General features: G+C 69.9%; 33 protein-coding genes (1 of these 33 cut by a window edge). 20 read left to right on the top strand and 13 right to left on the bottom strand.

The features are described 5' to 3' along the window. Nucleotides 1-35: 35 nt before the first annotated feature. Nucleotides 36-533 carry a C40 family peptidase gene (locus Q9G87_RS53440; RefSeq protein WP_305924397.1) on the bottom strand — a complete coding sequence of 166 codons (498 nt, stop codon included), beginning with the start codon at nucleotides 531-533 and terminating at the stop codon, nucleotides 36-38. A gap of 379 nt (nucleotides 534-912) precedes the next feature. Between Q9G87_RS53440 and Q9G87_RS53435 the strand changes: the two genes are divergently transcribed. Next, nucleotides 913-1,266, top strand: a complete 354-nt coding sequence (locus Q9G87_RS53435; protein WP_305924396.1) for an STAS domain-containing protein — start codon at nucleotides 913-915, stop codon at nucleotides 1,264-1,266. Nucleotides 1,267-1,294: 28 nt separating this feature from the next. Here the strand turns inward: Q9G87_RS53435 and Q9G87_RS53430 are convergent, their stop codons facing one another. The 3 genes from Q9G87_RS53430 to Q9G87_RS53420 are packed head-to-tail and all read right to left on the bottom strand — an operon-like array spanning nucleotide 1,295 to nucleotide 4,651. After that, nucleotides 1,295-2,704 (bottom strand): family 2B encapsulin nanocompartment shell protein, encoded by a 1,410-nt coding sequence (locus Q9G87_RS53430; protein WP_305924395.1) that lies wholly within the window; start codon nucleotides 2,702-2,704, stop codon nucleotides 1,295-1,297. A 27-nt stretch (nucleotides 2,705-2,731) separates the two neighbouring features. Next, nucleotides 2,732-3,673, bottom strand: coding sequence for a 4-hydroxy-3-methylbut-2-enyl diphosphate reductase (locus Q9G87_RS53425; protein WP_305924394.1), 942 nt, complete (start codon nucleotides 3,671-3,673; stop codon nucleotides 2,732-2,734). A gap of 12 nt (nucleotides 3,674-3,685) precedes the next feature. Next, on the bottom strand, nucleotides 3,686-4,651 hold the full coding sequence (locus tag Q9G87_RS53420; protein ID WP_305924393.1) for a polyprenyl synthetase family protein: 966 nt from the start codon (nucleotides 4,649-4,651) through the stop codon (nucleotides 3,686-3,688). Between the two features lie 258 nt (nucleotides 4,652-4,909). Between Q9G87_RS53420 and Q9G87_RS53415 the strand changes: the two genes are divergently transcribed. From Q9G87_RS53415 to Q9G87_RS53395, 5 genes are all read left to right on the top strand, one after another. Beyond that, entirely contained in the window at nucleotides 4,910-6,091 is a 1,182-nt protein-coding gene (locus tag Q9G87_RS53415) for a zinc-dependent alcohol dehydrogenase (RefSeq protein WP_305924392.1), read from the top strand. Between the two features lie 50 nt (nucleotides 6,092-6,141). Further along, a complete protein-coding gene (locus Q9G87_RS53410; protein WP_305924391.1) occupies nucleotides 6,142-7,191 on the top strand; it encodes an NAD-dependent epimerase/dehydratase family protein in 1,050 nt (349 codons plus the stop codon). A gap of 238 nt (nucleotides 7,192-7,429) precedes the next feature. Further along, complete coding sequence (locus Q9G87_RS53405) at nucleotides 7,430-7,900, top strand: ATP-binding protein (protein WP_305924390.1); 471 nt, start codon at nucleotides 7,430-7,432, stop codon at nucleotides 7,898-7,900. A 33-nt stretch (nucleotides 7,901-7,933) separates the two neighbouring features. Then, nucleotides 7,934-8,833: a dihydropteroate synthase gene (gene folP, locus Q9G87_RS53400; protein WP_305924389.1), complete on the top strand. Its 900-nt coding sequence runs from the start codon at nucleotides 7,934-7,936 to the stop codon at nucleotides 8,831-8,833. 13 nt (nucleotides 8,834-8,846) lie between these two features. After that, nucleotides 8,847-9,275, top strand: a complete 429-nt coding sequence (locus Q9G87_RS53395; protein WP_305924388.1) for a DnaJ family domain-containing protein — start codon at nucleotides 8,847-8,849, stop codon at nucleotides 9,273-9,275. 195 nt (nucleotides 9,276-9,470) lie between these two features. Here the strand turns inward: Q9G87_RS53395 and Q9G87_RS61130 are convergent, their stop codons facing one another. Next, entirely contained in the window at nucleotides 9,471-11,780 is a 2,310-nt protein-coding gene (locus Q9G87_RS61130; RefSeq protein ID WP_452452487.1) for a glycoside hydrolase family 6 protein, read from the bottom strand. Nucleotides 11,781-12,091: 311 nt separating this feature from the next. On the opposite strand from Q9G87_RS61130, the gene Q9G87_RS53380 reads away from it, so the two are divergent. The 3 genes from Q9G87_RS53380 (at nucleotide 12,092) to Q9G87_RS53370 (ending at nucleotide 19,190) form a co-directional block, all read left to right on the top strand. Beyond that, complete coding sequence (locus Q9G87_RS53380; RefSeq protein ID WP_305924387.1) at nucleotides 12,092-15,043, top strand: glycoside hydrolase family 48 protein; 2,952 nt, start codon at nucleotides 12,092-12,094, stop codon at nucleotides 15,041-15,043. Then, nucleotides 14,986-17,541 (top strand): glycoside hydrolase family 9 protein, encoded by a 2,556-nt coding sequence (locus Q9G87_RS53375; RefSeq protein ID WP_371825976.1) that lies wholly within the window; start codon nucleotides 14,986-14,988, stop codon nucleotides 17,539-17,541. Before Q9G87_RS53380 ends, Q9G87_RS53375 begins: the two co-directional genes overlap by 58 nt. Nucleotides 17,542-17,621: 80 nt before the next feature. Then, entirely contained in the window at nucleotides 17,622-19,190 is a 1,569-nt protein-coding gene (locus Q9G87_RS53370; RefSeq protein ID WP_305924385.1) for a cellulase family glycosylhydrolase, read from the top strand. 238 nt (nucleotides 19,191-19,428) lie between these two features. On the opposite strand, the gene Q9G87_RS53365 is transcribed toward Q9G87_RS53370, so the two are convergent. After that, nucleotides 19,429-19,944 carry a hypothetical protein gene (locus Q9G87_RS53365; RefSeq protein WP_305924384.1) on the bottom strand — a complete coding sequence of 172 codons (516 nt, stop codon included), beginning with the start codon at nucleotides 19,942-19,944 and terminating at the stop codon, nucleotides 19,429-19,431. Further along, a complete protein-coding gene (locus Q9G87_RS53360; RefSeq protein WP_305924383.1) occupies nucleotides 19,941-20,996 on the bottom strand; it encodes a lytic polysaccharide monooxygenase in 1,056 nt (351 codons plus the stop codon). Before Q9G87_RS53360 ends, Q9G87_RS53365 begins: the two co-directional genes overlap by 4 nt. A 181-nt stretch (nucleotides 20,997-21,177) precedes the next feature. On the opposite strand from Q9G87_RS53360, the gene Q9G87_RS53355 reads away from it, so the two are divergent. After that, nucleotides 21,178-22,536 (top strand): GH12 family glycosyl hydrolase domain-containing protein, encoded by a 1,359-nt coding sequence (locus Q9G87_RS53355; RefSeq protein WP_305924382.1) that lies wholly within the window; start codon nucleotides 21,178-21,180, stop codon nucleotides 22,534-22,536. A 79-nt stretch (nucleotides 22,537-22,615) separates the two neighbouring features. Here Q9G87_RS53355 and Q9G87_RS53350 read toward each other — a convergent pair whose 3' ends face one another. From Q9G87_RS53350 to Q9G87_RS53340, 3 genes are all read right to left on the bottom strand, one after another. After that, nucleotides 22,616-23,893, bottom strand: coding sequence for a serine/threonine-protein kinase (locus Q9G87_RS53350; protein WP_305924381.1), 1,278 nt, complete (start codon nucleotides 23,891-23,893; stop codon nucleotides 22,616-22,618). Next, nucleotides 23,880-24,851 (bottom strand): LacI family DNA-binding transcriptional regulator, encoded by a 972-nt coding sequence (locus Q9G87_RS53345; RefSeq protein ID WP_305924380.1) that lies wholly within the window; start codon nucleotides 24,849-24,851, stop codon nucleotides 23,880-23,882. The genes Q9G87_RS53350 and Q9G87_RS53345 overlap by 14 nt, the downstream gene beginning before the upstream one ends. 221 nt (nucleotides 24,852-25,072) lie before the next feature. Continuing rightward, a complete protein-coding gene (locus tag Q9G87_RS53340) occupies nucleotides 25,073-27,211 on the bottom strand; it encodes a transglycosylase domain-containing protein (RefSeq protein ID WP_371825973.1) in 2,139 nt (712 codons plus the stop codon). A 298-nt stretch (nucleotides 27,212-27,509) separates the two neighbouring features. Here Q9G87_RS53340 and Q9G87_RS53335 point away from each other — a divergent pair, with 298 nt between their 5' ends. From Q9G87_RS53335 to Q9G87_RS53325, 3 genes are all read left to right on the top strand, one after another. Beyond that, nucleotides 27,510-28,718 (top strand): hypothetical protein, encoded by a 1,209-nt coding sequence (locus Q9G87_RS53335; RefSeq protein ID WP_305924378.1) that lies wholly within the window; start codon nucleotides 27,510-27,512, stop codon nucleotides 28,716-28,718. Beyond that, a complete protein-coding gene (locus tag Q9G87_RS53330) occupies nucleotides 28,715-29,713 on the top strand; it encodes a hypothetical protein (RefSeq protein WP_305924377.1) in 999 nt (332 codons plus the stop codon). Before Q9G87_RS53335 ends, Q9G87_RS53330 begins: the two co-directional genes overlap by 4 nt. Nucleotides 29,714-29,799: 86 nt before the next feature. Beyond that, entirely contained in the window at nucleotides 29,800-30,252 is a 453-nt protein-coding gene (locus Q9G87_RS53325) for an STAS domain-containing protein (protein WP_305924376.1), read from the top strand. A gap of 6 nt (nucleotides 30,253-30,258) precedes the next feature. On the opposite strand, the gene Q9G87_RS53320 is transcribed toward Q9G87_RS53325, so the two are convergent. After that, nucleotides 30,259-31,665, bottom strand: a complete 1,407-nt coding sequence (locus tag Q9G87_RS53320; RefSeq protein ID WP_305924375.1) for a dihydrolipoyl dehydrogenase family protein — start codon at nucleotides 31,663-31,665, stop codon at nucleotides 30,259-30,261. Nucleotides 31,666-31,851: 186 nt separating this feature from the next. Between Q9G87_RS53320 and Q9G87_RS53315 the strand changes: the two genes are divergently transcribed. From Q9G87_RS53315 to Q9G87_RS53305, 3 genes are all read left to right on the top strand, one after another. Beyond that, nucleotides 31,852-32,394, top strand: coding sequence for a hypothetical protein (locus Q9G87_RS53315; protein WP_305924374.1), 543 nt, complete (start codon nucleotides 31,852-31,854; stop codon nucleotides 32,392-32,394). Between the two features lie 2 nt (nucleotides 32,395-32,396). Next, the gene (locus tag Q9G87_RS53310; RefSeq protein WP_305924373.1) at nucleotides 32,397-33,062 is read left to right on the top strand and encodes a class F sortase; all 666 of its coding nucleotides are present in this window, start codon (nucleotides 32,397-32,399) and stop codon (nucleotides 33,060-33,062) included. 133 nt (nucleotides 33,063-33,195) lie between these two features. Next, on the top strand, nucleotides 33,196-34,296 hold the full coding sequence (locus Q9G87_RS53305; RefSeq protein WP_305924372.1) for a sialidase family protein: 1,101 nt from the start codon (nucleotides 33,196-33,198) through the stop codon (nucleotides 34,294-34,296). On the opposite strand, the gene Q9G87_RS53300 is transcribed toward Q9G87_RS53305, so the two are convergent. Continuing rightward, complete coding sequence (locus Q9G87_RS53300) at nucleotides 34,293-35,879, bottom strand: IucA/IucC family protein (protein ID WP_305924371.1); 1,587 nt, start codon at nucleotides 35,877-35,879, stop codon at nucleotides 34,293-34,295. The two genes, Q9G87_RS53305 and Q9G87_RS53300, sit on opposite strands and share 4 nt — an antisense overlap. Nucleotides 35,880-35,958: 79 nt before the next feature. On the opposite strand from Q9G87_RS53300, the gene Q9G87_RS53295 reads away from it, so the two are divergent. Further along, nucleotides 35,959-37,527 carry an IucA/IucC family C-terminal-domain containing protein gene (locus tag Q9G87_RS53295; RefSeq protein WP_305924370.1) on the top strand — a complete coding sequence of 523 codons (1,569 nt, stop codon included), beginning with the start codon at nucleotides 35,959-35,961 and terminating at the stop codon, nucleotides 37,525-37,527. A 15-nt stretch (nucleotides 37,528-37,542) separates the two neighbouring features. On the opposite strand, the gene rfaE2 is transcribed toward Q9G87_RS53295, so the two are convergent. Further along, nucleotides 37,543-38,988: a D-glycero-beta-D-manno-heptose 1-phosphate adenylyltransferase gene (gene rfaE2, locus Q9G87_RS53290; RefSeq protein WP_305924369.1), complete on the bottom strand. Its 1,446-nt coding sequence runs from the start codon at nucleotides 38,986-38,988 to the stop codon at nucleotides 37,543-37,545. A 93-nt stretch (nucleotides 38,989-39,081) separates the two neighbouring features. Here rfaE2 and Q9G87_RS53285 point away from each other — a divergent pair, with 93 nt between their 5' ends. The 3 genes from Q9G87_RS53285 to Q9G87_RS53275 all read left to right on the top strand — a co-directional run. Then, nucleotides 39,082-40,152 carry a glycosyltransferase family 9 protein gene (locus Q9G87_RS53285; protein WP_305924368.1) on the top strand — a complete coding sequence of 357 codons (1,071 nt, stop codon included), beginning with the start codon at nucleotides 39,082-39,084 and terminating at the stop codon, nucleotides 40,150-40,152. After that, on the top strand, nucleotides 40,145-40,399 hold the full coding sequence (locus tag Q9G87_RS53280) for a hypothetical protein (protein ID WP_305924367.1): 255 nt from the start codon (nucleotides 40,145-40,147) through the stop codon (nucleotides 40,397-40,399). The genes Q9G87_RS53285 and Q9G87_RS53280 overlap by 8 nt, the downstream gene beginning before the upstream one ends. A gap of 61 nt (nucleotides 40,400-40,460) precedes the next feature. Beyond that, nucleotides 40,461-40,673: the beginning of a SigE family RNA polymerase sigma factor gene (locus tag Q9G87_RS53275; protein WP_305924366.1), read on the top strand. 297 nt of this gene lie beyond the right edge of the window; 213 of the gene's 510 nt are visible here — the first part of the coding sequence; it begins with the start codon at nucleotides 40,461-40,463; the stop codon falls past the right edge of the window.

The raw sequence follows: 40,673 nt of genomic DNA, 5'->3' as shown, positions 1-40,673 counted from the left end.
CGCCCCCCCCCCCCCCCCCCCCCCACGACTCACCCTCAGGCCGCCAAGTCGGCGGGGCCGGCGCCCGGCCTCACCACCCCCAGGAAGTGCGGCCGGTCCAGCGGGTCCACGCGCACGAACGCCCCTGTGTACGGGGCGTGCACCATTCTCTCCCCGTCGACCGCGATGCCGACGTGCTCCGGCCCGTCACGCTGCGGCTTGCTGTCGTAGAAGACCAGATCCCCCGGCTGCACCTGCTCCCTCGTCACCCTGATCCCGGAACGCCACTGCTGCTGCGTCGTGGATCCGATGGGCACCCCCGCCCGCGCGTAGGCGTACTCGGCGAGCCCCGAGCAGTCGAACCCCTTCGTCGTGGCGCCCCTCCCTATCCCGTATCCGGGCCCCTGCACCCCGCCCCCGCCCCACGAATACGGGACGCCGATCATTTCCAGCGCCGCGCGCAGCGCGATCAGCCCGGTCTCCGACCTGCCGCTGAATGTGCAGGCGATAGCGCATGCCGCCGCTATCAGTGCTCGTGTCCATCTTCCTTTCATCACGTATTCAGCGCCCCCGAATCGCCGCCCGCGTGTGTTTCTGATGCGTGACTTTTCACCCGCTGTATAGGGATAAAACGCATCGGGCAAACCGCCGCAAGTCCGGAAATGCTGCGATGGTCGGAACGGGCCTCGGCTTCGCTCCGGGTCTCGGGAGATCCCCGGCAAACCCGCCATCCCGCGCGGACAGCCCCGACCCGCACGGGGATGCGGGGTCAACGGCCGGGCGAGCGGAGGGGCGCTCTGTCCGACTCTTCAGGATTTCTCACTAATTCGGTCATATTCTCGCGAAAATTACATTGTGAAACGTACGTGCTGTAACGTTGGTTCTGGCTAATTCACAACCCCCGAGGCATGCGTGTTGGGGGGTGCGAGGAGCATGGGTGGTCTCGAAGAGCGACTGCTCTACCAGGATGACCAACTCAAGATCATGATGCGCCGGAACCCAGCGTCGCCCGAGCCCCTGGCCGTCACGCTGATCGGCGAGATCGACGCCACCAACAGCCACGCGCTGGCAGGGGCCCTGGCGAGCTGTCGCCAGGGCTCGTACATTGTCGTCGACACCGGGGAACTGACCTTCATCGACGTCTCGGGGCTACGTGTGCTCGTCATGCCCACGCTGCCCCCGTCCCAGCGCTGGATCCGGCTGCACAACGTCACGCCGTACCAGCGGCGGCTGCTGCGCATGATGGGCTGGTACTACGAGCCCCGCGCCCATCACCTGCCCATTTAGCCGGGCGTGTCACCTGCCGAAGGCCGGGCTAGCCGTTCCTGCCGACCTCCACGTCCTCCAGGACGCCGAGCGCGTCGGGCACCAGGACGGCGCATGAATAGTAGGCGCTGACCAGGTAGGAGACGACGGCCTGCTCGTTGATGCTCATGAAGCGCACCGACAGGCTGGGCTGGTATTCGTCGGGGATGCCGGTCTGGTGCAGGCCGACGACGCCCTGCTTCTCCTGGCCGGTCCGCATGAGCAGGATAGAGGTCGTGCTCGTGCCGGAGATCGGGATCTTGTTGCACGGGTAGATCGGGACGCCCCGCCAGGACGGCACCCGATGCCCGTTGACCTCGCCCGCCTGCGGGTAGACCCCGCGTTTGCTGCACTCCCTGCCGAAGGCGGCGATGGCCTGCGGGTGGGCCAGGAAGAACGCCGGGTCCTTCCATACGGTGGCCAGCAGGTCGTCGAGGTCGTCGGGGGTGGGCGGCCCAGAGCGGGTGCGGATGCGCTGGCTGAAGTCGGCGTTGTGGAGCAGGCCGAACTCCCTGTTGTTGACCAGCTCGTGCTCCTGGCGCTCGCGCAGGGCCTCGACCGTGAGCCGGAGCTGCTGGTCGAGCTGGCTCATCGGGTGGTTGTACAGGTCGGAGACCCGGCTGTGCACCCGCAGGACCGTCTGGGCGACGCTCAGCTCGTATTCGCGCGGGCTCAGCTCGTAGTCCACGAACGTGCCGGGCAAGGTGGGCTCGCCGGTGTGGCCCGAGGACAGGTCGATGGCGGCCTCGCCATAGTCGTTGTGCGCGTGCTCCACGCTGGAGCGCCAGTTGTCGAGGTGCTCGCGCAGCGCGGGCGATCCCTCGGCGATCTGCTCGAAGTCCTGCTTGGCGAGCGTGAGCACGGTGGTGGGCGTCTTGGCCCGCCAGGTGTACTCGAACGCGCCACCGTCGACCAGGCACTGCTCGCCGAGGTAGTCGCCGTCGGCCAAGGTGCCGAGGCTCTGATCGTCGCCGTACGCGCCGCGGCCGATCTTGCGCACCCGCCCATGGGCGATCAGTACGAGCTGGTCCGCCGGCCCGCCCTCGGTGACGATCTTCTCGTCTGCCTCGTACTCACGCTGGACGAAACGATCGGCCAGCGCCCCGAGCACCTCCATGTCCTCGAACCCGCGCAGCATGGGCAGCTCGGTGAGCTCGGCGGGGATGACGCGCACCTCGGAGCCGGTGTTGCTGAACGTGATCCGCCCATCCCCGAGGGTGTACGTCAATCGCCGGTTGACCCGGAACACGCCGCCGGAGCACTGCACCCACGGCAGCAGTCGCAGCAGCCACCGAGAGGTGATCTCCTGCATCTGCGGCGGCGTCTTGGTCGTGGTCGCGAGTTGCCTGGCGGCGTCGGTGCTGAGGCTGAGTTGTCCATTGCCGTTAGCCGAGGTGGTCGATGGGGTCGTTTCGGTCATCGTGCACCTGCCTGTCTCGTGCTGGGCCTAGCCGGGGTTGCGAGTGGATCGGAGTTCAGGGGGGAGGGAGAACGTCAAGGTCTCTTCTGTCAGGGCGACCTGCTCCACGTCGGCGTAGCCGCGCGCCGCCAGCCAGCCGAGTAACTCCTCGACCAGCCACTCGGGGGCGGAGGCGCCGCAGCTCACGCCCACGGTGCGCACGCCGCGCAGCCACCCCTCGTCCGCGTCGGCGGCCCGGTCGACCAGGTGGGCGGCGTCCGCGCCGGCGCCCAGTGCGACCTCCACCAGCCGCTGGGAGTTGGAGGAGTTGGCCGAGCCGACCACGATGACCAGCTCGCACTCCGGCGCGATCCTGGTGACCGCCTCCTGCCGGTTCTGGCTGGCGTAGCAGATGTCGTCGCTGGGCGGGTCGGCCAGGTGCGGGAAGCGCCCGCGTAAATCGGCGACGGCCCGCATGGTCTCGTCCACGGCGAGCGTGGTCTGCGACAGCCAGCTCACCGGCCCGGAGCCGCTCACCGTCACCTCACCGGGGCGGGCCGGGTCCACCACGTGGATGTGGCCGGGGGCCTCGCCGAGCGTGCCCTCGACCTCCTCGTGCTCGGCGTGACCGATGAGCACGATCTCGTAGCCCGCCTTCGCCAGGCGCGCGGCCTCCATGTGGACCTTGGTGACCAGCGGGCAGGCCGCGTCGATCGTACGCAGCCCGCGCAGCCGCGCCTCCTCCTTGACCGCCGGCGAGACGCCGTGAGCGGAGAAGATCACCAGCGCGCCGTCGGGGACCTCGTCGAGCTCCTCGACGAAGACCGCGCCGCGGGTGGTGAGCTCGCCGACGACGTAGGTGTTGTGAACGATTTGCTTACGCACGTAAACGGGCGGTCCGAAACGCCGCAGCGCCTCCTCGACCGTGACGATCGCGCGTTCGACGCCCGCGCAGAAGCCGCGCGGCGCCGCGAGAAGTACCCGGCCCATCTGGGAATCCCCTTACCTGATGCGGTGCGCGAGCCGGTCGGCCAGCACGGCCAGCGCGCTCGCGGCCTCCGGCTTGATCGGCGCCACGACCAGGGCCGTCACGGCCTCGCGCACCCGTTGTTCGATCATTTCCTCGACCACCGCGACCGCTCCGGTGTCGAGCAGGATCCGGCGCAGCTCCGCGGCCCGCTCCTCGGTCAGCTCAGGATCGCCGTGCCAGCGCTTGAGGTGGTCGCGCTGCGCCCGCGAGGCACGCCGCAGGGCATGGGCGATCAGCACCGTGTGCTTGCCCTCGCGCAGGTCGTCGAGCGCCGACTTGCCGGTCTGCGACGACAAGCCGAACGTGCCCAGCACGTCGTCACGCAGTTGGAAGGCCTCGCCCAGCGGCACGCCGAACCGGGAGTAGGAGTCCAGCAGCTCGGGGGAGGCGCCGGCCAGCGCGCCGCCGATCTGCAGCGGCCGCTCCACGGTGTATTTGGCGGTCTTGAAGCGGATCACCGTCAGCGCCTCGTCCACGCTCGCGCCGGCGCGGAGCTGGGCGAGCATGTCGAGGTATTGGCCGCTGATCACTTCGGTGCGCATGGCGTCGAAGATGTGATGGGCGGCCCGCAACCGCGGTGGATCTATCCCGCACGACGACAGCATGGCGTCGGACCAGGCCAGGCTCAGCGTGCCGAGCAGGATGCCGCCCGCCTGGCCGAACGACTCCGCGCCCGGCCCCTTGTGCAGCCCGGCCAGGCTCTTGTGCACGGTCGCCCGGCCGCGCCGCAGCTCGCTGCCGTCCATGATGTCGTCGTGGATGAGCAGGCCCGCGTGACACAGCTCCAGTGCCGCGGCGGCCCTGATGATCTCCTCGCAGTCGTCGCCGCCGGCGCCGCGCCAGCCCCAATAGCACAGCTGAGGACGGATGCGCTTGCCGCCGCCGAGCACGAAGCCGTTCAGCACCCCATAGGCCGCCTCGACGTCGGGATCGGACACGATCGCGCGCCAGGTTTCGAGAAAACCGCTCAGATGCTGATCAATGCGTGAACCAAGGGAGTGCTGAGTGAAGCTCACCGGCATGAGCACGGCTCCTTCGGTCAGTCGGTCACTACCAGTAGTTACTCACTGAATACGAAGCGTGTAAAGCGTCTTTGGTTACTTGGGTTTCGATGGGCAACAGCTGTTCCAACGGCTGAGGAGACCATGGGGTGAGCGCGCCCGTTTGAGGTCTGACGTGGGGGTATGCGATCAGTCATGAAGGCAGTCACCTGGCACGGCAAGCGCGACGTCCGGGTCGAGGACGTGCCCGATCCGGCGATCAAGGAGTCCAACGACGCGGTCATCAAGGTGACCAGCACCGGGATCTGCGGCTCTGACCTGCACCTGTACGAGGTGCTGGGACCCTTCATGGCCGAGGGTGACATCCTGGGCCACGAGCCCATGGGGATCGTCGAGGAGGTCGGCCCGTCGATCTCCAACATCAAGCCCGGCGACCGCGTGGTCATCCCGTTCAACATCTCCTGCGGCCACTGCCACATGTGCGGGATGGAGCTGTACGCGCAGTGCGAGACCACCCAGGTACGCGAGCAGGGCACCGGCGCCGCCCTGTTCGGCTACACCAGGCTGTACGGGCGGGTGCCCGGCGGCCAGGCCGAATACCTGCGGGTGCCGGAGGCCCAGTTCGGCCCGATCAAGGTGCCGGAGGGACCGCCGGACGAGCGCTTCGTCTACCTGTCGGACGTCTTGCCGACCGCCTGGCAGGCCGTCGAGTACGCCGACATCCCCGAAGGCGGCAGTGTCACCGTCTTCGGCTTGGGCCCCATCGGCCAGATGAGCGCCCGCATCGCCCACCACCTTGGCCACCGCGTGATCGGCGTGGACGGAGTCATGGCCCGCCTGGCGATGGCGCGCCGCCACGGCATCGAGATTGTCGACGCCAGCGAGGTGCACAACGTGCCCGAGGAGATCCGCTACCGGACGTCGGGACGCGGCACGGACTCCGTCATCGACGCGGTCGGCATGGAGGCCCATGGCTCGCCTGCCGCCAAGCTCGCCCAGACGCTCACCGGCCTGCTGCCCGACGCGGTGGCCGCCCCGCTGATGTCCAACGCGGGCGTCGACCGCCTGGCGGCACTCAACCAGGCCATCGACTCCGTCCGCCGGGGCGGCGTGATCTCCGTCGTCGGCGTCTACGGCGGCATGACGGATCCGCTGCCGATGTTGCGCATGTTCGACAAGGGCATCACATTGCGCATGGGCCAGGCCCACGTCAAGCGGTGGATCAGCCGGCTGATGCCGCTGGTCACCGACGAGGCCGACCCGCTCGGCGTGATGGACCTGACCACGCACCGGATGCCGCTCGAGCAGGCGCCGCGCGCGTATGAGATGTTCCAGAAGAAGGCAGACGGGGCCATAAAGATTCTGCTCCAGCCGTAAGGCCCAGGTCATAGGTGTTTCGGGGGCTGGAGAGCGGGCAGCGTGGCGGCATGAGAGTCGTTGTGGTTGGTGCTACCGGGAACGTCGGCACCAGTGTGGTACGTGCGCTGGCCGGGGACGTTAACGTGACCTCGATCGTGGGCGTCGCGCGCCGGATGCCCGGGTGGCGGGTCGACCGCACCGACTGGCGGCAGGCCGACGTGGTCTCCGCCGACCTGACGCGGATCTTCGACGGCGCGGACGTCGTGGTGCACCTGGCGTGGTTGTTCCAGCCGACCAGGGATCCGGCGACGACCTGGCGGGCGAACGTGCTCGGCAGCATGCGGGTCTTCCGCGCCGCGGCGGAGGCGGGGGTGTCCGCGCTGATCCACGCCTCGTCCGTGGGGGCGTACTCGCCGGGGCCCAAGGACCGTCCGGTGGACGAGAGCTGGCCCACGCACGGCTGGCCGGGCGCCGCGTACGGACGGGAGAAGGCGTACGTGGAGCGGGTGCTCGACGTCTTCGAGCATGATCACCCCGGCATCCGGGTGGTGCGGATGCGGCCGGGGTTCGTCTTCCAGCGGGTGGCCGCGACCGAGCAACGCAGACTGTTCGCCGGGCCGTTCGTGCCGCGGCGGCTGGTCCGGCCGGGGCGCATCCCGTTCGTCCCGGACATTTCCGGGCTGCGGCTGCAGGTGGTGCATGCCGGGGACGTCGCCGAGGCCTACCGGCTGGCCGTCACGCGGCCGGTGAAGGGCGCGTTCAACATCGCCGCCGAGCCTGTGCTGTACCCGCACGACTTGGCCAAGCTGCTCGACACCCGTACGGTGCCGGTGCCGCGGGGCCTGGCCAGGGCGGCCGTGGCGGCAGGGTGGCACATGAGGCTGCTGCCCGCCGCGCCGGGCCTGCTCGACATGCTCCTGCGGCTCCCGGTCATGAAAGTGGAACGTGCCAGGGATGTGCTGGGCTGGACGCCGGCGCGCTCGTCGTTCGAGGCCGTGCGGGAGCTGATCGACGGCCTGCACGACGGGGCGGGCATGGACACCGCCCCGCTCGCGCCGGACGCGGGCCCGGTCGACCGGCTCAAGGAGCTCGCCACCGGCATCGGCGGACGCCCGTAGGAATAGCTGAAAAAAGTCGCCGGTAAAAAGGTGGCCGAGTGTAATGCCACTTTCCTTGGGAAGGGGTGGACCATTCGAGGTCCAGAGGCGTGGCCTGGTGTCGGAATGACGCGGAAGGGACGCCATGGACTCCTCTTCACGGGCCGCCTTTAATCAGGTCCTCCACTTCGATTCTCGTTCCGGGGGCGCCGCGTCCTCGGGTTCTGCGCGGACTCAGGCCAGGTTGGAGGAGCCTGCCATGCGCACCCTATTGACCCTGCCCTTCACGCTCCAGGACGTCACGAAGCTGCGCCGTGCGGTGGCCGAGCTCGCCGAGAAGTGCGGGCTGAACGGGCCGAGGCTGGATGACTTCGTCCTGGCCGTGCACGAGAGCGTCGTCAACGCCGTCGAGCATGCGGGCGGGCACGGGTACTTCAAGCTGTGGACGGTGAACGGCGTCATCCGCTCGGAGACGATCGATCGAGGGTCGGGCATCCCCGGCGGCTACGTGGACGGCCAGTTCCGGCCGTCCGAGCGCAGCTATTCGGGGAGAGGGATCTATCTCATCCGCCGTTTGTGCGACACGGCGGACTTCCACACCGGTCCGCGCGGCACCACGGTCCGGCTCACCATGCAGCTGCCGCGGGGGCGCGACTTCAGCATGCGCCAGCGCATGAGGCGGATCAGGGTCTCCGTCGGCGGCCACCCGCCGGGCCGCTTCACCGCCTGACTGACCTGCTCCTGCGCCAGGTAGGCTCGCAGCGTGAGCGGCGAGCAGCTTTCCCCCGGGATCATCTCTCCGGTCCGGCGCATCGGGCGGCGGGAGTTCGATTTCGAGCGCCAGGTCGCCATCATGGCCATCGTCAACCGGACCCCCAACTCCTTTCACGACCAGGGCCGGACCTACGCGCTGGACGGCGCCGTGGCGGCCGCGAAGAAGGCCGTGGACGACGGGGCCGACTGGGTGGACATCGGCGGGTTCGCCTTCAGCGCCGCTCAGGCGCAGATCGGCACGGCGGAGGAGATCGAGCGCGTCGCCCCGGTGATCGCCGAGGTCAGGGCCGTGACGGACGCCGTGATCTCGGTGGACACCCACCGCCCCGAGGTGGCGCAGGCGGCGATCGAGGCCGGCGCCGACGTCATCAACGACACCAACGGCCTGCGCGAGCCCGGCATCGCCGAGGTCGCCGCGGCGGCCGGCGTGAGCGTGGTGGTCACCCACAGCCTCGGCGGGCCTGGGCGACGGGTGTTCCGGCCGAGCTATGCCGACGTGGTCGCGGAGGTGGCCGACTTCCTGCGCGAGCGGGTCGCGTTCGCGCTCAAGGCGGGCATCGCCCCCGAGAAGATCATCATTGATCCCGGGCACGACCTCAACAAGAACACCTTTCATTCCCTGGAGCTGACGCGCCGGCTGGAGGAGATCACCTCGATCGGTTACCCGACGCTGGTGGCGCTGTCCAACAAGGACTTCATCGGGGAGACGCTCGACCGTCCCCAGGGGGAGCGGAAGGACGGCACGACCGCCGTCAACGTCGTCTCCATCGTCAAGGGTGCCCGCATCCTGCGTGTCCACGACGTGCCCGCAGCCGTGGACTCCGTACGCATGACCGAGGCCGTGCTCGGCTGGCGCGGCCCGCTCGCACCGAGTCACAACCTGGCCTGACGTGGGAGTTGATGTGACAGAGCGCAAGCCGCCCGGCGTACCGTTCGAGACCTGGGTCGACCGGCAGATCCGCGAGGCGATGGAGCGCGGGGAGTTCGACGATCTGCCGGGGGCGGGCAAGCCCCTGCCGGGGCTGGACCGGCCGCACGACGACATGTGGTGGATCAAGCAGAAGGTGGAGAGCGAAGGGCTCACGATGCCGCTGCCGCCGACGCTGGCGCTGCGCAAGGAGGCCGAGCAAGCGCTGGCCGAGGCGCGCGGGGCGCGGTTGGAGGCCGAGGCGCGGCAGATCATCGAGGACGTCAACCACAAGATCCGCGAGGCGATCAGGACGGGATTGTCCGGGCCGCCGCTCAACCTGGTGCCCTTTTGGAGCGGCGAGCCTGGGGCGGAGAGCGGTAGCTTGCGTGACCAGCGGAGCCCCGTGCGAGCGCGACCATAGACACAGCCGAGCAGATCGTGTCGGAGTGGCGCCGGGCACACTGACGAGAAGGGGCCGGGTCGCATCGACCCGGCCCCTTCAGGAAGCCGAGGGACCCGGGTCAGGCGGGCCCCTCCGGTTGGTGAGGGACCTGGGTCAGGCAGGCCCCTCCGGCCGGGCTGAGGAGGCTCGGGGCTCCTCAGCCCGGCCAGGTCCTCAGTTGACCGGCGGGTAGGCGTTCGCCAGCAGCTGGCGGAACTGCGCGGAGAACCACTGTCCGGACAACGGCGCGTCGGGCAGCGCGCCTGACATGTTGTTCTTGTTGAGGTTGTTGCCGGTGTAGGTCGGGTCGCACATCCGGTCGAACTTCTTGCCCTCGTCGTTCGGGATGTCCCTGCTGGCGCCGTCGGACTCGCCCGGAGGCTTGATCCAGACGTAGGCGTCGAAGCCGGCGGCGGGGCTGGCGGTGGGCCGCGCCCCCAGGCCCGCGCCGTTCTGGTTGCACCAGTTGCCGGCGTGGATACGGCGGTCGGCGCGCGACTGGTCGACGAACGGGTTGAGCTCCGTCGAGGTGCTCGGCGCGGTCGGGCGGGCGCTGCCGCCCCAGCCGTTGCGCGAGGTGTCGATCAGCATGCCGAGCCCGGAACGGAAGCCCTTGGCGATCAGCCGGTTACGCAGCTCCGTCGCGAAGGTCCGCTCGTCGATGTAGTAGTTCCAGTCCACCCAGTTCGACGCCCGGACCGACTGGTTGCCCACCTGGGTGTTGATGGTGAAGTGCGGCTCGGTGGTGATGGAGTAGTTGGCGGTGTTGACGATGAAGCCGTCCACGCTGTCCACCCCGGCGGTGGTGCCGGAGACGGTGTTGTAGAAGAGGTCGACGGCAGGCTGGAAGTTCGAGTCCCAGCCGAGCCACGCGTGGTGAGCGGCGTCGATGTAGGAGTAGACGTTGGTGATGGGCTCGAGCTGGTTCAGCGTGTACCTGACGCCGTCGACGTAGCCGCCGGGGCCGTTGGCCTCGCGGCACTTCTCGAAGGAGTTGATGTTGGTGACCAGGTTCGGCAGCGAGTCGGGCTCGATGATCGCGACGATGCGCAGGTTGGCGTACTTGGAGTCGCGGAAGATGGCCGCGATGGGGTCGATGTACTCGCTCTTGTAGCGGTTGAACCCGTCCTGGGCGATGAGGAGCTCACCGCTGGAGGCCAGCGCCGAGCAGTCGCGGTTGGGCAGGTTGTAGACGACGACCTGGATCGCCAGCGGCGCGGAGCCGTTGGCGGCGTCCTGCCTGACCGCCTCGTCCAGGTGGGCGCGCAGGCCCATGGCCGAGGAGGAGCCGGCGATGGCGGCGATGCGGTCCATCCACACGGCCGTGGAGGTGTTGGCCACGGCGGAGCCGCCCGGCTCCGCGGCCGCCTTGGCGGACCAGTTCGGGTTCACGTAGCCGGTGGCGCCGGCGTACGGGTTCTCGACGTGAGTCGGGTTGGTGACGCCGTCGTCATCGGCCTCGGTGGCGGTGACGGTCTGCGAGGTCAGCCCGGTGGAGGAGACCGTGATGGGCCGGCTGCCGTTGGTGGTGTCGGTGTCCTGCGCGGCGGCCAGGGTCACCGTCTGCGCGGTGTTCCACGTCGTGGGGCTGAACGTGAGGCTGGCGCCGGAGGAGATGGTGATGTTGGTGTCGCCGGTGCCGGCCGCCGAGGTGACGGTCACGTTCGAGGAGGGCTGGGTGGCCAGCTTCACCGTGTACGTGGCGGTCGAGCCCTCGGGCACGGTCACCGCGGTCGGCGTCACGATGATCGACTGCTCCTGGACGGAGTCGTCGTCCACCTCGGTGGCGTTGACCGTGGCGCCGGTGACGCCGTTGCCGCCGACGCTGAAGGCCGCCGTGCCCGCGGTCGTGTCGGAGTCCTGCGCGGCGGCCAGGGTGACCGTCTGCGGGGTGTTCCAGTTGGACGGCGAGAAGGTCAGCGACCCGCCGGAGCTGACGGTCAGGTCCGTGTCACCGCTGGTCCGCGCGGTGGAGACGGTCACGTTCGCGGCCGGCGCGGACGACAGCCTGGCGGTGAACGTCGCGGTGCCGCCCTCGTTGACCGCGACCGAGCTGGCCGACAACACCACCGACGGGGTCGTCTGGGTGCCGCCGCAGGTGACGCCGTTGACGCTGAACGTCTCCGGGTTCGGGTTGGTGCCCGTCCACGTGCCGTTGAAGCCGACGGACACGGAGGCGCCGGTGCCGAGGCTGCCGTTGTAGGGCATGTTGGTGCCGGTCACGCGGGTTCCGGACTGGGTCCAGTTCGCACCCCAGCCGGTCGGCGTGTACTTCTGGCCGGTGGTCGGGTAGTCAAAGGCCAGTGACCATGACGTTATGGGGTCGCCGGTGTTCTTCAACGTGATGTTCGCGGTGAAACCGCCCTGACCAGGGCTGCTCGTCCACGAGTTGGCAGAGTAGGTCACGTCGCAGGCGACCGCGGCGTTCGCGGCCGTGCTCTGGCCGACGACGAGTCCTAAGGCCGCGACACTCGCGGCGGTCATGGTCACGGCCCATTTGCGAAGGCCGCGTTCGAGTCTCACGAGCGATCATCTCCAGTGCGCTGTTAGATGGCTGGGAGCGCTCCCATGGTGAGCCGGACGCGAGGCGCTGTACAGAGGCCGGCTTTCGCGGAGGTGTCCAACGCCCCGCATGCTCGTTGAATACCCCGGAACGCCGATGAAACTTTCATCCCCGGCAGCCTGGTGAGAGGAAATACGGCGGTTACCGCAATGCCATTTCGTTGACATACGCCGGACGGCCCCCACAATCCCGTTTGGGAGCGCTCCCACACCCCTACTCCCATGGAGATCCCGTGAAGTACAGACCTCCCGCGTTCTTATCGCGCGTGACGAGACGGCTCGCCGTGGCCACGACCCTCGTCCTCGTCGCGGGCGCGACCACGGCCGTGGCGGCCGCACCCGCCCAGGCCGCCGTGTCGTGCGACGTGACCTACTCTGCCAACTCGTGGACGAGCAGCCCTGGTCAGGGCGGTTTCACCGCGAACATCACGTTGAAGAACACCGGCGACCCGATCACCTCGTGGTCGCTGGCCTTTGACTTCCCGACCACCGGCCAGAAGTACACGCCGAGCGGCTGGGGCGCGAACTGGACCCAGTCCGGCACGCGCATGACCGGCACGAACATGCCGTGGAACGGCAGTCTCGGCACCGGGGCCTCCACGACGATGGGCTTCAACGGCACCTGGACGGGCACCAACCCCAACCCCGAGACGTTCAGCGTCAACGGCGTCACCTGCGGCGGGAGCGGCAACAACGTCGCGCCCACCGTGTCGCTGACCTCACCGACCGCCGGGCAGACGTTCACCGCGCCGGCCACCGTGCCGATCGCCGCCAACGCGGCCGACTCTGACGGCACGGTCTCGAAGGTCGACTTCTACCAGGGCTCCACGCTGCTGGGCACCGACACCTCGGCGCCGTACAGCTACAACTGGACGAACGTCGCGGCCGGCAGCTACTCGATCACCGCCAAGGCCACCGACAACGGAGGCGCGACCAAGACCTCGGATCCGGTCGGCATCACGGTCTCCGCGGACACGGGCCCCGCCCTCGTGGTGAGCCCGACGACGATCTCCGTGCCGGAGGCGGGAAGCGCCAGCGTCACGGTGAAGCTGTCACAGGCGCCCTCGGCGAACGTGGCCGTCTCCGTCGCGCGGGCCAGCGGCGACGCCGACATCACCGTCCCCGCACCCGCCACCAGGACCTTCACGCCGTCCAACTGGAACACCGCGCAGAGCGTCCCGCTCAACGCGGCCAACGACAGCGACACGACCAGTGGCTCGGCCGTGATCAGGTTCAGCGCTCCGGGCTATGACCCGATCGACGTCACCGCCAGCGAAGCGGACGACGACCTGGGCGGCGACAACGAGTACGTCAAGCGCTTCGTCGAGCTCTACAACGAGCTCCACGACCCGGCCAACGGTTACTTCTCGCCCGAGGGCGTGCCGTACCACTCGGTCGAGACCTTCATGGTCGAGGCGCCGGACCACGGGCACGAGACCACGTCCGAGGCCTACAGCTACTACCTGTGGCTGGAGGCGACGTACGGGCAGGTCACCGGCGACTGGTCGAAGTTCAACACCGCGTGGGCCTCGATGGAGAAGTACATCATCCCGGCCACCGCCGACCAGCCGACGAACTCCTTCTACAACGCCTCGAAGCCGGCCACGTACGCGGCCGAGCACAACGCGATCAGCAACTACCCCTCGCCGATCGACTCCAGCGTCCCGGTGGGCGTCGACCCGCTGGCGAGCGAGCTGCAGACTGCGTACAACACCCGCGACATCTACGGCATGCACTGGCTGCTGGACGTCGACAACACCTACGGCTTCGGCCGCTGCGGCGACGGCACGACCAAGCCCGCCTACATCAACACCTACCAGCGCGGCCCGGAGGAGTCGGTCTTCGAGACGATTCCGCAGCCGTCCTGCGACACCTTCGCCCACGGCGGGACCAACGGCTACCTGGACCTGTTCATCAAGGACGGCTCCTACGCCAAGCAGTGGAAGTACACCAACGCTCCTGACGCCGACGCGCGCGCGGTGCAGGTGGCGTACTGGGCGAACACCTGGGCCAAGGCGCAGAACAAGGGCTCGGAGATCTCCGCGACGGTGGCCAAGGCCGCCAAGATGGGTGACTACCTGCGCTACGCGATGTACGACAAGTACTTCAAGAAGCCCGGCTGCACCAGCCCCTCCTGTGCGGTCGGCACCGGGAAGGACTCCGCCGCCTACCTGCTCAACTGGTACTACGCCTGGGGTGGGGCGACCGACTCCAGCGCCGGATGGGCGTGGCGCATCGGCTCCAGCCACAACCACTCCGGTTACCAGAACCCGTTCGCGGCCTGGGCCCTGTCGAACGTGACCGAGCTCAAGCCCAAGAGCACGACCGGCGCGACCGACTGGAGCACCAGCCTGACCCGCCAGCTGCAGTTCTACAAGTGGCTGCAGTCCGACGAGGGCGCCATCGCCGGTGGCGCGACCAACAGCTGGAACGGCAACTACAGCGCCCCGCCGAGCGGCCTGCCGAAGTTCCACGGCATGGCCTACGACTGGCAGCCCGTCTACCACGACCCGCCGTCGAACCAGTGGTTCGGCTTCCAGGCGTGGAGCATGGAGCGGGTGGCCGAGCTCTACAACGTCACCGGCAACGCCGACGCCAAGGCCATCCTCGACAAGTGGGTCACCTGGGCGCTGGACAACACCACGATCAACGCGGACGGCACCTACCAGATGCCCTCCACGCTGCGGTGGACCGGCCAGCCCGCCGGTGACTTCAACGCCACCTCCGGCATGCCGCCGGCCAACCCCGGCCTGCACGTGACCGTCGTGGACCACACCCAGGACGTGGGCGTCGCCGGCTCCTACGCCAAGGCCCTGATGTACTACGCGGCCAGGGCGAACCACGCCGAGGCGCGGGACACCGCCAAGGCGCTGCTCGACGGCGTCTGGAAGAACCGCGATGCCAAGGGCGTGTCGGTGCCGGAGACCAAGACCGACTACGGCCGCATCGACGACCCGGTGTACGTGCCGTCGGGCTGGAGCGGTGAGATGCCGAACGGCGACCCCATCAACTCCAACTCCACGTTCATCTCGATCCGGTCCTTCTACAAGAACGACCCCGACTGGCCGAAGGTCGACGCCTACCTGAAGGGCACCGGCCCGGCCCCCACCTTCAACTACCACCGGTTCTGGGCGCAGGTCGACGTGGCCGTCGCACTCGCCGAGTACGGGCGGCTCTTCCCGTGAGAAAAGCAGCTTTGATCGCTGCGGCGTCGCTGGTCCTACCCCTGGTGACAGGGGTGGGGCCGGCGGCCCACGCCGCACCCGCCTTCGCCTACGGCGAGGCGCTGCAGAAGTCGCTGTGGTTCTACGAGGCCCAGCAGTCGGGCGCGCTGCCCGACTGGAACCGCGTCTCCTGGCGCGGCGACTCGGGCATGAACGACGGCAAGGACGTCGGCGTGGACCTCACGGGCGGCTGGTACGACGCCGGTGACCACGTCAAGTTCGGCTTCCCGATGGCGTTCTCCGCCACCATGCTGGCCTGGGGCGCGGTGGAGTACCGCGACGCCTACGCGAGCTCCGGCCAGCTCACCCACCTGCTCAACAACCTCAAGTTCGTCAACGACTACTTCATCAAGGCCCACCCGTCGGCCAATGTGCTCTACGGGCAGGTCGGCAACGGCGGCACGGACCACGCTTGGTGGGGCCCGGCCGAGGCGATGCAGATGAACCGGCCGGCGTACAAGATCGACGCGTCCTGCGGCGGGTCGGACCTGGCGGGGGAGACGGCGGCGGCGATGGCGGCCTCGTCGATCGTCTTCCGCCCGACGAACCCGACCTATGCCGACACGCTGGTGACGCACGCCAAGCAGCTGTACTCCTTCGCCGACACCGTCAGGAAGAAGTACAGCGACTGCATCACCGACGCGCAGGGCTACTACAACTCCTGGAGCGGCTTCAACGACGAGCTGGTGTGGGGCGCGATCTGGCTCTACCGGGCCACGAACGACGCCTCCTACCTGGCCAAGGCCGAGAGCGGCTACGCCAACCTCGGCACCGAGCCACAGTCCACGACGAAGTCGTACAAGTGGACGATCGCCTGGGACGACAAGTCGTACGGCGCGTACGTGTTGCTGCACAAGCTGACCGGCAAGCAGCAGTATCTGGACGACGCCAACCGCTGGCTCGACTGGTGGACGGTCGGCGTCAACGGCTCGCAGGTCAAGTATTCGCCGGGCGGCCAGGCCGTGCTCGACCGGTGGGGCTCGCTGCGCTACGCGGCCAACACCTCGTTCGCGGCGCTCGTGCACAGCGACTCGATCACCGACGCCACGCGCAAGGCCCGCTACCACGACTTCGCGGTACGGCAGATCAACTACGCGCTCGGCGACAACCCGCGCAACTCCTCCTACCTGATCGGCTTCGGCGCCAACTCGCCGAAGAACCCGCATCACCGCACGGCGCACGGCTCGTGGACCGACCAGATCACCAACCCCGAGCAGACCCGCCACACGCTGTACGGCGCGCTCGTCGGCGGCCCGCCTGACCCGAACGACGCCTACACCGACAAGCGTGACGACTACGTCATGAACGAGGTCGCCACCGACTACAACGCCGGCTTCACCAGCGCCGTGGCCAGGCTCTACAAGGAGTACGGCGGCGCCCCGGCGGCGAACTTCCCGGTCGAGGAGACCCCGGACGGTCCGGAGATCTTCGTCGAGGCGGGCGTGAACGCCTCGGGGAGCAACTTCACCGAGATCAAGGCCATCGTCCGCAACCAGTCGGCCTGGCCGGCCAGGGTGCTGAACGACGGCTCGTTCCGCTACTACTTCACGCTCGACGGCACGACGACGGCCTCGCAGATCAGCGTGTCGTCGGCGTACACGCAGTGCAAGGCTCCCACGCTGCACTCGGCAGGCGGCAGCACGTATTACGTCAGCATCGACTGCTCAGGGCAGGCCATCGCCCCGGCCGGGCAGTCGCAACACCGCAGGGAGGTGCAGTTCAGGATCAGCAGCGCAGGCACGTGGGACCCGGCCAACGACTGGTCGTACCGCGACATCCCCACGACGCCCGGCGCGACGCCGGCGCGGACCCAGAACATCACCCTCTACAGCGGCGCCACCAAGATCTGGGGTGAGCCCCCGGGTCCGGAGGTAGAGGACGACACCCCGCCCAGCAAGCCGGGCAAGCCCGCGGTCTCCGGGATCACGGGCTCCACCGCGAAGCTCAGCTGGACGGCCTCCACGGACAACGTGGGCGTGACGGGTTATGACGTCTACCTGGGGTCCACCAAGGTAGGCACGGCCACGAGCGCCTCCTTCGACCTGAGCGGGCTCACCCCTGCCACGTCCTACACCGCCTCCGTGGTGGCGCGGGACGCGGCAGGCAACGCCTCGGCGCCGTCGGACGGCACGCCGTTCACCACCACGGACGAGCCACCGCCTCCGGGCGGCTGCACGGCGGCGTTCAAGGTGACGAGCTCCTGGAGCGGCGGCTACCAGGCCGAGGTGACCGTGAAGAACACGAGCACCTCGGCGATCAACGGCTGGACGGTCGCCTGGACGTCCCAGAACCAGATCACCCAGCTGTGGGGCGGCAAGCACACCCAGACCGGCTCCAGCGTCTCGGTCAAAAACGAGGCCTGGAACGGCACGCTCGCCCCCAACGCCACCGCCACGTTCGGCTTCATCGCCGGCGGCACCGCCACCACCCCCGACCCGATCACCTGCACCCCCGCCTGAACGCGGACCCCGCCCCCGTCGCGCCTTGCGCCGGGGGCGGTTCCACGGCTCAGGGAAAGGCCTCCCTCATGAAGTCCGGCATGAAGTCACTGTTCACCGCGCTGGCCGTCGCGGCAGCCCTCGTGGTCGCGCCGGCGACGGCCGCGAACGCGGCCACCGGCATCCACGTCAGCGGCACGAAGATCCTGGAAGGCAACGGCCAGGAGTTCGTGATGCGCGGCACCAGCCACGCGCACACCTGGTACGCCGGTCAGACCAAGGCGTTCGCCGACATCAAGTCACTGAGGGCCAACACCGTTCGCGTCGTGCTCAGCGGCGGCCGCTGGACCGCCAACAACGCCGCCGACGTGGCCAACGTCGTCCAGCTGTGCAAGCAGAACAAGCTCATCTGCGTCCTGGAGAACCACGACACCACCGGGTACGGCGAGCAGAGCGGCGCCTACACCCTGGACCAGGCCGTCGACTACTGGCTCAGCGTCAAGTCCGCCCTGGTCGGCCAGGAGGACTACATCATCGTCAACATCGGCAACGAGCCGATCGGCAACAACGCAGTCACCCCCGGCTGGGCCGACCGCACCAAGGCCGCCATCCAGGAGCTGCGTGACAACGGCTTCGACCACGCCCTCATGGTGGACGCGCCCAACTGGGGCCAGGACTGGCAAGGCACGATGCGCGACAACGCGCGGTCGGTCTTCGACAGCGACCCCGACAAGAACACGATCTTCTCCGTCCACATGTACGGCGTCTACGACACCGCCGCGGAGATCACCGCGTACCTGGACGCGTTCAAGACCGCCGGGCTGCCGCTGGTGATCGGGGAGTTCGGGTTCAACCACTCCGACGGCGACCCGGACGAGGACACGATCATGGCGCAGGCCGTGAGCCGCGGCATCGGCTACCTGGGCTGGTCGTGGAGCGGCAACAGCGGCGGCGTCGAGTATCTCGACCAGGTGACGAACTTCGACGTCACCCGGCTCACCTCCTGGGGACAGCGGCTGTTCAACGGCGCCAACGGCATCGCCGCCACCGCCAAGGAAGCGTCGATCTATGGCGGCGGCACAAGCGACCCGACCCCGCCGAGCACGCCGGGCGCCCCGTCGGCGTCGAACGTCACCGCCTCCGGCGCCTCGCTGACCTGGACCGCCTCCACCGACAACGTGGGCGTGACCGGCTACGACGTCTACACCTCGACCGGCACGCACCTCGGCGCCACGGCCACGAACGCGATCACGCTGACCGGGCTGTCCCCGGCCACCGCGTACCAGGTGTACGTGCGGGCCAGGGACGCGGCGGGCAACCAGTCGAACCCGTCGCCGAGCGTGTCCTTCACCACGCTCGCGGGCGGCGGCTGCACGGCCACCGGCAGTGCGCAGAGCCAGTGGAGCACCGGCTACGTGTCCGGGGTGACCGTGACCAACACCAGCTCCTCGACCAAGAACAGCTGGACGGTGACGTTCACGCTGCCCGCCGGGCACACGATCACCGGCTACTGGAACGCGGCGCTGACGGTCAGCGGCCAGACCGTGACGGCCAAGAACCTGACCTACAACGGCACGCTCGCCCCCAACGCGAGTACCGGCTTCGGGTTCCAGGCCGGCCGCCCGAACGGCGACACGGCCCTGCCGTCCGGCTACGCCTGTGCCAACTGAACACCCCAGCCGTCGGCTGCGTATGAGGAGGTGAGGCCACAACTCCATATCCCTGCCCAATGAACACCATCCCCGCCCGGATGGGACGGACGCGGCCGATTCCTCCAGTCGGCCGCGTCCGTTTGTGTCCGCCCCTGCGGGCCTCGTTTCCGCATGTCCCCGCTCGCCGGCCGTCGTCCTCTTGCCCAAGGGGCGGCATCGAAGTGCGGTGGCGGGCGGGCGTGGCGGGGGGACGGGGCTATTTGGCCTGTGAGAACCGCTGGCGGGCGGCCTCGATGGCCGCGTCGTCGTCGAACTCCTCCTGGAACGCCTGTGTGTGATAGCGCTCGGGGATGAGGTTCTTGACTCGGTCCGGATAACCCGCGCCCGGTTCGGGCACGCGTATCTGGGGCGGAATGCTGATCTTCACGGCGATCGGGCCCCCGGCCCGCACGGAGGCGGCCCAGTCGGGGCTCTCGCCGGTGATCGCGCAGATGTGACGGGCGTACACCCACGTCACCTCCACGAGGGACTGGGCGTCCGCGGGCTCGGTGCCGAACGGTTCCACGGCGCACACGACGCGTGATTCGAAGGCGTGCCCGTGGGCGTGGTGCTCGTCGGGCGAGGACTCCTCGAGAATCTTGGTCACCTGCGCGGCGAGCTCTTCTTTCAACTGTGACGACGGCTGCCTGGCGGCAAAAAACATCACCCCGGCCAGGGTCAGGCTGGCCAGGGTGACGATTGCCGCGACTAGCCCGCGACGCGTTTTGATCACGGGCTGGTGCAGGTCAAGGTGGGTGCGGGGTTGGGGACGGAGCCAGTGGCGTTGAACCCGAACGTGGTCGTGCCGTTCGGCGCCAGCTGGCCGTTGTAGTTGGCGTTCGTGACCGTCACGTTGGGCGGTTGCCCGGTCAGCACGCCGTTCCACGGGCTGCCTTCGAAGCCCTGCCCGCCGCCGTAGGTCCACTTGACCGTCCAGCCGTTCAGCGAGCTCGTGCCGTTGTTGCGCACGGTCACCTCACCCTGGAAGTGGCCGGCCCAGCCGGTGTCGGTGGCCTTCCACGTCGCCGTGCAGGCGCCCGTGGGGGTCGTCGGGGTCACCGTCGGGGTGGGGCCGGGCGTCTGGCCGTTGGGGCCGACCCCGGTGACCTCGCCGTTGCCGCCGTCGAAGGTGACGTCGGAGCAGCTGTAGAAGTTCTCATTGCTGTCCGAGCGGATCCAGTGGGTGAAGATGATGTGCCGGCCGGACTTGCCGGACGGGAGCTGGGCGTTCCAGTAGTAGTAGTTGAGACCACCGGCGCCGCCGCTCTCGGGCGGGTTGGTGACGCTGCCGAACGGCTCCAGGTCAGACCACTTCAGCGGTGCGTCCGGGTTCCACCCGTTCTTGGTGATGTAGTAGTTGAACGCGCCGGGGTGCCTGGCCCAGTTGCTGTGCCGCATCTGGATGGTGGCGCCCGAGGTCAAGTGGGTCAGCGGCCAGTCGGAGCGGACCGCGTTGTAGGCCGTGAAGTCGTAGGGCCCGCCGGTGCCGCCGCTGCAGAGCTGCCCGTCGGGGATGAATCCGTTCGTCCGGCCCGCGCCGTCGGAGCGCAGCACCGCGAACCAGTTGTACAGGGGGGTCGTGCCGCTCTGCTGGACGGCAGACGCGCAGGCCGGGTTGTAGGGGATGATCTGGCCATTGTCGCGCAGGCCGTCCTGCCAGCACAGGAACGTGCGGGCGCCGGGGAACATCGAGACGCCGTGCGCCTGTGCCTGCGTGGGCACCATGAGGAAAGAAGCGATCAGGACCAGTGCGGCGGTGATCCCCGCCGACTTGAATAATTTCATGGGGATTCCCTTGTGCTGACGACAGAGGAAACCTGCCCACGACCCAGCCCGCCCGGCCAGCGCGATTGAATCACGCCGCGCGTGCCTTCGACAACGCGCGGTGAAACTTTCAGTCGATCTTGGTGATAGGCGCCTTTGGTGGCATATTGGGAGCGCTCCCAGAGATTGCCCGAGGATCGACATGAGGCGTGTCTACCTTTCCCTGATCGCGTTATTCGCCACGTGCCTGTTCGCCACGCCGGCGCAGGCCGCCCCCGTGCTGTGCGACAAGTACGCCTCGACCACCATCCAGGGCGGCCGCTACGTCGTCATGAACAACATCTGGGGCGCCGACACCGCGCAGTGCATCGACGTGAACCAGAACGGCGGCTTCACGGTCACCCAGGCCGCGCACAACAAACCGACCAACGGGTCACCGGCCGCGTACCCGGCGATCTACGCGGGCTGCCACTACGCGACCTGCAGCACCGGCAGCACCCTGCCCATGCAGGCCAGTGCCTCCGGATTCGGCGCCCTGCGCAGCACCGTGAGCATGACGTATCCGAGCTCCGGCGCCTACAACGCCTCCTACGACATCTGGTTCGACCCCACGCCGCGCACCGACGGCCAGAACACCGGCGCCGAGATCATGATCTGGCTCAACAGGCAGGGCTCCGTCCAGCCGGTCGGCTCGCAGGTCGGCACCGTCACCCTGGCCGGCGGCACCTGGCAGGTCTGGTACGGCAACATCGGCTGGAACGTGATCTCCTACGTCCGCACCTCGCCGGCGACCTCCCTCGACTTCACGATCAACACCTTCTACGCCGACGCGATCAGCCGCGGCTACGCGCAGCGCTCGTGGTACCTCACCAGCGTGCAGGCCGGCTTCGAGCCCTGGGTCGGCGGCGCGGGCCTGGCGGTCAACTCCTTCTCCTTCGGCTCGACGGGCGGCGGCACCGACACCACGCCGCCGAGCACGCCCGGCACGCCGGCCGCCACGGGCACCACCTCGACCGGCACGACCCTGTCCTGGACCGCCTCTACCGACAACGTCGGCGTGACCGGCTACGACGTCCTGCGCGCGACCGGAGACACCTTCGCCGTGGTCGGCAGCAGCTCCACGACGTCGTTCACCGACACCGGACTGAGCCCCGCCACCACCTACCGCTACCGGGTGCGGGCCAGGGACGCCGCCAACAACCTCTCGCCCGAGTCGGCCGCCACCACGGTGACCACCCTGTCCGGCGGGGGCGGCGGAGGGTGCACGGCCACCGGCGCCGTCCAGAACTCGTGGAGCAACGGCTACGTCGTCCAGCCGGTGACCGTCACCAACACCGGGACCTCGGCCAAGAGCGGCTGGACCGTCACGTTCACGCTGCCGGCCGGGCACACGATCACCGGTTCGTGGAACGCGACCCTCACCGTCAGCGGCTCCACGGTGACCGCCAGAAACCTCGGCCACAACGGCGCCCTGGCGCCGAACGCCTCGACGAGCTTCGGCTTCCAGGCGAGCAGGCCGGAGGGGAACACGCAGGCGCCCAGCGGCTACACCTGCGCATGAAGCCCGCGCGGGCGTGCTTTAGCGAGGGGCACGGGCCGCGCGATCGGAGGGGTACGGCTGGTGCTGCCGTACCCCTCCTTCAATTGCGCTGGAGCGCGGATTCGAGGTCGTCCAGCCTGGCTTCGAGCTCGCTCAGGCAGGCGGGTGTGAGCCTGCCCTCCCGCCAGCGGTCGGACAACTTCCTGCGGATGTTGGCCGTCGTGGTCTCGTACGGGCCCCGCGGCGTCACCGTGCCGTTCAGCACCTGCTTGAGGTCGAGCACGACGTCGGCGTCGGTCGCGCCGCACGGCGTCCTGGCCTCCAGCACGGTCGTGAAGTCGTCCACCGCCTTGTCAACAGTGACTGCCGCGGCCGGCTTGCTCTCGATGTACCTGGCCGTGGGGGATGCCGACGGCTCCACCAGGGCCTGGTCCACCTGCTGCCGCATCCCCGGTAGCTGGAGTCCCTGCTGCTGGAGTCCCGTCTGCTGGAACCACAGCAGAGCGGAGAGCGTCAGCACGGCGGAGCTCGCGACCGTCAAGCCGCGCTTGAGCTGCCGGCCGAGGGTCGCCGTGCCCAGCGCGGAGGTCAGCTCGGCGACGATGTCCGCCGCCGTGGGCCGCTCCTCCGGCCGGTGCGCCAGACACCGCTGGCCGAGCGAGGCGACCGCGTGCGGCACCCCGGGGACCCGCGGCGGGGGAGACGTGCGGCTCGCGACCTCGATCTCCTCCCACGTGGTCTCCGGGTACGGCGTCCGCCCCGTGAGCATGGTGTGCAGCAGCACACCCAGGGCGTACACGTCGACCGCCGGATGGGTCGGCGCGCCGAGCAGGCGCTCCGGCGCGACGTAGGGCGGCGTGCCCCGGTCGTCCTCCGGGTCGCCCGCCCAGGCCGCGATGCCGAAGTCGAGCAGCTTGGGCCCGTCCGCGGTGAGCAGCACGTTCTCGGCCGTGACGTCCCGGTGCACCAGGCCGCGGGCGTGCCCGGCCATGAGGACCCGGGCCAGCCGCAGCGCGATGCCGGCCGCCTCGGGCCACGGCAGCGGCCCCGCCTCGATGCGCTCGGCCAGCGGTGTGCCGTCGAGCAGCGGCATCACAACGTAGGCGGCGACGGCGCCATTGGCGGTGACGCACTCGCCGTAGTCGTAGATCTCGATGGTGTCGGGGTGGATGAATCGGGCGGCGGCGCGGGCCTCGCTGCGGACGCTGACCCGCTCGCCGCAATCGGTGTGCAAGGACGCGGTCAGCACCTTGAGCGCGATCATCCGATGCAGTGACTGATCGAAGGCGCGCCAGATGACCGACATGCCCCCCCGGGCCAGCGGATCCAGCAGCAGATACCGCCGAGCCAGCACCTCCCCCGGCTCAAGCCGACTCACGGACGACCAGTTCCGTGGGGAGGACAGGGTCGATGCCCGCGGCTCCCGTGAGGAGCAGCCGGGTGGCGACCGTGGCGAGCTCCTCGACGGGCTGGCGGATCGTGGTGAGCGCGGGGACGGTGTGCTTGGCGACCGGGGCATCGTCGAACCCGATCACCGCGACGTCCGCGGGCACCTTGCGCCCGGCCCTGCGCAGCGCCTGGATCGCGCCCGCCGCCATCAGGTCCGAGGCGACGAACACGGCGTCCAATCCTGGAGCGTGGCGCAGCAGCCACTGCATAGCATGGGTGCCCGAGGCGGCGGTGAAGTCGCCGTAGGCCACCGGCACGTCCGGCGCGCCGGCCGCCTGCAGGGTGCGGACCAGCCCGTCCAGCCGGTCGCGGGCGGCAGGCAAGGACGGTGGACCGCCGATCGCGGCCACGTTCCTGCGGCCGCTGAGCAGGAAGTGCTCGGCCGCCTGCCGGCCTCCGTCGTAGTTGTCGACGTCGGCGTACGGGAGCTTGAGGTCGTGTGGCGGGCGGCCGATGTTGCGCACCGGGACGCCCGACGTGGATAGTTTGATCGCCAGGGGATGGCGTTCCCTGGCGCCGATGATGAGCACCGCGCCGGATAACGCGGGCAGGGTCGACGACGTGGGGGTGACGGTGGTGACCTGGAGATGGGTGCCGTGCTCGGCGATCACGGCGCCCGCGGCGGACAGGAGCCTGGCATAGTAGGGCTCGGAGAACAGACGGGGCAGATGGTCGCAGATCACGGCCGTGACGCCATCGGCCATGGTCTTGGCCGCCGTTCCCCTGGGCGCCCGGTGCCGGACGTAACCCATGCGGGAGACGGCGTCGTAGACTTGGCGGCGGGTCGAGGTACTGACCCGCACCGAGCCCGTGAGGACTCGGGATGCGGTCGCGGGGGAAACCCCTGCAGCGGCCGCCACCTGTGCCAGTGTGGGCTGCTCGGTCATGGAGCACCTCGCGGGAAGTTGCTGGGAGCGCTCCCAAGGTACCAATGTTTCGGCGTTGTTAATAGGGCCTTTGCAAGGAGTGCGTCCCATTGTGCGGACACGCTCCGAATTTGCGGAGCTAGAGGCGCTGGTAGCCATCAGAGGTTTTTGTGCCAACGGTGATCAGCGCTCTATTTCATGTCCGATTTGTCGTATCCGGATGGTGGAAATCCCCCGAATGATCAGTCATCTTCCCCGCCGACGCGAATCTCGAAGGGGTTGTCGTCGTCTGCCTCCGGCTCCTCGCCCTCGGGCTGCACCGGCGCACAGCTCTGGCCGCAGCCGCCGAAGCGGGCGCTGTTCACCGGCGTGAAGTCCGTCGCCGGGACGTCCTTCAGTGCGGCGATCATGGTGTCCTTCCAGATCGGACCGGGGATCGAGGCGCCGAAGACGTTGGAGTAGTAGCGGCCGCCGATGGTGACGTAGTTGAGCTTGTGGGCGGTGGCGCCGCGCGGGTCGCCGATGCTGACCGCGCCCGCCAGGTCCGGGGTGAACCCGGCGAACCAGGCGCTGGCCTGGTCGTCCGTGGTGCCGGTCTTGCCGGCGGCCGGACGGCCGATGCCGCCGACGCCGCGCATCGTGCCCTTGGTGAACACCCCGGAAAGGATGTCCGACGCGGCGTCCGCGACCTCGGGGTCCAGCGCCTGCTTGCACTTCGGCTCGTAGTTGGTCACCTTGCCGTTACGGTCGGTGATCTTGGTAATGGCCATGGGCGCGCAGTATTTGCCGCGCGCGCCGATGGCGGCATACGCGTTGGCCACGGTCACCGGGTCCATCTCGTTGGTGCCGAGCGTGAACGTCTCGAACTCCGTCAGGGGCAGCCCGTCGGAGCGCTTGATGCCCAGCGACTTGGCCGTCTTGACCACGTTGCACAGGCCCACCTTCTGCTCCAGCGCGACGAAGAAGGTGTTCACCGAGCCCCAGGTGCCGGTGGCCAGCGACTTGAAGCCGCCGCTGCCTCCCTCGGCGTTGGTGACCGTGTGGGTCGGGTCGCCGATGCTCTTGCCCGCGCAGTTCTTGAATGAGGAGTAGTAGGGGGCGCGGTAGCCGCTGCCGACGGACAGTCCGTCGTTGATCTTCATGCCCTGCTTGAGCGCGGTGAGCAGGGTGAAGGTCTTGAACGTCGAGCCCGCCTGGAAGCCGGTGCCGCCGCCGTGCACCGCGTCGGCCACGACGTTGTATGACATCTCGTGCTTCCGCTTGGAGTCGCCGTACTTGCGGCTGGCGGCCATGGCCTTGATCTGGCCCGTGCCCGGTTGGACCAGCGCCTCGGAGGCCACTGGGTTGTCGGAGGCGTGCACGTACTTCTTGATGGCCTTCTCGGCGGCCTTCTGCATCGTGGGGTCGAGCGTGGTCTGGATCTTCAGACCGCCCCTGTTGAGGTAGCGGCTCCTGGCCTTGGCCGTCTTGGCGAAGATGGGGTTGCTGAGGATCTCGTTGCGCACGTACATGCAGAAATACGGGTACTGGCTGGCCCCACAGTTGCCCGGGAGCGGGGTGCCCTTGTAGCCGAGCTTCTTGGTCTTGGCCTCGGCGGCCTCCTCGGGCGTGATCTTGCCCAGTTTGGCCATCGTGTCTAGCACGAGGTTGCGCCGCTTGAGCAGCCGGTCGCGCTGCTCCTTGCCCAGATTGGGGTCCGTCGCGTTGGGGTCCTGCACGGCGCCGGCCAGGGTCGCCGCCTGTGCCAAGGTCAGGTCAGACGCGCTCACACCGAAGAAGCGCTTGGCCGCCGCCTCTATCCCGTAGGCGCTAGCGCCGAAGTAGGCGATGTTGAGGTACTTCTCCAGGATCTGGTCCTTGGTGTACTTCTCCTCGACCGCCATCGCGTAGCGCAGCTCCTTGAGCTTGCGCGCGTAACTGCTCTCGACCGCCGCTTTCTTCTCCTCCTCGGTGGTCGCCGAGTTGTACAGCACCTGCTTGACGTACTGCTGGGTGATGGACGAGCCGCCCTGGGCGATACCGCCTGAGGTGAGGTTCTTGGCCAAGGCGCGGATGGTGCCCTCGATATCGATCGCGCCGTGCTCGTAGAAGCGGTAGTCCTCGATGGAGATGATCGCCGTCTTCATGACGTCGGCGACCTTGTCGAGTGTGACGCTCTCGCGGTACTCCTCGTAGAACTGCGCGATCTGGTTGCCCTTGGCGTCGAGGATCTCGGTCTTCTCCGCGGGCGGGGGCTCCTTGAGCTCCTCGGGTTTGATGCCCAGGTCCTCGGATGCCGAGACGAACATCGCTCCGGTGCCTCCGACCGCGGGCAGCGCGATGGCGGCGGCCACCACCCCGGCCGCTGCCGCGGCCGCGGTCAGGCGCGCGATACTCGACACACGGGAACCCATGCGAAAATTCCCCACCTTCTGGAGTGATCTCGAGAGCAATCTCGGGCAATAGGGTGCATCCTAAACCCGCCCATGGCGTGCTCCATGTAAAAGCTTGGACCTCCCGGGGCGCCGGTTTGTTCGCCCTCGATGTGGTGATTTCCAACACATCTTGTTGATCGCCTGTCAGGGGCGGCCACGGCTTCGGTCAGGCGTCGGCAAAGAAGCGTGTGAGGGCAGGGGCGGAGGCGCGCCGCTCTGGCAACGTCTACCAGGGAATATCTTCCTGGCCTCGGTGGAGGGTCTCATGCGTCGTGTCGGAGATGGCGGACACTTCGATCGTCTGCTCGGCGCTGCTCGTACGCACTGGGCAGAGAGCCCCAGCGGTGACAGATGCATCGTGGCGGAGGTGTACGACCAGGACATCAGAGCCGTGGCACGCACGCTCCTGGTCGCGAAGGCCCTCTGCGGGGCGGCCACGGCGCGGCTGGTCGTGCTGGGCGACACGGAGGCGCGGCAGCTGGGCGAGGTGTTCGGGGCGGCTCGAGACCTGCAGCCGGAGACGCCGCCTCTCGCACTGGTCACCGACCGGGTGGACCGCGGCGTGCCCAGGGAGATCCCGGTCGTGCACGTGAACGGCACAGGCACGCTGCAGGCGTACGCGTTGTTCCCCGCGGACGGGGCGAGCTCCTTCCAGGAGGAACTGCCCGGCCAGGTCGCCGCGTTCTTCGAGCAGTACGTCTGGCCGCACCGCGACCTGATCAGGCCCAGCGTGGAACGTTCGGCTTGGCAGGCGAAGTGCGGCTACCAGGTCCGCACCGACACCGAACGCCGCCAGCTGCGTAGCTACGGCTGCGCCCGGCTGGGGCTCGATCCCGGCCTGCCCACGGTCGCCGTGTTCGGCCACAAGCCCGGCGAGGACACGGAGCTGTTCGAGACGACGGCGCACTACGCCACGTCCGATGAGTGGGCCAACTGGTTGTTCCTCGACCCGGTCGGTGGCGCCCACGCCCGGATGAAGCACGTGGCCGACACGCTGTCCACGAACATGTTGTGGAGCCTGACCGACGTCGCCGTCGCGTTCGGCGACATCGAGCTGCCGGCCTTCGGCATCCCCGTCATCCAGGCAGGCTGGTCCGAAGGGGCCGAGTGCGGCGCCACGCACGTCTCGCGCACGCCGTCCGAGCTCCGGCAGCTGCTGGAGGAGTCCATCGCCAGGCACGCCAAGGGCGACACCATCCTCACCCCCGAGCAGCGCGAGCGCGCCCGCCTGTGGCTCTGGATGCGCCGCTGCGGCGGCGACGTGCCCACCCAGCTCCTGCCGCACTGGGCACACGGCGACGACTACGCGCGCGTGCTGGGGGTCAACCTGCGGTACGTCGAGCGCGACGGCGACCCGCTCTTCGGCGCGGTCCACCGCATGTGGGAACGGCGTGACCCCCTGCTCACCCGTTTCGACTTCCATCACCCGGCAGGGCTGTCCACCATTCTGACCCCCGTGAGGAGCACGAGATGAGCAGCGCAGGATCCGCCACCGATCTCGACCAGATGGTCCTTCCGGCGATACCGCCCGCGCACGTGCTCAGCGGCCAGGTCGCCGCGTTGCAGGTGACCGACCGGCTGCATCGGGGCACGCAGATCGTGGGCCGGTTCGAGACGTCGGGGCTGGCCGGCTTCAAGATCGCCGCGCAGGGCCGCCCGCTGCGGGTGCGGATGTCGTTGTCGGTGGACGAGCGGTCGGTGACCGACTGGCACAACGGCAGCACCGAGCCGGTGAGTTCGCTGCCGCGGCTGATCCAGATCCGCTCCCAGGGGCAGCTGCGCCAGTGCGTGTTGCTGCGTGGCCGGAGGGCGCAGGCCCAAGTGGCCTTCGACCTGCCGGCGGAGGAGATCCCCGACGACGGGCTGATCTGCATCGAGGCGCTCGACATCATGGAGGGCGACGGCGTCAGCGAGGAGCTGCGCCAGATCGTGGGCGGGCGCCTCATGCGTGACGGCGTGGCGGGGCTGCGGCTCGACAAGATCGTGTTCGAGGAGGTGCCGCCGGCCGACTTCGACCCCGACACGCTCGACGGATGCCGCTGCGAGGTGTACTCGCTGGTCAGTGCCGGCGGCCTGGCGAACATCAACAAGCAGGGCGCACGCCAGCTGCGCTCGGGCATGTTCGTGATCAATCCGGTGCTGCCGGGCGCGTTCGGGTCGAGCGGCCTCATCACACTCCGGCTGGGCACAAGAGCGGAGCCGGCCAGCGTCATCCCCGCGACGTGGCGGCGCATCAACAGCGAGCTGCGCTGGTTGCGCCACGCCACCAGAAAGCTCATGCGGTCGGCGGCGCCGACGGTGGTGCGGATCCTCAGCGTCAGGGACGGCGACATAGGCCGGGCCAAGCGGCGGGTGCAGGGCAACATCACCGAGCTGGAGCTTCCCAGCCCCGCCCGGTCGCCGCTGCTGGTGATGGTCGGGGCCGTCCCGGGCGTCATCCCCACACTGGAGTCGGGCACCTCGCACTAGTAAGCCGGGGCACCGCGAGGCTTAATGGGCCGGGAAAAAGGGTGATCACCCTGTGATAACGCCGCTCTGAGGGCAGGGGAGAAGGCGTGAGCAGGAACGGCTTGCGCATCGAGACGACCCGCTATGTCCAGTGCACTGTCGTGCGTGCCAGCGGTGAACTCGACCATGCGGGACAGGTCCGGTTCAGCGCCTGCATCAACGCCGTGTGGGACTGGTCGGACGGGCCCGTCCTCGTGTTCGACCTGGCCGACCTGGATTTCTACGACTCCTCCGTCATCGGCGTGCTGGCGATGGCGATGCAGCGCATGGAAGAGGAGGGGGACAGCGGGCGGATCATCCTGGTCAGGCCCTCCGATCACCTGCTGTCCGTGCTGCGGCTGACGGACCTGCTGTCGCACGTGGAACTACGCGACAACGTCGAGGAGACCGTGGCGGAGTTGATGATGCAGTCGGGGGAATCCGCTAGCCCCGCACCGAGCCGCCCGCCCATCGTCATCCAGACGGGCGGGCGCGCCTCGCACGAAGGCGGGGCTTGCTGAATCGGCCTACAGCCCGTACGTCTCCAGCAGGCGCAGCCACACCTCGCTGACCGTCGGGAACGACGGCACAGCATGCCAGAGCCGGTCGAGCGGCACCTCCGCAGTGACCGCGATCGTGGCGGCGTGCAGCAGCTCCGCCGCGCCCGGACCGGCGAACGTGACGCCGAGCAGCACCTTCCTGTCCTCGTCCACGACGGCCCTGGCCCGTCCGCGGTAGCCGTCGCCCAGCAGGTAAGCCCCGGTGACCCGCCCCATGTCGTAGTCCACCACGCGGACGCGGAAGCCCTCTTCCCTGGCCGCCGCCTCGGTGCGGCCCACCGCGCACACCTGGGGGTCGGTGAAGACCACCTGCGGCGCGCCGTAGCCGTCGGCCAGGTCGCGCATCGCGGGAAGCTCGTCGCCGCGCGCCCGCGCCGCGATCACGTCGCCGCAGAGCCTGGCCTGGTACTTGCCCATGTGAGTGAGCAGGTTGCGGCCGTTGACGTCGCCCACGGCGTACAGCCAGCCCTCGGGGACGCCGGTCGCCCGCATGCTGTCGTCCACCTCGACGTACTTGCCGTCGGCCAGGCCCACCGAGCCGAGCCCGAGGTCGCGGGTGGCGGGCCGGCGGCCGGTGGCCACCAGCAGCTCGTCGGCCTCGAGCGGCGGCTCGTCGGGCAGGTGCACTGTCACCTTCCCGCCGGGCTCGGGCCGCTCGACCCTGACCACGTCGGTATGGGTCCGCACGTCGATCCCGGCCTCCGCGAACGACTCGGCGAGCATCTCACCCGCGAACGGCTCCATCCTGCCCAGCAGCCCGCCGCCGCGGACCAGCACGGTGGTCTGCCGGGCGCCGAGCCCGTGCATGGCCTGCGCCATCTCGCAGGCCACCACCCCGCCGCCGAGCACGGCCAGCCGCTCCGGGATCGCGGTGGCCGCGGTCACCTCGTGACTGGTCCACGGGTCGGCCTCGGCCAACCCCGGCACCGGCGGCACGGCCGCCCTGCTGCCGGTGGCCAGCACCACGGCCTGCCTGGCGGTCAGCACCCGCTCGGCGCCGTCTTCCGTGGTCACCCGGACCCGCTTGGGGCCGTCGAGCCGGCCGCGGCCTCGTACGAACTCGGCCGGCACGCTCTCGATCCACCCCACCTGGCCGGTGTCGTCGTACCGCGAGACGGCCTCGTCCCGGTGGGCCAGCACGGCCGCGACGTCGATCTCGCCGAGCGAGAGCCCGGGCACGCGGCTCACCTCGCCCGCCAGGTCGATCGGCCGCAGCAGCGCCTTGCTCGGCACGCACGCCCAATAGGAGCATTCGCCACCGGCCAGCCGTTCCTCGACGACGGCCGCCGTCAGGCCGCCGCGTACGGCCCGGTCCACGACGTTCTCGCCGGCGGGACCAGCACCGACCACGATGACGTCGAACTCGTCAGCCACCCCTGCCTCCAGAAGCACTCGTCCGTGATTCGCACTCTTTCACGCCAAGGTTCTCTCGCACCGCGCGGCCCCGCCGTAGGGCCGGGTGAGAGACCTGTCATCTCGACCTCATAGTGGCCCAACGGCCGCCTTGGAGGCTGAGGTCAGCCGCGGAGAGGCCGCGGCGGACGTCAGGAGGAGACTCACATGGGCCAGGCAATACGGCGGATCCTGCTCACGATCGCGGTCGCGCTCGGGCTGGGCGCGACCAGCGCGGTCTTCGTGACCACGAGCGCCCAGGCGGCGGCCGCCCCCACCGCCGTCCACGTCACCACCACCGCGGACGACGACGATGACGATGACGACGGCGGGCCTCCGCGAAGCGGGGTCGACACGGGCGTCGGTGGCGCGTCGCGTGACGACGACGATGACGATGACGATGACGGCGGGGCACCGCGGGGCGGGGTCGACACCGGTGTCGGCGGCGCGTCGCGTGACGACGACGATGACGATGACGGCGGGGCTCCGCGAGGCGGAATCGACACCGGCGTGGGCGGCGTGTCGCGTGACGACGATGATGACGACGATGGGGCTCCGCGAGGCGGGGTGGACACCGGTCTCGGCGGGACCGCTGAGAGCGGGAGCACCGACGGCGGGTCGGTTCCCGTGGTGCCGCTGAGTCTGGCGGGCGCCGGGCTGCTGGCCGTGGGGGCGTACTGGGTGCGGCGCGCCTTCTTCGCGGGCAGCTGACCGTGCGTGCGTTCCTGGCGACCTGCGCGCTGGTCGCGGCGGCCGGAGGATGCGCCGCCGCTCCGGCACCCCACGAGGCGGCCAGCCCCGCCCACGACAAGACGGCGACCTCAACGCACGACGGGACGGCGACCTCAACCGACGACGGGGCGGCGGCTCGGGCACGAGCCGGGGACACCCGCCCGGTGTCGGTGCCGGACTCGGGCACGTCGGATGCCGCGCCCGGGGCCGACGTCGCCAACCCTGTGCGGTTACGCATCCCCGCCATCGGCGTCTCCACCAGGGTGATCCCGCTGCGGCTCGACGCCGGGAACCGCCTGATCGCCCCCAAGCAGTTCGACCGCGTGGGGTGGAACAAGGCGGGACCGGAGCCAGGCGAGCAGGGCGTCGCCGTGATCGCGGGCCACGTCGACTCGACCACCGGCCCGGCGGTGTTCTACCGCCTGCGCCAGCTGCGCAAGGGCGACCGTGTCCACGTCGACCGCGCCGACGGCACGACGGTCACGTTCGTGGTGAACCGCCTGTCCCGCTATCCGAAGAACCGCATCCCGGACAAGGAGGTCTACGGCTCAGGCGGAGGCACCCAGCTCCGGCTGATCACCTGCGGCGGCGCGTTCGACCGCCAGCGCCGCAGCTACCAAGACAACGTGATCGTCTTCGCCGGCTGACCCCGGAACCCCGTGCCGCTGAGGAGCCAGACTCCTCGGCGGCACAGGTGTCCCTCCGTCACCGATGGCCTCATTCGTCTTCACGTAGGCCGGGCGTCGGACGTCGTTAACCCGCGGGCCGTAGCGTTCCGGCATGGCGGATCGTTATCCCACGTCGGTGCCGTACAGTCGGGCCACGGACGGCTACCACACCTACCGGATCCCCGCGGCGGTCGTCACGCGGGCAGGCACCGTGCTGGCTTTCGCGGAGGGGCGGCACGCCTCGGGCGGCGACTCCGGACACATCGACCTGGTGCTCAAGCGCTCGACGGACGGCGGCCAGACCTGGGGCGCCCTGCAGGTGATCGCCACGGAGCCACGGCGCGGCACCGCGGGCAACCCGGCTCCGGTGGCGCTGGCCGACGGCCGGATCGTCCTGGTGTTCGTCCGGCAAGGGCCGTCGGCCACCGAGGAGAAGATCCGGCGCGGCCAGGTGTCCGCAGGCGATGGGCGGCGGGTGTTCGTGCAGGTCAGCGAGGACGACGGGGTCACCTGGTCGGCTCCTCGCGAGATCACCGGCACCGCGAAGCGGCCGGAGTGGCGCTGGTACGCGACCACGCCCGGGCACGCGATCGAGCTGCGGCGCGGGCAGCACACTGGGCGGATCGTCGTCCCCGCCAACCACTCCCTGCCCCCGAGCGGTCAGGACAACGGGACCGAGGGCAAGTACAACGGCGGCCACTCGGTGCTCAGCGACGACGGCGGCCAGACCTGGCGCATCGGCTACGTCGACGACAATCCCGACGGCTACGTCAACGTCAACGAGACCACGGCCACCGAGCTGCCCGACGGGCGCGTTTACGTCAACACCCGCACCGACTCGACCGCCCCGGGCACCAGGGCCGACGCGTACTCCGCCGACGGCGGGCAGACGCTGGAGCAGCCGTTCCGCCCTCAGGCGGCGTTGGTCGGCCCGGTGGTCGAAGGCAGCGTGTTGTGGTGCGATTCGCCGGACGTGCTGCTGTTCTCGGGCCCCGCGGCGCCCGACGCGCGGGCGATGATGACGGTACGCGCCAGCGACGACTTCGGCGTCACCTGGCGGGTCGCGCACACCGCGTCCGGGCTGCCTGCGGCCTACTCCGACCTGGTCAGGGTGGACGCAGACACGGTGGGCCTGCTGTTCGAGACCGGGAGCTTCGGCCCGTACGAGAGCATCGCCTTCCGCCGCATCCCCGTCGCCGAGCTGGCGCCCTAGATCGCGCAGAGCGGGTTGGGCACTTTCGTCCAGCTGTCGCCCGGTGGCGCGCCGTCCAGCTGCGCGCACAGGAGTGCCTTCACCGTGAGATGCGGGCCGAACAGGGCGTCGCGGTCGGCTCGCACGTCCGGACCGTCCGGGAGCGCGTCGAACGCCTCTCTGGCGGCGCTCGCCACGACGGCCCACAGCCGTGACTCGGCGGCCCGGTCGCCCGCGCAGAAGAGGGAGATCAGGCTGCCGAACGTGGTGCCGACGAGTGAGCCGTACAGCTTGGCGTGCAGGACGGCGGGGTCGTCGCTGAGCAGCCTGTCGCTGACCGGCGGGACCTCGATCCCGTTGCGCGCCAGCCTGGCGGGGCTGAGCCGGACGTCGGCCAGGTCCCGGTAGACCAGGCGGGTGGGCAGGCTGCGACCTCCGTCCATCACGATCAGCAGGTTCTGACCGTGCGCTTCCAGCGCCGCGCCGAGCGCCAGCAGGCCGAGAGCGCCGGCCAGCGCTAGGCGGGCGAACACCACCAGCCACTCGGCCGGGTCGCGGACCATCTCACGGGTGACGGCCGCGACCGGCAGCACGACGCCGCCTCGGGTGACGGCGGGCGTCGGCTCGCGCAGCATGGCCGACACGTCGGCGCTCAGCTCGCCCTTGGCGGTGGCGGCGGCCCCGGCCAGGTAGCGGGCCATGTGCAGGCGGCCGCCCAGCCGTGCCGACAGGTCCGTGAGCACGTCGGACAGCGCTACGCAGTCGCGGATCGAGCCGGGGGAGATGTCCCTGACGTCCGAGGTCATGCGGGTGGTGAACGCCGTCTTGAGATGCGGGCCGCCGTCGAGCGGGGCGAGGGTGCGTACGGACATCAGCGGGTGGGACGGGATCGCACCCAGCGCGTACGGCCGCAGGGCCAGGTCGGGCAGCACGTGCCGGGTCTGCCAGGGGTGCACGGGCAGGAGCAGCCGGTCGCCGTCCGTGAGCGAGGCCGGCCACGGACCCGAGACCAGGCAGTCCGCCGCGGGCACCGCGACCAGGTCCAGGGCGACGACGGGGCGGTGCTCCGGCATGTACGCCAGCTGCTCGGCCACCGAGACACCTGGGCGGTTGCGGCAGCACGGGTGATAAGGGTGACCGTCGACCACACTCTGCTCGTAGTGCTCCGGCGTGGCGGTCGCCGCCGGGGGCTGCGTGGCGGCGCTCGCGCGGGACAGAGCCAGGGAGGCGACGCTGTTGTCCAGATCCTCGACCAGCCGCCCGGCCCCGGGCAGCCGGAGCGCGGCCAGCAGGTCGGCAGGGTGCGTCCAGGGGCGCCCGTCCAGCCACAGGGCGGGGACGCCGCCCAGGTCGTACGGCAGCCGCACCGGCCCGGCCATCCGCCGCCCGTTGGACAACATCACAACGGCCTGCCCGGCAGGAGAGCCGGGAGACCCCTGGCCCGGGGATGCGGCCACGCCGGGCAGGGGTTCGTGGAGGAGGCTGCGCCACAGGCGACCGAGCACGGCGGCTCGCGCGCCCGGAAGCGCCGCGGCGTAGGACGCCGACAGATCAGGACGTACAACGGCCAGCTCGGCCGCGAACTGCTCCTCAAGCAGCCCCATATTTCACACTATTTCCAGAAATATCCTGGGTATCTAGCCTATGGGCATTAATAGGCATAAATGGTAAGAAAAGGTCGCCATGGCATCCACGGAGCTCTCGTCCCCTGGGCCTGAGCGAGAGGCACGGACGGTCGCCGCGGCCCTCGCGGTTACGGCGCTGCTCAACTGCCTGCTCCGCGAAACGGCCCGCCCGGGCCCGGATCCTGGGACGTTCGCCCTCGCCGCGACCGGCCGCGTGCTGCGAGTCCACGGCAAACGCTTCCCGGCTGAGCCGGAGCTCCGCACGCCCGACGGCTGGCGGCCGGTGTCGCTGGACGACCTGATCGCGCTGGCGGCGGCGGAACTCCGCGCGAGCACCGGGGTGGACAACGACGTGCTGCCCGCCGAGATCGCCCACAGCCGGGACGTCGCGGCCGCGCTGCTGGCCGCCCGGCAGGCCGCCGCGCCGCCCGCGGACCCGTACGTGCGCTCCGAACAGGCCCTCGTCGCCGGGCACCGCTACCACCCCGCGCCCAAGGCCCGCGGTGGCGCGGGTCCGGAGGAGTGGCTGCGTTACGCGCCGGAGGCGCATGCGAGCTTCGTCCTGCCGCTGCTCGGCGTGCCCGCCGAGGCCCTGGTGGAGGAGGGGGAGGTGAGCGCGCTCGATCGGCTGGGCCCGCTCCCGGGCAATGGCGTGGCGCTGCTGCCCGCGCACCCCTGGCAGGTCGAGCTGCTCGGCGGCCTGCTCGGCGGGCGGCTGCGTCACCTGGGCGCCACGGCGGCCGTGGCCGTGCCGACGGCATCGATCCGCACGGTCTACCTGCCGGAGCTCGACCTGTTCTGCAAGTTCAGCCTGGATGTGCGGATCACGAACGACGTTCGCCGCCTGTGGCTGCGCGACCTGCGCCGGCTCCGCGCGGTCGCCGACCTGGTCGACGGCGCCTTCGACGGCCTGCCCGAGCATGTGCCCCGGCCCGCCGTGCTGCGCGACCGCGGTTACCGCAGCGCGGAGCTGGGCGGGGACGGGGGCGAGGCGCTGGCCGTGATCGTACGGGACGGGCTGCGCGAGCACGTGCGCCCGGGACTGACCGCGCTGATGGCGGCGGGGATCAGCGAGGGCTTCCCCGGCACCCCGCTCGACGGGCTGGATGAGGACCGGGCGCTGCTGTGGTGGGAACGGTACCTGGAGCACCTGGTGCCGCCGGTTCTGCACGCGTACCTCCGCCACGGGGTCGTCCTCGAATGCCACTTGCAGAACGTGCTCGTTGCGGTGGACGAGCACGGCCTGCCCGCCCAGGCGCTCTACCGTGATCACGAAGGCGTCAGGGTCGTCGCGGAGCGGCATCCCGAGATCCCGCGCTCGGGCCTGGTGAGCCCGTCCTACGGCTGGGAGCGGCTGGTCTACTGCCTGGTGACCAACAACCTCTACGAGCTCGCCGGGGCGGTCGCAGAGCGCCATCCGCGGCTGTGGGAGGAGTTGTGGGCGCGGGCGAGGGCCGTGTTCAAAGGCGCCGGGCGGGATCACGGCGATCCGGAGGACGTGCGGACACTGCTCTCCAGCACGCACATTCCGGCCAAGGCCAATCTCCTGCTGCGCTGGACGGACGCGGCGGGAGAGGCGATGCGGTGCGTGCCCGTGCCCAACCCCCTGAGACTCTTTACGGCATAAGCCACTCTCGCCTGCTCACGCATCGGGCGGCAGGAGTCGCTCGGGCAACGATTTCACGCGGCCGATGATGGCGGTGGTCGAGCGGTCGGGAACGTAGCCGAGCACCCGCACCTCGCCGCCCAGGGCGCGCACCAGCGGCGCCTCCTCCAGCATTTCCGGTGTGTAGTCGCCGCCTTTGACATAGAGCTCGGGGCGGATCATTCTGAGCAGCCGCTCCGGGGTGTCCTCGTCGAACTCGACCACGTAGTCCACGTCGTTCAGCGCCGCGAGCACCGACATGCGGTCCTCGCACGGGTTGACCGGCCGTCCCGGGCCCTTCAGCCGGGCCACGCTCGCGTCGCTGTTGACCGCCACCACCAGGACGTCGCCGAGCTGCCCCGCCTGCTCCAGATAGGTCACGTGCCCCCGGTGCAGCACGTCGAAGCAGCCGTTGGTGAACACGACCCGCTCGCCCCTGCGCCGGTGCTCGTCCAGCAGCCGGGCCAGCCGCTCGGGGGTCTGCACCGCGCCCTCGCGGCGGCGCAGGGCGTGCAGCAGGTCGTGCCGGGTGCAGATGGCGGTGCCCGAGCGGCGTACGACGACGCCGGCCGCGGCCTGGCCCGCCTGCGCCGCCTCCTCCGGTGACGCGCCGTCCGCCAGCCAGAGCGCGAAGGCCGCGGTGTAGGTGTCGCCCGCGCCCGTGGTCATGTGCTGCGGCGCGGGCTGCGCGTAGGTCCGGTACGGCGGGCAGCCGCTCCTGTGCAGCAGCGTGCCCTCGCCGTCGAGCGTGGTCACCACGATCTCGGCGCCGGTCAGCTCCAGCAGCCGGTCGCTGCGCTCCATCAGGTAGGCCGGCCGGTCCACCTCGCCGTCCTCGTCGCCCAGCAGGCGTACGACCTCGGCGTAGTTGGGCAGGACCGCGGCCGGCGCGCACTCCCGCCACGACGCCACCGCGTGCGCGTCCACCACCAGCAGAGCGACCTCGGCGAGCGCCCGGCGCACCGCGGGCGTGCACACGCCGCCGCCGTAGTCGCAGGCCACCACCACGTCGGCCCGGCCCACGGCCTCCGTCACCCGCCGCAGCAGCTCGCTCTCGGCCTCCGCGGGGAGGACGTCGTGGTCCTCCTCGTCGTAGCGGGCCGTGAGCTGGCCGCTGGCGACCAGCCGCCGCTTGTGCGCGGTACGCCGCCCGGGCACGGTCAGCAGGTCCGTCTCCACGCCGAGCAGGCGCAGCGACTGCACCAGCTCGTCGCCGGGAGGGTCGTCGCCCACGACGCCGACGAGCCGGACGCGGGCCCCGAGCGCCACGAGGTTGGCCGCCGTGTTGGCGGCGCCGCCCGGCGCGTTCTCGGTCGCCTCCAGGCTCATCACAGGCACTGGCGCCTCCTGGGCCAGCCGTTTCGCCGAGCCGAGCAGCCACGAGTCCAGCATGACGTCGCCCACGACCACGGCGTTGACGGTCTTCTCGTTCGCGGTGCCCATGAGGAGCGAGTACCTGTGAGAGCTGTGCTCAAACCAGGCGGTCGCCTCTTGTCCCAGGTTATGGGGGGTACGACCTGGGGTAGCCAGGCGGCTATGCAAGGGGACCTGGTCGACGGCGTGGAGCGGATCGCGGTGCTGCGGGCCAACGCGATCGGCGACTACCTGCTGGCCGTCCCGGCGCTGGAGGCGCTCAAACGGGCCTACCCCGGCGCCCGGTTGACCTTGCTCGGCACCGCCTGGCACGCCGAGTTCCTCACCGGGCGGCCAGGGCCTGTGGACGACGTGGTGGAGCTGCCGCCGATCTCGGGGATCTCGACGGCGGAGCGCGGGCACACGGCGCCGGAGGAGGTGTGCGAGCGGCTGCGGGAGCGCGGGTTCGACCTGGCGGTGCAGATCCACGGCGGCGGCCGGTTCTCCAACCCGTTCATCCGGCGGCTCGGTGCGCGCGTGACGGCCGGGCTGCGCGCGCCGGGCGCCGAGGAGCTCGACCGCTGGGTGCCGTACCCGGACTTCCATCACGAGACCCTGCGCTTTCTGCAGGTCGCAGCGCTGGTCGGCGGGGTCGCGGACGGGCTGGAGCCGCGCCTGGCGGTCACCGGCGAGGACCACGACGAGCTGGCCCGCGCGTTCGGCGAACCGCCGCCGGGGCTGGTCGCCGTGCACCCGGGTGCGAACGATCCACGCCGCCGGTGGCCGGTGGAGCGCTTCGCCGAGGTCGCCGACCGGCTCGACCGGCCCGTCGTCGTCACGGGCACCGGTGAGGAGCGGAATCTGGTCGAGGGCGTCGTGGCCGCCATGAGCCGCCCGGCGACTCCTGTCGCGGGCACGCTCGGCCTCGGCGGCCTGGCCGCGCTGTACGAACGCTGCGACCTGGTGATCGCCAACGACACCGGTCCCCGCCACCTGGCGGCCGCCGTCGGCACGCCCACGGTCGCCGTCTATTGGGTCGTCAACCTCATCAACGCCGGGCCGATCTCCCAGACCAGGCACCGGCCGCTGATCTCGTGGACCACGACGTGCCCGGTGTGCGGCGCCAGTGGCGTGGACCTGCGGGCCGAGCGCTGTCCGCACGACCTCTCGTGGGTGATCGACGTGTCCGTGGGCAGTGTGATGGAGCAGGTCAGAGACCTGCTCACGGTTGAGGGGAGAAGTGGACATGACTGACCATGTGGTGCTGGAGGAGCTGCGGCAGGCCATCGACGAGGCGTTCGGCGGGCGCGACCGGGTGTCTATCCGTGAGGTGTACGCGGCCGCCTCCGAGCACCTGAACCTGCCTGCCGATGTGCTCGCCTACCTCAACGAGCTGCCCGAGGGCGCCTACGACAGGCAGGAGGTGACCGAGGCGATCAACCAGGTCATCAGGCGCCGGGGCGAGCAGGAGAGCCTGGGCCTGCTGGATTCTCCGGACTAAGGCGCATAGCGGGACGGCGGCGCGGCGTCTGAGAGGGTGAGGTCAAGCCCTGGAGGTGATCGTGGACGCTGCGGACGAGCAACGTTTCCGCGAGTTCGTCGCCGCGCGTTCTCCCGCACTGATGCGGCTCGGGTTCTTGCTCACCGGTGGTGACCAGCACGCGGCCGAGGACCTGGTGCAGAGCGCGCTGGCGAAGCTGGCGACCAAGTGGCGGCGCGTGGAGGCGCCGGAGGCGTACGCCAAGCAGATCATGTACCGGCAGCAGATCAGCCGG

Origin of the sequence: Nonomuraea turcica (assembly GCF_030718205.1) — a bacterium.
Taxonomy (GTDB): Bacteria; Actinomycetota; Actinomycetes; order Streptosporangiales; family Streptosporangiaceae; genus Nonomuraea.
Note: the sequence above shows the minus strand (reverse complement) of the source record. Positions and strands in the feature narration are given on the sequence as shown.

Bases quoted from the DNA above. Each gene is read 5' to 3' on its own strand.
- Q9G87_RS53440 (WP_305924397.1), bottom strand. From the start codon at position 533: ATGAAAGGAAGATGGACACGAGCACTGATAGCGGCGGCATGCGCTATC.
- Q9G87_RS53435 (WP_305924396.1), top strand. From the start codon at position 913: ATGGGTGGTCTCGAAGAGCGACTGCTCTACCAGGATGACCAACTCAAG.
- Q9G87_RS53430 (WP_305924395.1), bottom strand. From the start codon at position 2,704: ATGACCGAAACGACCCCATCGACCACCTCGGCTAACGGCAATGGACAA.
- Q9G87_RS53425 (WP_305924394.1), bottom strand. From the start codon at position 3,673: ATGGGCCGGGTACTTCTCGCGGCGCCGCGCGGCTTCTGCGCGGGCGTC.
- Q9G87_RS53415 (WP_305924392.1), top strand. From the start codon at position 4,910: ATGAAGGCAGTCACCTGGCACGGCAAGCGCGACGTCCGGGTCGAGGAC.
- Q9G87_RS53410 (WP_305924391.1), top strand. From the start codon at position 6,142: ATGAGAGTCGTTGTGGTTGGTGCTACCGGGAACGTCGGCACCAGTGTG.
- Q9G87_RS53405 (WP_305924390.1), top strand. From the start codon at position 7,430: ATGCGCACCCTATTGACCCTGCCCTTCACGCTCCAGGACGTCACGAAG.
- Q9G87_RS61130 (WP_452452487.1), bottom strand. From the start codon at position 11,780: ATGACCGCCGCGAGTGTCGCGGCCTTAGGACTCGTCGTCGGCCAGAGC.
- Q9G87_RS53370 (WP_305924385.1), top strand. From the start codon at position 17,622: ATGAAGTCACTGTTCACCGCGCTGGCCGTCGCGGCAGCCCTCGTGGTC.
- Q9G87_RS53360 (WP_305924383.1), bottom strand. From the start codon at position 20,996: ATGAAATTATTCAAGTCGGCGGGGATCACCGCCGCACTGGTCCTGATC.
- Q9G87_RS53355 (WP_305924382.1), top strand. From the start codon at position 21,178: ATGAGGCGTGTCTACCTTTCCCTGATCGCGTTATTCGCCACGTGCCTG.
- Q9G87_RS53345 (WP_305924380.1), bottom strand. From the start codon at position 24,851: ATGACCGAGCAGCCCACACTGGCACAGGTGGCGGCCGCTGCAGGGGTT.
- Q9G87_RS53335 (WP_305924378.1), top strand. From the start codon at position 27,510: ATGCGTCGTGTCGGAGATGGCGGACACTTCGATCGTCTGCTCGGCGCT.
- Q9G87_RS53330 (WP_305924377.1), top strand. From the start codon at position 28,715: ATGAGCAGCGCAGGATCCGCCACCGATCTCGACCAGATGGTCCTTCCG.
- Q9G87_RS53315 (WP_305924374.1), top strand. From the start codon at position 31,852: ATGGGCCAGGCAATACGGCGGATCCTGCTCACGATCGCGGTCGCGCTC.
- Q9G87_RS53305 (WP_305924372.1), top strand. From the start codon at position 33,196: ATGGCGGATCGTTATCCCACGTCGGTGCCGTACAGTCGGGCCACGGAC.
- Q9G87_RS53300 (WP_305924371.1), bottom strand. From the start codon at position 35,879: ATGGGGCTGCTTGAGGAGCAGTTCGCGGCCGAGCTGGCCGTTGTACGT.
- Q9G87_RS53295 (WP_305924370.1), top strand. From the start codon at position 35,959: ATGGCATCCACGGAGCTCTCGTCCCCTGGGCCTGAGCGAGAGGCACGG.
- rfaE2 (WP_305924369.1), bottom strand. From the start codon at position 38,988: ATGGGCACCGCGAACGAGAAGACCGTCAACGCCGTGGTCGTGGGCGAC.
- Q9G87_RS53285 (WP_305924368.1), top strand. From the start codon at position 39,082: ATGCAAGGGGACCTGGTCGACGGCGTGGAGCGGATCGCGGTGCTGCGG.
- Q9G87_RS53280 (WP_305924367.1), top strand. From the start codon at position 40,145: ATGACTGACCATGTGGTGCTGGAGGAGCTGCGGCAGGCCATCGACGAG.